Origin of the sequence: Streptomyces sp. P17 (genome assembly GCF_032436805.1) — a bacterium.
GTDB lineage: Bacteria > Actinomycetota > Actinomycetes > Streptomycetales > Streptomycetaceae > Streptomyces.
This window is the reverse complement of record NZ_JAVRBF010000003.1, coordinates 113,771-170,372: the sequence shown is the minus strand read 5'-3', so window position 1 is coordinate 170,372 and position 56,602 is coordinate 113,771. Positions and strand designations below refer to the sequence as shown.

Annotated in this window: 52 protein-coding genes, 2 tRNA genes, 6 pseudogenes and 1 riboswitch (2 of these 61 cut by a window edge); of the genes and pseudogenes, 34 read left to right on the top strand and 26 right to left on the bottom strand. The window is 71.6% G+C overall.

Annotated elements, in window-relative coordinates; translation table 11 throughout:
- The 11 genes in view from RMT89_RS03000 to RMT89_RS02950 are tightly spaced (at most 30 nt apart) and all read left to right on the top strand, a layout consistent with a single transcriptional unit that may run on beyond the window.
- Positions 1–160, top strand: partial view of a phage baseplate assembly protein V gene (locus RMT89_RS03000; RefSeq protein WP_315882314.1) — the 3' end only. 1,559 nt of this gene lie to the left of the window's left edge; the window shows 160 of its 1,719 coding nt (coding positions 1,560–1,719); its start codon lies off the left edge, out of view; its stop codon occupies positions 158–160.
- A 17-nt stretch (positions 161–177) separates the two neighbouring features.
- Positions 178–456: a PAAR domain-containing protein gene (locus tag RMT89_RS02995; protein WP_315882313.1), complete on the top strand. Its 279-nt coding sequence runs from the start codon at positions 178–180 to the stop codon at positions 454–456.
- Complete coding sequence (locus RMT89_RS02990; protein WP_315882312.1) at positions 453–866, top strand: GPW/gp25 family protein; 414 nt, start codon at positions 453–455, stop codon at positions 864–866. Before RMT89_RS02995 ends, RMT89_RS02990 begins: the two co-directional genes overlap by 4 nt.
- On the top strand, positions 863–3,559 hold the full coding sequence (locus RMT89_RS02985) for a baseplate J/gp47 family protein (RefSeq protein WP_315882311.1): 2,697 nt from the start codon (positions 863–865) through the stop codon (positions 3,557–3,559). The genes RMT89_RS02990 and RMT89_RS02985 overlap by 4 nt, the downstream gene beginning before the upstream one ends.
- On the top strand, positions 3,556–5,187 hold the full coding sequence (locus RMT89_RS02980) for a hypothetical protein (protein ID WP_315882310.1): 1,632 nt from the start codon (positions 3,556–3,558) through the stop codon (positions 5,185–5,187). Before RMT89_RS02985 ends, RMT89_RS02980 begins: the two co-directional genes overlap by 4 nt.
- Positions 5,180–6,019, top strand: a complete 840-nt coding sequence (locus RMT89_RS02975) for a hypothetical protein (protein ID WP_315882309.1) — start codon at positions 5,180–5,182, stop codon at positions 6,017–6,019. Before RMT89_RS02980 ends, RMT89_RS02975 begins: the two co-directional genes overlap by 8 nt.
- 30 nt (positions 6,020–6,049) lie before the next feature.
- The gene (locus RMT89_RS02970; protein WP_315882308.1) at positions 6,050–8,059 is read left to right on the top strand and encodes a hypothetical protein; all 2,010 of its coding nucleotides are present in this window, start codon (positions 6,050–6,052) and stop codon (positions 8,057–8,059) included.
- Positions 8,056–9,258 carry a contractile injection system tape measure protein gene (locus RMT89_RS02965; protein ID WP_315882307.1) on the top strand — a complete coding sequence of 401 codons (1,203 nt, stop codon included), beginning with the start codon at positions 8,056–8,058 and terminating at the stop codon, positions 9,256–9,258. The genes RMT89_RS02970 and RMT89_RS02965 overlap by 4 nt, the downstream gene beginning before the upstream one ends.
- Positions 9,255–10,583: an ATP-binding protein gene (locus tag RMT89_RS02960; protein WP_315882306.1), complete on the top strand. Its 1,329-nt coding sequence runs from the start codon at positions 9,255–9,257 to the stop codon at positions 10,581–10,583. Before RMT89_RS02965 ends, RMT89_RS02960 begins: the two co-directional genes overlap by 4 nt.
- A complete protein-coding gene (locus RMT89_RS02955) occupies positions 10,580–15,634 on the top strand; it encodes a hypothetical protein (RefSeq protein WP_315882305.1) in 5,055 nt (1,684 codons plus the stop codon). The genes RMT89_RS02960 and RMT89_RS02955 overlap by 4 nt, the downstream gene beginning before the upstream one ends.
- Before the next feature lie 25 nt (positions 15,635–15,659).
- The gene (locus RMT89_RS02950) at positions 15,660–15,956 is read left to right on the top strand and encodes a hypothetical protein (RefSeq protein ID WP_315882304.1); all 297 of its coding nucleotides are present in this window, start codon (positions 15,660–15,662) and stop codon (positions 15,954–15,956) included.
- Between the two features lie 74 nt (positions 15,957–16,030).
- Here the strand turns inward: RMT89_RS02950 and RMT89_RS02945 are convergent.
- Positions 16,031–16,104 (bottom strand) — tRNA-Pro (locus tag RMT89_RS02945).
- Between the two features lie 100 nt (positions 16,105–16,204).
- On the opposite strand from RMT89_RS02945, the gene RMT89_RS02940 reads away from it, so the two are divergent.
- From RMT89_RS02940 to RMT89_RS02925, 4 genes are all read left to right on the top strand, one after another.
- Entirely contained in the window at positions 16,205–16,705 is a 501-nt protein-coding gene (locus tag RMT89_RS02940) for a DUF309 domain-containing protein (RefSeq protein WP_315882303.1), read from the top strand.
- A gap of 46 nt (positions 16,706–16,751) precedes the next feature.
- Positions 16,752–17,525: a precorrin-6A synthase (deacetylating) gene (gene cobF / locus RMT89_RS02935; RefSeq protein ID WP_315882302.1), complete on the top strand. Its 774-nt coding sequence runs from the start codon at positions 16,752–16,754 to the stop codon at positions 17,523–17,525.
- A 215-nt stretch (positions 17,526–17,740) separates the two neighbouring features.
- A complete protein-coding gene (locus RMT89_RS02930) occupies positions 17,741–19,819 on the top strand; it encodes an MDR family MFS transporter (protein WP_315882301.1) in 2,079 nt (692 codons plus the stop codon).
- An 86-nt stretch (positions 19,820–19,905) separates the two neighbouring features.
- The gene (locus tag RMT89_RS02925; protein WP_315882300.1) at positions 19,906–20,313 is read left to right on the top strand and encodes a hypothetical protein; all 408 of its coding nucleotides are present in this window, start codon (positions 19,906–19,908) and stop codon (positions 20,311–20,313) included.
- Here the strand turns inward: RMT89_RS02925 and RMT89_RS02920 are convergent.
- Positions 20,300–21,046 carry a cobalt-precorrin-6A reductase gene (locus RMT89_RS02920; RefSeq protein WP_315882299.1) on the bottom strand — a complete coding sequence of 249 codons (747 nt, stop codon included), beginning with the start codon at positions 21,044–21,046 and terminating at the stop codon, positions 20,300–20,302. The two genes, RMT89_RS02925 and RMT89_RS02920, sit on opposite strands and share 14 nt — an antisense overlap.
- Before the next feature lie 145 nt (positions 21,047–21,191).
- Here RMT89_RS02920 and RMT89_RS02915 point away from each other — a divergent pair.
- Positions 21,192–21,958 (top strand): annotated as a pseudogene (locus RMT89_RS02915) (hypothetical protein).
- A 26-nt stretch (positions 21,959–21,984) separates the two neighbouring features.
- Positions 21,985–22,770, top strand: a complete 786-nt coding sequence (locus tag RMT89_RS02910; RefSeq protein WP_315882298.1) for a TIGR01458 family HAD-type hydrolase — start codon at positions 21,985–21,987, stop codon at positions 22,768–22,770.
- Here the strand turns inward: RMT89_RS02910 and RMT89_RS02905 are convergent.
- Together RMT89_RS02905 and RMT89_RS02900 are read right to left on the bottom strand one after the other, a co-directional pair.
- Positions 22,756–23,529 carry a sulfite exporter TauE/SafE family protein gene (locus RMT89_RS02905; protein ID WP_315882297.1) on the bottom strand — a complete coding sequence of 258 codons (774 nt, stop codon included), beginning with the start codon at positions 23,527–23,529 and terminating at the stop codon, positions 22,756–22,758. The genes RMT89_RS02910 and RMT89_RS02905 overlap by 15 nt on opposite strands.
- Positions 23,530–23,764: 235 nt before the next feature.
- Complete coding sequence (locus RMT89_RS02900; RefSeq protein WP_315882296.1) at positions 23,765–24,952, bottom strand: thiolase family protein; 1,188 nt, start codon at positions 24,950–24,952, stop codon at positions 23,765–23,767.
- A gap of 153 nt (positions 24,953–25,105) precedes the next feature.
- On the opposite strand from RMT89_RS02900, the pseudogene RMT89_RS02895 reads away from it, so the two are divergent.
- The 13 genes and pseudogenes from RMT89_RS02895 to RMT89_RS02835 all read left to right on the top strand — a co-directional run.
- Positions 25,106–25,426 (top strand): annotated as a pseudogene (locus RMT89_RS02895) (alpha/beta fold hydrolase); the annotation flags it as partial.
- Between the two features lie 83 nt (positions 25,427–25,509).
- Positions 25,510–25,800 carry a WhiB family transcriptional regulator gene (locus RMT89_RS02890; protein WP_315882295.1) on the top strand — a complete coding sequence of 97 codons (291 nt, stop codon included), beginning with the start codon at positions 25,510–25,512 and terminating at the stop codon, positions 25,798–25,800.
- Entirely contained in the window at positions 25,797–26,282 is a 486-nt protein-coding gene (locus tag RMT89_RS02885; RefSeq protein ID WP_315882294.1) for a DNA starvation/stationary phase protection protein, read from the top strand. The genes RMT89_RS02890 and RMT89_RS02885 overlap by 4 nt, the downstream gene beginning before the upstream one ends.
- A gap of 13 nt (positions 26,283–26,295) precedes the next feature.
- Positions 26,296–26,631, top strand: a complete 336-nt coding sequence (locus RMT89_RS02880) for a DUF3140 domain-containing protein (RefSeq protein ID WP_315882293.1) — start codon at positions 26,296–26,298, stop codon at positions 26,629–26,631.
- Positions 26,628–27,275, top strand: coding sequence for an endonuclease (locus RMT89_RS02875; protein ID WP_315882292.1), 648 nt, complete (start codon positions 26,628–26,630; stop codon positions 27,273–27,275). The genes RMT89_RS02880 and RMT89_RS02875 overlap by 4 nt, the downstream gene beginning before the upstream one ends.
- A 54-nt stretch (positions 27,276–27,329) precedes the next feature.
- Positions 27,330–28,139 carry an SAM-dependent methyltransferase gene (locus RMT89_RS02870; protein ID WP_315882291.1) on the top strand — a complete coding sequence of 270 codons (810 nt, stop codon included), beginning with the start codon at positions 27,330–27,332 and terminating at the stop codon, positions 28,137–28,139.
- A 133-nt stretch (positions 28,140–28,272) separates the two neighbouring features.
- Positions 28,273–29,049, top strand: a complete 777-nt coding sequence (locus RMT89_RS02865) for a hypothetical protein (RefSeq protein ID WP_315882290.1) — start codon at positions 28,273–28,275, stop codon at positions 29,047–29,049.
- Positions 29,050–29,202: 153 nt separating this feature from the next.
- A complete protein-coding gene (locus RMT89_RS02860) occupies positions 29,203–30,015 on the top strand; it encodes an SAM-dependent methyltransferase (protein WP_315882289.1) in 813 nt (270 codons plus the stop codon).
- 43 nt (positions 30,016–30,058) lie between these two features.
- Positions 30,059–30,229: pseudogene (locus RMT89_RS02855) on the top strand (glutamine synthetase); the annotation flags it as partial.
- Positions 30,230–30,313: 84 nt separating this feature from the next.
- Complete coding sequence (locus RMT89_RS02850) at positions 30,314–30,841, top strand: NUDIX hydrolase family protein (protein ID WP_315882364.1); 528 nt, start codon at positions 30,314–30,316, stop codon at positions 30,839–30,841.
- Positions 30,842–31,019: 178 nt separating this feature from the next.
- Positions 31,020–31,457 (top strand): Fur family transcriptional regulator, encoded by a 438-nt coding sequence (locus RMT89_RS02845; RefSeq protein ID WP_315882288.1) that lies wholly within the window; start codon positions 31,020–31,022, stop codon positions 31,455–31,457.
- A gap of 33 nt (positions 31,458–31,490) precedes the next feature.
- Positions 31,491–33,710 (top strand): catalase/peroxidase HPI, encoded by a 2,220-nt coding sequence (gene katG / locus RMT89_RS02840; protein WP_315882287.1) that lies wholly within the window; start codon positions 31,491–31,493, stop codon positions 33,708–33,710.
- A 90-nt stretch (positions 33,711–33,800) separates the two neighbouring features.
- Positions 33,801–34,088 (top strand): DUF1905 domain-containing protein, encoded by a 288-nt coding sequence (locus RMT89_RS02835; RefSeq protein WP_315882286.1) that lies wholly within the window; start codon positions 33,801–33,803, stop codon positions 34,086–34,088.
- Between the two features lie 66 nt (positions 34,089–34,154).
- On the opposite strand, the gene RMT89_RS02830 is transcribed toward RMT89_RS02835, so the two are convergent.
- The 8 genes and pseudogenes from RMT89_RS02830 to tdh all read right to left on the bottom strand — a co-directional run bounded on the left by RMT89_RS02830 (position 34,155) and on the right by tdh (position 39,052).
- Positions 34,155–34,231, bottom strand: a tRNA-Pro gene (locus RMT89_RS02830).
- Between the two features lie 80 nt (positions 34,232–34,311).
- Positions 34,312–34,864, bottom strand: a pseudogene (locus RMT89_RS02825) (MFS transporter); the annotation flags it as partial.
- Between the two features lie 174 nt (positions 34,865–35,038).
- Positions 35,039–35,398: an MmcQ/YjbR family DNA-binding protein gene (locus RMT89_RS02820; protein WP_315882285.1), complete on the bottom strand. Its 360-nt coding sequence runs from the start codon at positions 35,396–35,398 to the stop codon at positions 35,039–35,041.
- A gap of 30 nt (positions 35,399–35,428) precedes the next feature.
- Positions 35,429–35,765 (bottom strand): annotated as a pseudogene (locus RMT89_RS02815) (GNAT family N-acetyltransferase); the annotation flags it as partial.
- Positions 35,766–35,770: 5 nt separating this feature from the next.
- Positions 35,771–35,881, bottom strand: a pseudogene (locus RMT89_RS02810) (transcriptional regulator); the annotation flags it as partial.
- A 10-nt stretch (positions 35,882–35,891) separates the two neighbouring features.
- A complete protein-coding gene (locus RMT89_RS02805) occupies positions 35,892–36,794 on the bottom strand; it encodes a LysR family transcriptional regulator (protein ID WP_315882284.1) in 903 nt (300 codons plus the stop codon).
- Positions 36,795–36,811: 17 nt separating this feature from the next.
- The gene (locus tag RMT89_RS02800) at positions 36,812–38,005 is read right to left on the bottom strand and encodes a glycine C-acetyltransferase (RefSeq protein WP_315882283.1); all 1,194 of its coding nucleotides are present in this window, start codon (positions 38,003–38,005) and stop codon (positions 36,812–36,814) included.
- Positions 38,006–38,023: 18 nt separating this feature from the next.
- Positions 38,024–39,052: an L-threonine 3-dehydrogenase gene (gene tdh / locus RMT89_RS02795; RefSeq protein WP_315882282.1), complete on the bottom strand. Its 1,029-nt coding sequence runs from the start codon at positions 39,050–39,052 to the stop codon at positions 38,024–38,026.
- 226 nt (positions 39,053–39,278) lie between these two features.
- Here tdh and RMT89_RS02790 point away from each other — a divergent pair, with 226 nt between their 5' ends.
- Entirely contained in the window at positions 39,279–39,887 is a 609-nt protein-coding gene (locus RMT89_RS02790; RefSeq protein ID WP_315882281.1) for a GPP34 family phosphoprotein, read from the top strand.
- A gap of 8 nt (positions 39,888–39,895) precedes the next feature.
- Here the strand turns inward: RMT89_RS02790 and RMT89_RS02785 are convergent, their stop codons facing one another.
- From RMT89_RS02785 to RMT89_RS02760, 6 genes are all read right to left on the bottom strand, one after another.
- Positions 39,896–40,474 carry a GAF domain-containing protein gene (locus tag RMT89_RS02785; protein ID WP_315882280.1) on the bottom strand — a complete coding sequence of 193 codons (579 nt, stop codon included), beginning with the start codon at positions 40,472–40,474 and terminating at the stop codon, positions 39,896–39,898.
- A 59-nt stretch (positions 40,475–40,533) separates the two neighbouring features.
- Positions 40,534–41,151, bottom strand: a complete 618-nt coding sequence (locus RMT89_RS02780) for an ATP/GTP-binding protein (protein WP_315882279.1) — start codon at positions 41,149–41,151, stop codon at positions 40,534–40,536.
- A complete protein-coding gene (locus RMT89_RS02775) occupies positions 41,129–41,500 on the bottom strand; it encodes a DUF742 domain-containing protein (protein WP_285513942.1) in 372 nt (123 codons plus the stop codon). Before RMT89_RS02775 ends, RMT89_RS02780 begins: the two co-directional genes overlap by 23 nt.
- Before the next feature lie 2 nt (positions 41,501–41,502).
- Positions 41,503–41,937 carry a roadblock/LC7 domain-containing protein gene (locus RMT89_RS02770; RefSeq protein ID WP_315882278.1) on the bottom strand — a complete coding sequence of 145 codons (435 nt, stop codon included), beginning with the start codon at positions 41,935–41,937 and terminating at the stop codon, positions 41,503–41,505.
- A 68-nt stretch (positions 41,938–42,005) separates the two neighbouring features.
- A complete protein-coding gene (locus RMT89_RS02765; RefSeq protein ID WP_315882277.1) occupies positions 42,006–43,790 on the bottom strand; it encodes an ATP-binding protein in 1,785 nt (594 codons plus the stop codon).
- Positions 43,791–44,265: 475 nt separating this feature from the next.
- Complete coding sequence (locus tag RMT89_RS02760) at positions 44,266–45,459, bottom strand: MBL fold metallo-hydrolase (RefSeq protein ID WP_315882276.1); 1,194 nt, start codon at positions 45,457–45,459, stop codon at positions 44,266–44,268.
- A 151-nt stretch (positions 45,460–45,610) separates the two neighbouring features.
- Between RMT89_RS02760 and RMT89_RS02755 the strand changes: the two genes are divergently transcribed.
- Together RMT89_RS02755 and RMT89_RS02750 are read left to right on the top strand one after the other, a co-directional pair.
- Positions 45,611–46,789 (top strand): Glu/Leu/Phe/Val dehydrogenase dimerization domain-containing protein, encoded by a 1,179-nt coding sequence (locus RMT89_RS02755; RefSeq protein WP_315882275.1) that lies wholly within the window; start codon positions 45,611–45,613, stop codon positions 46,787–46,789.
- A gap of 502 nt (positions 46,790–47,291) precedes the next feature.
- Complete coding sequence (locus tag RMT89_RS02750) at positions 47,292–47,891, top strand: TetR family transcriptional regulator C-terminal domain-containing protein (protein WP_315882274.1); 600 nt, start codon at positions 47,292–47,294, stop codon at positions 47,889–47,891.
- Positions 47,892–47,894: 3 nt separating this feature from the next.
- Here the strand turns inward: RMT89_RS02750 and RMT89_RS02745 are convergent, their stop codons facing one another.
- The 4 genes from RMT89_RS02745 to RMT89_RS02730 form a co-directional block, all read right to left on the bottom strand.
- Complete coding sequence (locus RMT89_RS02745) at positions 47,895–48,650, bottom strand: SIMPL domain-containing protein (protein WP_315882273.1); 756 nt, start codon at positions 48,648–48,650, stop codon at positions 47,895–47,897.
- Positions 48,651–49,054: 404 nt separating this feature from the next.
- Entirely contained in the window at positions 49,055–49,840 is a 786-nt protein-coding gene (locus RMT89_RS02740) for an SGNH/GDSL hydrolase family protein (protein WP_315882272.1), read from the bottom strand.
- A 145-nt stretch (positions 49,841–49,985) separates the two neighbouring features.
- On the bottom strand, positions 49,986–50,699 hold the full coding sequence (locus RMT89_RS02735; RefSeq protein WP_315882271.1) for a DUF6250 domain-containing protein: 714 nt from the start codon (positions 50,697–50,699) through the stop codon (positions 49,986–49,988).
- 141 nt (positions 50,700–50,840) lie between these two features.
- Positions 50,841–51,812 (bottom strand): LysM peptidoglycan-binding domain-containing M23 family metallopeptidase, encoded by a 972-nt coding sequence (locus RMT89_RS02730; RefSeq protein ID WP_315882270.1) that lies wholly within the window; start codon positions 51,810–51,812, stop codon positions 50,841–50,843.
- Positions 51,813–51,816: 4 nt separating this feature from the next.
- A riboswitch (cyclic di-AMP (ydaO/yuaA leader) is annotated at positions 51,817–51,976 on the bottom strand.
- Between the two features lie 492 nt (positions 51,977–52,468).
- On the opposite strand from RMT89_RS02730, the gene RMT89_RS02725 reads away from it, so the two are divergent.
- Entirely contained in the window at positions 52,469–53,254 is a 786-nt protein-coding gene (locus tag RMT89_RS02725) for a tyrosine-protein phosphatase (RefSeq protein WP_315882269.1), read from the top strand.
- Between the two features lie 9 nt (positions 53,255–53,263).
- Here the strand turns inward: RMT89_RS02725 and RMT89_RS02720 are convergent, their stop codons facing one another.
- The 4 genes from RMT89_RS02720 to dxs form a co-directional block, all read right to left on the bottom strand.
- The gene (locus RMT89_RS02720) at positions 53,264–53,386 is read right to left on the bottom strand and encodes a DUF6126 family protein (protein ID WP_315882268.1); all 123 of its coding nucleotides are present in this window, start codon (positions 53,384–53,386) and stop codon (positions 53,264–53,266) included.
- Positions 53,383–53,994: an XRE family transcriptional regulator gene (locus RMT89_RS02715; RefSeq protein WP_315882267.1), complete on the bottom strand. Its 612-nt coding sequence runs from the start codon at positions 53,992–53,994 to the stop codon at positions 53,383–53,385. Before RMT89_RS02715 ends, RMT89_RS02720 begins: the two co-directional genes overlap by 4 nt.
- Before the next feature lie 62 nt (positions 53,995–54,056).
- On the bottom strand, positions 54,057–55,442 hold the full coding sequence (locus RMT89_RS02710; RefSeq protein ID WP_315882266.1) for an aspartate aminotransferase family protein: 1,386 nt from the start codon (positions 55,440–55,442) through the stop codon (positions 54,057–54,059).
- Positions 55,439–56,602, bottom strand: the 3' portion of a protein-coding gene (gene dxs, locus RMT89_RS02705; protein ID WP_315882265.1) for a 1-deoxy-D-xylulose-5-phosphate synthase. It continues 729 nt past the right edge of the window; only the last 1,164 of its 1,893 coding nucleotides appear in the window; its start codon lies beyond the right edge, outside the window — the gene reads right to left on this strand; it ends in the stop codon at positions 55,439–55,441. The genes RMT89_RS02710 and dxs overlap by 4 nt, the downstream gene beginning before the upstream one ends.

The window sequence follows — 56,602 nt, the reverse complement described above, 5'->3', positions numbered from 1 at the left end:
CGACATCAAGCTGTCGTCGGCGGCCGGGAGCATCACGCTCGACTCGCTCAGGCTCCGGGCGAAGGCCTCGGGACCATCCACCATCGAGACCTCCGCGACCTTCGGCCTCAAGGCGTCGGGGTCGCTCGCGCTCAACGGCGCACTCGTCACCATCAACTAGCAACTGGGGAGATCGCCATGCCAGCGGCCGCTCGGGTCGGAGACACCACGGTGCACGGTGGCACGGTCGTCGGACCGGGGGTCCCCACCGTGCTGGTCGGCGGAACGCCCGCGGCGGTGCTGGGAGACATGCACGTCTGCGTGATCCCCTCACCCCCGCCGCACCCTCCGTCGACACCGTTCCTGGCAGGTTCGGCCACGGTGCTGATCCAGGGGCGGCCCGCACTGCGAGCGGGCGACTCCTGCGCCTGCGGGGCAGCGGTGGCCGTCGGCCATCCGACGGTGGTGATCGGATGAGCGGCGACTACCCCCATGTGGGCCGGGGTTGGGCCTTCCCGCCGACGTGGGCCCGCCCGGAGTCCGGGCCGGTGTCCCTGGTGACTGAGGACGGCAAGGACCACCTGGCCGACGCCCTTGTCGTCCTGCTCCACACCACACCGGGGAGCCGGGTCATGCGGCCGGACTTCGGCGCCGCCGTGGACCGGTACGTCTTCGAGCCCCGCACCCCCGACGCCTGCCACCGGCTCGCGGACGACGTCCTGCGGGCACTCCTGCTCGGCGAACCCCGGGTCATCGTCGACTCCGTCGAAGCGGTGCCCTCCAAGGAGGCCGACGACCGGGTCGATGTCATCGTCTCCTACCGGATCGACCGTCATCGCCGCCCGAACAACCTCGTCGTCCCGTTCTACGTGGCAGGTGGACGATGACCCGGCGCCCGGAGCGCATCGTCGAGGCGATGGCGGCCGTAGCCCGGCTCACGCCCTTCGACGACGAAACCCCGTGGTACGACGTGCTGTTCACGCGCCCGGACGACGAGGAGAGGGACGTCCTCGCCCGGCCCGAACAGCCGGACCAGGCCCTGCTCTCCGTCCTGGCACACGAATACACCGCACTCGACCGGCACGCCGCCACCCTGTCTGCCCGGACCCACGTGGCCTGGCTGGAGCAACTCCTCGGCATCCCACGGCTGCCGGCCCTGCCCGACCGGGTGATCGCCCACATCACCGTCGAGCCCGGCCTCGCGCCGGCCGTCGTCCCGCGCGGCACCCTGCTGCGCGGCGGCAAGGACGCCTTCGGCAACGAACGGCACTACGCCACCCTCGACACGCTCACCGCCCACGGCGCGCCCCTGATCGCCGTCCGCACCCTGCACCCCGGCGGGACCGAGCCCGGACGGCCGGGCATCGCGAACGAGGCGCCGGATTTTCCGCTGGCCCCCTTCACCGGGCCGGACGCCGTCCACACGCTGCGCGTGTACTCCCCGGCACTGTCCTTCGAGGGCGGCGACCTCACCGCCGAACTGACCTTCGGCGACGGCATCGGTGTGCACCTGCTGTCCCCTGCCGTGTGGCGGTGCTCCACGGCGGACGGCGGGGTCGGTCCGACCACGACGGGGACGGTCTCCGGCACAACGGTCACGGTCACACTGTCGAACGGCTGCGGGGCTCCCGCGGGGCAGACCCCGTGGATCGAGTGCGTCGTCCCAGCCACCGTGCCGGTGCCGGAGGAGCTGGCCTTCGTGACGGTGGAGGTCGCGGTGACCGGACGCACGCCGTTCGCGCCGCAGGCCGCCTTCCACAACGACGGCGCCGTGGACGTCACCAAGGAGTTCCAGCCGTTCGGCGCCGTGGCCAAGCGCGGTGACGCCTTCTATCTGCGCTCGGACGAAGCGTTCTCGAAGGCCCTGCGGCAGCTGACCGTCACGGTCTCCCTGATGCAGGCGGCCGGTGGGATCCTCTCGGCCTCGGCCGGCGGCAGCGGTATCCCGGCGGTCACGGCGGACTTCCTCAGGGAACGGCTCTCGACCGTTCAGGCCGAGGTGGGCGCGGCCCACACCAAGCACTTCGGCGCCATTTTCGACTTCCTCGCGGACCGGGGCGACCCCACGGTGGTGTGGCAGCGCCGTGTGGAAGGGCAGTGGCGGCAGATCGGCGACGCCGGCGACCGGTTCGGCACGGTCAGCGCCGACGTGTCCGGCGCCCTCGGGTCCGAGCCGTTCGCCGTCGCGGGACAGCCGGGGCACTATGTGCGGGCCTTCCTGTCCGAGGGCGACTTCGGGTGGACGGGCTACCAGGAGGACATCGCCGCGTTCGCCAGCAGGGCGGTGGCCGGTACGACGCCGAAGCCCACGATGCCGACGCCCCCCGTGCCGCCGGTCGCCTCCGGCGTGACGATCTCCTACACGACCACGCCGGTGGCGGCCACCCGGGTGGAGTCCCGCAGCGGGTGGCGACACACGGTCCAGCAGGACGGCGGGGTGTTCCGGCCGTTCCGCCGCGCGGTCTCGGACACGGTCGCCACCGGCATGGTGGCGATCGGTCTCGACCTGCCCGCGTCGGCCGCGGGGTCCAGTGTCTCGCTGTACTTCGACATCGCCTCGGCCGCGCCCTGCGGCGCCGCCGACCGGGTGTCCGCGCGGTGGGAGTGGTGGGACGGCACGATCTGGCACGACCTCCCCGTCGCGGACGGATCCCGGCAGCTGCGCGAGTCCGGCCTGTTGCGCTTCGTCGTCCCGGCCGGCTCGGTGACGGGCTGTGCCGACCTGGGCGCGGCCGCGGGCCGCTGGATCCGCCTCGTGACGACCGCGCCCGAGCGGCTCGGCACGATCCAGGGCGTGCATGTGGACGCCGTGCAGGCCGAGTTCGTCTCCGCGGCCCCCGATCCGGGCGCCGACCCGAGTACGGCCGGCCTACTGCCGCCGGGGACGATCAAGGGCACGCTCTCGCCGCTGCGCGGGGTCAGGAAGGTGACCAATCTGGCCTCGCTGCCCGGCCGGGGCCCGGAGCCCGATCCGGCCTACCGCGCCAGGGCGTCCGCGCGCACCCGTCACCGTGACCGTGCCGTGCTGCCCTGGGACTACGAGCAGCAGGTGGCGCAGGCCTTCCCCGAGGTCGCCGCCGTCCGGTGCCTGCCGCACACCGACCGGGACGGCGCCCGGAAGGGCGGGAAGGTCGCCCTGGTCGTCCTGCCGGACCGCCCTTCGGACCCGGCACCGCGCCCCTCGGTGAGCCTCGCCGCGAACATCATGGACGCCGTCGCCCCGGCCCGCCCACTGGGCGCCGAGGTGGCGGTGGTCTGCCCGCGCTACGCCCCGGTCACCGTCGTCGCGACGATCGCCCTGCGCCGCGGCATCGACGCCCTGAGCGGCAAGGAGTCGATCACGGCCGCGCTGGAGTCGGTGCTGCATCCGGGGAGCACCCTCCCCACGCGATGGGGGCAGTCCCTGTACGCGTCGACGCTCATCGCGTTCCTGGAGCGCCGGCCGGACATCGACGTCGTCACGTCGTTCCAGCTGCGCGACGCCGAGGGGACGCCGGTCGAGGCGGTCGAGGTGGACCGGTGCCGCGGACTGTACTGCTCGTCCGGGGCTCATGTGCTGACGTGTGAGGAGCAACTGTGACCCCGCAGCAGACGACACCGATCGTGCCGTTCGTCCCCGTCGAGCCGGACGCCGACTGGGAGACGGTCCGGGCACGCGTGATGGACGGACTCGCCCGCGCCGTCCCGGACGCGTGGAGCGACCACAACCCGGTGGATCCGGGCGTCACGCTGGTCGAAGCGGCCGCGTTCGGCCTGGCCGACCTGCACTACCGGGTCGCCGAACGGCGCTTCGACGCCTGGCCGTTGGAGGTACGGGGCTGGGAGCCGGACGCCGACCGGTCCTGGCACACGACGCTCCCCCAGGGCTCGCTGACGGCGATCGCGGCCGCCCTGGCCTCGTCCGGGCCCACCTCGGCCGCCGTACTCGAACCCAGGATCCGCGCCTGTCGGTCGGCGGTGGACGCCGGCGCCCTGCTGTCGACGAAGCCGTGGAGCAAGGCGTTCGCCGCGAGTCGGCGCCCGGCCGTGATCGCGCTGATGCGGGCCCGGCTGGTCCGCCAAGTGGCGCAGGAGCAGGCCCATATCGTCGCCGAGGCCGTTGCCGCGCAGCGGGGTTCGGCCGATCCGGTCGCCGTCCGGGACGCGCGGGCCGCGGCCGAGCTGACCGGCATCCTGCCGCTGTGGGACGAGGAGATCGTCGCCCTGGTACGCCGGGAGCGGCGCCGACTGACCCAGGAGGCGCTCGTCGCCCGGCTGGCCGAGGTCCGCGCGGCCACGGCGGACACCGCCCCCGCGACCCGGTCCGCGCTCACCCGGGACGGTCTCGACCCGGCCGAGGTGAAGATCGCGATGGCCGCCGGCCCCCAGCCGCCGGACCTGGTGCCGGAGGACCTGGAGGACGCCAGGGGCCGCACCCATGTCTGGCCGCCGCACCCGATCCAGACGCTGACCTGCGAACCGGTGACCGCGCAGGACTACGCGCGGCGGGCCCGGGCGCACCGCGGGGTCCGCCGGGCCTGGGCCGTCCGCGGCAGGCTCAGGGGCATCGCCTGGAACGGCCTGCCCACCGGGGCGCCGCCGGCCGTCCCCGTGGACCCGGAGGCGGCGGCGATCACTCTGGTGGTGGAGCCCAAGGACAAGCATCCGACCGACGGTGACGCCTTCCTGCGTGCCGTGCTGCGGACGGCGATCGGCCCGGAAGCGGGTACGCCCTTCCCCGACTGGCGCACGGGGGTGAACGCCATCGGCCCTCGCCGTGTCATCTGCGACGAGGTCGGTGCGGGCCTGCTGGAGGAGCGGAACATCCTGGTCAAGGGCACGCTCATCACGGGCGTCGGGGTCGATCGGGCCGCGCTGGTCAGGGCCGTGCGGGCGCGGATCTCCAGGTTCTTCGCCGCGGGCCGGCCGGAATCGCGGGCGCCCGCACCCGAGCGGACCGTAGAAGGCCCGTGGCCGCGGACCGACCAGCCGGCCGAGGGCTGGATTCCCGGCGCCCCGATCCGGTTCAGCGAGGTGGTCGAGGCGATCGTGGCCGAGACCGCGGTACAGGGTGTCGCGGACCTGGAGATGAAGATCGAAGACGGGGCCGAGTTCCGCACGGTGGCCCACGGCAGCCTCGATCTTCCCGCCAACGCCGTGCCGAAGCTGGCCGAAGCGGCCTGTCTGCGGGTGCGGTTCGCCCTGGTCACGGGGTGCGGAAATGCGTAGCCCCGACTACACGCGGCTCGCCGCCCAGCTGCCCGCCGTCTACCAGCAGGACCCGGTGTCCTTCGCCCAGGTGGACGCCTATCTCGGGCTGGCCGACGAACTGAACCGGGCGATCGTCGAGCGGCTGGAGGACCTGCTGACCGGCCTCGGCCCGGACGCCGTGCTGCGCTGGCCCTCCGCTGTACCGCTGGACGCCGGGGCCGACGCCCTGCTGCGCTCCTACCTCGCGACCTACGACGAGGTGGCGGCCTGGGCCGGTTTCGTGTTCCCGGAGAGCTGGCCGAGGACCGAGGCGGGGCTGGCCCGGCGCCGCCAGTTCCTCGCGCGGTCGGCCCGGTTGTGGCGCCGGCGGGGCACACCCCGCGGCTTCCTCAGTTGGTTCGCCCTGTACTTCGGCCTGGCCGGCGTGGTCCGGCTGCCCTACCTGCTGGAGCACTACAAGACGCCGGGCACCGTCGCGACCTTGGCACCGTACACGGCGACGCTCTTCGTCCCCGCCCCGCGCTTCACCGAATGGACCCGGCGTCAGGAGGCGGTCGACTTCGTGTACCGCTACGCGCCCGCCCACGTGAGCATGCGGGTCTGCTTCGTGGATCCCGACCGGTTCGCACAACCACCGCTGAGCAACCCGCCGGTGCTGCCCGACTCCCCCACTGAGGCGGAGCTGCAGGCCTACGCCGACGCGGTCGCCACGCACCAGCAGGAACTCAACGCGCTGCTGTGCTCGACGGTGTCGGAGATCGACCACAAGAACGGCATCCACATCCACGCATGCATCGACGAGGGCCGCCCCCATGACCGGCTCGGGGTCGGACGCCTGCCCACGACGTGACGGCCCGCAGGCAGTCAAGGAGAGAATCGTATGACCGCCAACCAGTACCCGTTCTTCGAGAGCGGTCAGACCCTCACCGCCGCCGACCTCAACATGGTCCGGGAATTCCAGCACGCCCGGGACCGCCTGGTCGGGCGGATGACCGGCTTCGGGGTCAACTGCGGCCTCGGCGGCAGCGCCTCGGGCACCACGGTGACCATCGAGCCGGGGCTGGCCGTGGACCAGCGGGGCGAACCGCTCGTGCTGCCCACCGCACGGCCGGTCACCTTCGATCCCGCGGCGGCGACATCGTCGTACGACTTCATCGATACCGCTCCCGGCGGCTTCAGCGTCGTGCTGGAGGCGACGGACGAAGCGGTTGACGTCCCGGACTGCGGCGAGAGCGACTGTGCCGGGCATGCGACGCTGCACACCGTCGGCGTCGCGCTGCACGCCGTGGCCGGCCGGGTCACAGGCACCCGCATGGACTTCTCCGCGGACGAGCTGCTGAAGGCCGAGCCGATCCGGCTGGCTCTGGACTCGACGCCGGTCAACTCCTATACGGCACTGCGGGACGCGGTCGCGGAGCGGCTCACCAACGGCACCGAGCCGCTTGTCGACGCCGCCCTGATCGCGAAGCTGAAGGCGACCTCCATCGCGGCCGCGGACTCACCCGGAGTCAAGGGCTACAAGAGCGGCTGGCTGAACATGGTGCTGTTCGCCACCCTCGACCTGCTCCGCGCCCGGGCGCTGCTGCGCCTCGGCTGCGACCGGACGACCACGCGTCCCGGCGTGGTGCTCGGCTGGGCCCACCAGGTCGGCGACGTCTGGGAGTTCGAGTGCGCCTACCGACACACCTGGGAGCCGCCGAGGGGGCTGACCGAGGCGATCTACGGGGGGACGTGCGGTGACCCGGCGTCCCGGCTCCGGGACGAACTTGAGGCACTGCTCGCGGGCTTCGCACCACCGGATCCGGTGCCACAGGGCGAGGTCAAGCCCCCGGTGTTCTGCCCGAAGGGTTCGGTCCTCGTCCGGGGCAGGTGCGTCAACATCTTCCTCCCTCCCGTGAAGCTCCCGGACAAGTGGGCCGACTCCTGGAAGCTCCATCCACGCGATCCGATCTGGTATCCGCCCTTCGAGGAGAAGTGGAAGCAGCCGTGGAAGATCTACGAGATCGACGGCTGGGACTTCTTCGAGGACGGGGTCATCGGCGCCACGGACTATCTGGGGCGGCCGGCCGACACCGTCAAGGACGTGCTGCAGCAGTTCATCGTGGACAAGGGCGGTGTAGCGGACGTCCAGGTGGTCGGCATCGGTGCCGTCGGCACCATGAAGGGCTATCTGCCGTCGGGCGGCTTCAGCCCGTCGGACACCATCGTGCTCACCAAGGACGCCGCCGGGAAGGTCGTCGCGACCGGACGCGTCCCCGCCGTGCGCAACACGCGCAACGTCGGCGCCGCGCTGCCCGCGGCGGTGGCCGCCGCCATCGACGCCAAGGCCGCCGCCACCGAACTGCGCGGTCTCACCGCGACGGTGGTGACCCGTATCGACACGGCCGAGACGGTCTTGTCCGGCCTCAAGAACGAATTCACCACGCTCCAGGGCGAATTCCAGTCCTACAAGGGCGGAACCTTCGACACCAGCGGCTACGGCGTCCGGATCGCCGCCGCCGAAGCCCAGTTGACGCACTTCCGGGAGGTACAGCAACGCATCTCCCTGGTCGAGGGCAAGGTGGAAGTCCTGGCAAAGGTGCCCAGGGAGAAGGTGGTCGACCGGAATCTCGGCAAGGGCATCTCCGCCTTCACCCAGGCCACCGTGGCCGCGATGCAGTCGCTGACGGATGTGCGCAACCCCAACTTCCAGCGCTATACGGCGGAGGCCGAACGGGCCCGGGCCGACCTGGACGCCGCGATCGAGGCGGCGGACCCGGAGCGCATCGCCGAGGCCACGCTCGCCGTGCTGGGCAGCGTCCGCACGATGGTCCAGGCCTCCGGGGTCGCCCCGGAACACGGGCGCGAACTCGACGCACAGCTACGGAACCTGGGCGGGCTGATCACATGACCGACGTCGCGGTGGACACCGTACGCCTGCGCGGGCCGCACGCGCGGCGTCTGGCGGGCGTCGCCGCACGCGCGCTGCCCGCCGCGCTCGAACGCGCCCTGGCGGACATCGGCGATGTTCAGGTGGACGACCTCGTGGTGCGGCTCGACGTGGATGTGACGGCCCACGACGACGAGACCCTCGCCGTGTTGTGGGCCGACGCCATCCGCGTGCAACTGACCGCCGTGCGGCGGGAGTCCGCGCCGGTCGTTCCCCGGCCGTCGGCCGGCGAACCGCCGGGCCGACGCGGGCCCGGGCCGCGGGATGTGCTCGCCGTCGTGCACGCGCTCTGCGCGCCGGATGCGGAACCGCGCACACCGTTGCCGCGGGCCGTCCTGGAGCTCGCCGACTCCGGGACGACGCGAGCTGTCGCCGAGGAGCTCGGCGCCGACGCGTGGGCGTCCCTGCTGCGCGGGCTCTCCCACGCGCTGCGGCTGCCGGTGCCGGAGCGGGCCACAGCGACCGGCCCGGCAGCACCGGCACCAGGCCCTCAACCCCTGCCCGCGCCCTCACCTGCCGTGTCCGAAGGGGCATATGTAAAGAAGCGGCCGGCGGACGAGGCGGACTCCGTCGCGGCAAGAGTCCAACTCCCTTTCGGACCGAGCGACATCCTCGACATCCTCGCCGAACTGTCACAGCTGGTGGACGAGTCGACGGCTGCCGTCGACACCGCGGCCCTCACCCGGGGCGCCGGCCTGGTCCTGCTGTATCCATGGCTGGCCGAGCACTGCCGCCGGGCCGAGGACCTCCATCCGGGTCTGGAGGGCCTGGCGGTCCGGGAGGCCGCCCTGGCCGCGATCGTCGGTCCGGACGATCCCGCCCTCGCGGACGACCCTCTCATCGGCCTGCTGGCCGGACGCACGTCTCCCGAACCGGCCGCACCGCGGGTGCCGTTGCCCCGGCGGGACGAGGTGGCCGAGTCGGCCGTAGCCGTGCTGACCTCGTTCGCCGCCCTGCTGCCAGGGTTCGAGCGCTCCTCGCCCGCCTACCTCCGCGGCTCCTGGATCACCCGCCTCGGCGTCGTCGACCACGACCGCGATCCCGCACTGCTCACCGCGGCCACCCGTCCACTCGACGTCGTTCTGACACGACTGCCGTACCCCGTGGGCCTGATCAAGCTGCCGTGGTCGCCGCCCCTGACCGTGCGGTTCCGGCCGTGACCGCGGTCCCCGCGCCCGTCGCCGAGCTGCGTGCCGCCCTGGAGATGCTCGACGCCCTGATCCAGGTACGGCTGGAGGAGCGCCGCGGCGGGCCCTGCGGGCGGCGGCTGAGCATCGACGAGACCGACGAGACCGACGAGAACACAGAGGGGCTGCCCGACGTCCGGCGCTTCGCCGGTACCGGCCCGCTCGCGGAGATCGTCACCGCCGCGGGCCTCTCGGCGGCCGAGGCCGTCGTCCTCACGGCAGCCGTCGCCCCCTGCGTCGACGAACGATTCGACGCGCTCTACGGCATGCTCACCGACCGCCCCGGCGTCTCGGCACTGACCGGGGAGGTGGCCCGGACGCTGGCCGCGCGCTCGTTCCGGGGCCGGCTGGACGCGGCGGTCATGCTGTCGCCCCAAGGGCGGCTGCAGGCCCACGGCCTGCTGTCGCTGAACCCGCCGGGCGACCTGTCGGGGGTACTGCGGCCGGACCCGCAGGTCGCCGCCTGGGTTCTCGGGCTGCCGCCGAAGCCGGGCGTCGCGACCTCCGACTTCCCGGCCCGGCCGCTGACCACGGTGCACACCCTGGACGACGTCGTCCTGCCCGCGACCGCGCGGGCCCGCATCGACGACCTGACGGCGCGGATCGCACACCGTGACGTCGTCGTGGAGCAGTGGGGCTTCGGGGCGCACCACGACAACGCCGCGGGTCTGATCGCGCTCTTCCACGGCCCGCCCGGCACCGGCAAGACGATGACCGCGGCCGCGATCGCCCGGACGACCGGCCTGCCCGCCTACCTGGTGGATCTGTCGGCGCTGGTCTCGAAGTACATCGGGGAGACCGAGAAGTCGCTGGCCAAGGTCTTCGACCGGGCCGCCCGGGAGCGCTGCATCCTCGTCTTCGACGAGGCCGACGCGGTCTTCGGTACCCGCACGGAGGTCGACGACGCCCACGACCGGTACGCCAACCAGGAGGTGTCCTACCTCCTGTCGCGTATCGAGCAGCACCCCGGCATCGTCATCCTGACGACCAATCTGATGGCCAACATCGACACGGCGTTCCAGCGCCGGATCCATGTGCTGGTGGAGTTCCCCGAACCGGGGCCGGGCGAGCGCGTACGGCTGTGGTCCGCGGTCGCCCCCTCCCGGCTGCCGGTGGACGGTGGCGTCGACCTGACGGCACTGGCGCACCGCTATCCGCTGACCGGGGCGCAGATCCGCGAGGCGACCCTGGAGGCCGCCTATCTGGCAGCCGCCGGCGGCCGGGTCGTCACCGGTGAGCACCTCCTGACCGGGATCCGCCGCCAGTACGAGAAGTCCGGAAGGTCGGTGCCGGTGTGAGCCGGGTCGCCGAGCGGGCCAAGTCCGAGCGGACGGCTACCGCGTCGTCGCTGGTCGTCGCCGAGGCGAACCCGTCCCTGAAGAAGGTCCCGAGGCCCGAGGGCGAGGCGACCGTCGTGGCTCTCGGACCGCGCGTCGCGGGCGGGCTGACGGCGCTTCGGGCCGAGTGGGGTGTGGACGGCGGAGTGGTGGTGCTCACCGGCGTCGCCCCGTTCGCGGACGTCACGGGCAGGGCGGGATTCCGCTCCGACGGTTCCCTCGACGGCGTCGTACGCATGCGGACCAGGGTGGGATTCCTGGGCCTCGATCTGGGCGAGGTGTCGTGGACAGTCCACGACTGGAGTCCCGAGGCGCCACTGGCCACCCCCGCTGTCACCTTGCGCGGCAGCACCCTCGCCGTGGACCTGGGACCGCTGCCGCCGGGCGCGGCCTGGGAGGCCCCGGCCGGCATCGACGCCCCCCGCCACGGCGACCGGGTCGTCGTCCACCTGCCCGGCGACGCCATGCCCCCAGGGCTGCCCTTGAGCCCTCGTGTGGCGGAGGTCTACCGCGGTCTCGGACTCGACGTCTCGCACCTGCGGGTGCACCCGGACACCCCGGTCGGCGCAGCTCCGGCCTTCGTCACCGACCAGAACCTGTTCCTCGCGCCGGGGATCCACGGCGTGGACAGCCCGCAGGCCCTGCGGGTTCTGGACGCCGCGGTCCGGGCCGCGTTGACCGGTCTGCTCGGCGCGATCGGCGGGGAAGCAGCGCCGGTGGTGCCGCGCTCACCGGCCGGGACGGAGTCGCCCGCGGCAGAGACGACCGTTGTCCCGGCGAGCGTGTCGGAAGGGCCGACCGGTCCCGCCCCGCCAGAGGCAGCGACCCCACCAGAGACCGCTCCCGTCACGGAAGGCGACGCGGACGAAGGCGTACCGGAAGAGCCCTCCACCGAGGCCGCGCCACCTCCCCCCGTCCAGCCCTCCACCGAGGCCGCGGCACCTCCCCCCGTCCAGCCCTCCACCGAGGCCGCGCCACCTCCCCCCGTCCAGCCCTCCACCGAGGCCGCGCCACCTCCCCCCGTCCAGCCCTCCACCGAGGCCGCGCCGCCTCCCCGGGTCCAGCTGATCATGCCGGAGCCGCCCACCGGCCTGACACCGGCAGCGGCGGCCCGGAGCAAGGCGGTCAAGGGCGAGGCGGGCCAAGCGGCCCGGGCCGCCCGCGATCTGCCCTCCGCGGAGGCCACGGTCGCCGACTCCCGGGCGGCCGTCACCGAGCCGCCCGCCGAGACCGCCGCGCGGGCTCGTGAGCAACTGGCCGCCGAGCTGGGCGCGAGGCCCGCCCCGAGCCCGGAGATCGTCGAGCTGTCCGAGCGCATCCGCACGGCAATCCGCTCGAACCGGCCCGAGGACGAGGACGAGCTCCTGGAGTCCGACCCGACGAAGGAGGCGCAGAAGGCCGGATCCACCATCACCGGCTCCGTCGAGGGCCAGGTCCAGCAGGTCGGCAGCAGCTACGGCGCCATGGCCTCGCCGCCGCCCGGGGCGCCGGCCCTGAAGCCGGATCCGCTCGACAAGCCGTCTCCCACCGCCCCGGGCATGGGCGTCGATGCCGGCTCGGCAGGCCCCGACCCGATCCCGCCCGAGCACACCACCCTCGACGCCGACGTCGCCGCGACCGATCAGAAGATCGCCGACTCCGGCATCGACACCCCGGTGACACGACAGATCCCGGACGGCCCGTTCGCCGCGGCGCGGGACGCCCGTGCGGGTCTCGGCGAGGCCGCCGAACGCACTCCGCAGCAGATCCAGGCCGAGCAGCGGAAGGCCATCGACTCGGCCCAGGCCGACATGGCCCAGCTCCAGCAGCAGGCCGTCGCGGCCCTGCGCGGCGCCCGCTCGGGGACCGTCAAGGAGGTCGGCAGCGGCCAGAGTACGGCCGTCGCCTCGGAGGAGCGCACGCGAGAATCGGTCTCGCGCCGCGCGCAGCAGATCTACGACGGCGCCCAGAAGCAGGTCGACGCGCTGCTGCAGCCGCTGACCCGAACGGCGATCGCGCGGTGGGAGGCGGGCCTGACCCGTCTCTCGCAGGAGTTCCACGACGCGCTGGCCCGGGTCAAGCGCTGGATCGACGAGCGGCACTCCGGCGTCGGCGGCACCCTCCTCGCGATCGGTGACTACATCAGCGGCCTGCCGGACTGGGTCACCGACGAGTACAACCGCGCCGAGCGCACCTTCGGAGACGGCGTCTGCGAACTGCTGACGACCATCTCCAGCGATGTGAACGGTGTCATCGCCGCGGCGCAGGCCGTCATCCAGCACGCCCGCACCGACATTGACGGCGTGTTTCAGTCGATGGAGGCGGAGTTCCCCGAGTGGGTGGCGCAGGAGCGGGCCCGGTTCGGCGGCATGCTGGACGGGCTGAACCAGCGGGTCAATGAGGCGCAGAGCGGTTTCGTCCGCGATGTCTCCCAGCGCGCCGTGACGGCCGTCAACCAGGTGCACGCGGAGGCGCAGGCGCTGCGCGAGGAGGCCGGCGGGCTGATCGGGCGCGTGGTCGCGGCCATCGAGGAGTTCGTCGACGACCCGGTCCGGGCCATCATCAACGGGCTGCTGCGGCTGGTCGGCATCCCGCCCGCCGCGTTCTGGGCCCTGGTCGCCAAGATCGAGCAGGTCATCTCGGACATCGCCGATGATCCGGAGAACTTCGTCAACAACCTCGTGGCAGGCGTCCGGCAGGGCTTCGAGCAGTTTTTCGACAACTTCGGCACCCACGTCCTGCAGGGCTTCTGGGAATGGCTGTTCTCGGGCCTCAAGACGCCCGTCCCCATGCCGCGCGACCTCTCCGCGAAGTCCCTGTTCACCTTCGCCCTGCAGCTCATGGGCATCACCTGGCCGCGGGTGCGGGAGATCCTCGTACGCCACGTCGGTCCCACCGCGGTCGAGGTCGTCGAGGCGGCCTGGCAGCTCGTCTCCGTGCTGATCGAGCGAGGTCCTGAGGGGCTGGTCGAGCTCGTCAAGGAGCAGCTGACCCCGGAGAACATCGTCGGCATGATCCTGGAGGCGGCGGTCGACTACCTGGTCGAGACGCTGATCGAACAGGTGGTCGTGCGGATCGTCGGGCTTCTCAACCCTGTGGGAGCCATCGCCCAGGTGATCGACCTGATCTACCAGGTGTGCGCATGGATCTTCCGGAACGCCGCCAGGATCTTCCGCTTCGTCGAGGCGGTCGTGGGCGGGATGGCCGACGTGGTGGCGGGCAACATCGCCGGCCTGGCCACGTCCGTGGAGAAGGCACTGGCCTCACTGATCCCCCCGGTCATCGACTTCCTCGCCGGCCTGCTCCACCTCGGCGAACTCCCGACCGAGGTGGCCGAGGTCATCACCCGCCTGCAAGAGGTCGTGTACGCCGCGATGGAACGCATCGTGGGCTACCTGGCCACCAAGGCGCTCGCGCTGCTCAAGCGGCTGGGCATCGGCGCCAAGGAGGACACCGAGGGCGGCGGAGACGACGAACTCGGTACAACAGTGCGCTTCTCCGCCGCGCACGACAGCCACCGCCTCTACTTCAAGGTCGCCGGCGACGATGCGGCGCTCATGGTCGCGTCGGCACCACAGCCGATCGAGAGCAAGATCGCCGAGTGGCGCGGCAGGCTCGACCAGCTCGGCGAGGAGCAGCAGGGGCCCACGGCGGCGAAACTCGACGCCCTCGCGGCCGTTGCAGATGAAGCCAACGCCGAGGGTGACGTGCTCGCGCGCGAGTTCCTCGCGGCGAACCGCGATCCGAACGACTCCGTGAAACCGCCGAACGACAGCGCTCTGGAAGCGCGGGAACACGCCGTGGCAGGCATGCTCCGCGAACTCTTCGAGATCTTCGACGAACGCGGCTCGGAGGAGGCCTACCTCGCGGACATCGCCGCCAACCTGCCCGTGCACGGCAGGGCCAGGGCGGGCGATGTGACCGACCTGTGGGCACGACGCTACTCGGGCCCCCCGCTCTACGTCCCGCTCAACGCCTCTGCGCCGGCCGCGGTGTGGAACCCGGCAGACGTGGCCCGGCCCACGATCGCCGCAGGCCAGGAATTCCTGGGGCGACAGGACATCCAGCGCGAGCTCCTGCCCTACTTCACGACTGGCGGAAAGACCGATCGACGCGCCGGCACCGGAGCTTTCCGCGACTACGCCCTCGTCGAAACCGGGCAGAGCCATCCGGTCCGGCAGGGCTTCCTCAACACTCTCGGGGAGGCGTACCGGAGCGAGATGGCTTCCCGCCCGCCGCAGAACATCGACCCGGTCGACTCCAAGCTGTCCGAGACAGTGGCATCGGTCGAGTACAAGAGCGCTACACGACCCTACGGCGCCTTCGATCCCCTGCCGGGGCGCGGAGACGAGCCCGATCAGGCCCTTGTCGAGCGCGCGCAGGACATCAGGTCGTTCCTCCTCGGGATCGCCCGGGACCGCTCCTTCAACGACTACAGCGCTGTCCGACTCCAGTGGGCCTGGACCGACAAGCCCACGAAGGAATGGCTCAACCGGCAGTTCCGCATCAAAGGCATGCACGAGTGGATTCCCACCAACCTCCTTCCGGAACTGCTGCGCGAGGCCTTCGACGCGAACCTCCATCCAGCCGCCCTCGCCCTCGCGGTCAAGTGGATCGAGTTCCAGTACGAACTACGCAGCCAGACCAATTACGTGCTGTGGCACTTCGACCCCGCGCCCGCCGGACACGTCGGTTCCTTCAGCACGGACGAACGCGGCAGGCGCAGCGCGGGTACCGCCCTGTCAAAAGCGTTCCATGACTGGTTGCGGGTGCTCTACCGCCAGCACAGGAACGCCGGGCCGTACGCCTTCGCAATCGCCGTGATGACCGACTTCAACAAGTGGATCTGGAACGGAAACAAGGCGGGGATCCCCGCCGAGCATCTCAACGACCCCATCGGCGTCTGGTACCGCCTCCAAGGTGTCGGCCGGGTCGCCGACCTCACCTTCGCCGATATCGCGGAAGTCCAGAGCGGCAACTACTTCGACATCCTCCGGGACTTCGAAAGGGCACTCGACGCGATCGGCTGGTGAGGCGATCGCGAGCGAAGGGGAAGAAATGAACGACTCACCCGGCCCCGGCGTGGCATGGCTCGCGGAGCGCACCGGCAAGGACCCCAGCGAGCTGACCGCCTCCCCGACAGCGGCGCTGGACACCCTGGCGCAAGCCGTCCGTGAGGCGGCCGACCTGGCTGCCCGGGCCATGTCCGACGACGCCGAGGTACGGAAGCAGGCCCGGGCCGAAGCAGCCGGGCTGCGCCGGCAGTACGCCGCAGCACCCCGCCCCGCCGAAGCCCTCGGCACCCGGCTCGCCGCACGCCTGCGCACCGCGGCTGAAGAACTCCGCCGCGAGTAGCGCCGCCGCCTGTGGCCGCCGCAAACGCATTCAGCGGGCTTGCCGACATCGGCAAGCCCGCTGAATGAACACCGTCGGGACGACAGGATTTGAACCTGCGACCCCTTGACCCCCAGTCAAGTGCGCTACCAAGCTGCGCCACGTCCCGGTGCGCTCACACACGGTGAGGTGTGTGATCGCGCGAACAGCACTTTACCCCACAGCGGGGGCGCCATCGAAGGGGGCACGGGGCGCGGGACAATCGGCGTATGGGCAGCACATCGTCGAACGCACGGGACCGGGACGCCGAGGGGCGGGCGCGCAACGCGCGGCCCCGGGACGGGCTCGGGCGGCCCCTCCCATACGGCGAGGAGGGCGTGGCCCGGCAGCCCGAGGGGGTCGTGCGCGCTCCCGAGGAGTCCGTCGCCGAGGCGCAGGAGCTGCTGGACGCGGGCAAGCCGTTCCATGCGCACGAGGTCTTCGAGGACGCCTGGAAGTCGGGGCCGCAGGAGGAGCGCGGGCTGTGGCGCGGGCTCGCCCAGCTCGCCGTGGGGCTCACCCACGCCGCTCGCGGGAACGTCACCGGTGGCGCCCGGCTGCTGCGGCGTGGGGCCGGTGCGGTGGAGGAGTGGGCGAGGGACTCCGGGCGGCAGCGGCCGTACGGGATGGATCTGGCGGCGGTGACCGCCTGGGCGCAGCAGCTGGCCGAGACCGTGGAGAGCGGCTCGGCGGTGATCGACGCCGCCGAGAGCGCGCCACGGCTGCGTTGACGCGGGCGGTGTCGGCGCTGTCAGTGGGGTGCGGCAGACTCGGGGGGTGCGAAAGATTCATGTCATCGGTATCGGCGCGGGCGACCCCGACCAGCTGACCCTGCAGGCGGTCAGGGCGCTGCGGAGCACGGACGTGTTCTTCGTCCTGGACAAGGGCGAGGTGAAGTCGGACCTCACCCGGTTGCGCCGGGACCTGCTCGACGCACATGTGCCGGCGGGGACGTACCGCGTGGTCGAGGCCCGCGACCCGGAGCGGGACCGCTCGGCCGGCGGCTCCGCCTACTCCCCCGCCGTCGGCGACTGGCGCAGCGCCCGCGCCGGCATCTACGAGCGGATGATCAGCGAGGAGCTCGGCGCGGACGAGACCGGCGCGTTCCTGGTCTGGGGCGATCCGGCGCTGTACGACAGCACGCTCGGGATCCTGGAGGAGGTGCTGCACAAGGGGGCCGTGGCCTTCGAGCACGACGTCATCCCCGGCATCAGCAGTGTCTCCGCGCTCGTAGCCCGCCATCGGACCGGGCTCAACCGGGTCGCGCGTCCCGTGCACATCACCACCGGGCGGCGGCTGGCCGAGGGGTTCCCCGAGGGCGTGGACGACGTGGTGGTGATGCTCGACGCCCACCAGACCTTCCGGCAGTACGCCGACCAGGACATCGACATCTACTGGGGCGCCTACATAGGCACCCCGGACGAGATCCTCGCCTCGGGCCCGATCGCCGAGGCCGCGCCCCGTATCGAGCGGCTGCGCGCGGAGGCCCGGGAGCGCAAGGGCTGGATCATGGACACCTATCTGCTGCGCCGCAACCCGGACCACACCTAGACCCGTACTTCGCAGGTCACCCGATCGTGAAGACCAAGCGGTCGTAGCTGATCGCTCGCCGGTCGGAACCGCAGCAGCGATGGCCGTCTCGGTCCGGCCCGGTCGAGATCGGACGCCGTGAGGCCGATGCGGAGAACCTTTTCGGCGACCTGCGAAGTACGGGCCTAGGGACCGTCCCACGTGCGGGGACCACCGCCCGGTGTGATCGTGTCCTCGTGACCATCGCCGAGGAAACCGCGCGTCCGCCCGCCGCAGAGCCTCCCGTGCTGGACAAGCGGCGGCGCAACGTCGTCTTCGTCACGATCATGCTCGGCATGCTGCTGGCCGCCCTGGACCAGACGATCGTCGGCACCGCCCTGCCGACGATCGTGTCGGACCTCGGCGGTGCCGCGCACATGTCGTGGGTGGTGACCTCGTACCTGCTCGCCGAGACCGTCGCGACCGTGCTGGTCGGCAAGTTCGGCGACATGTTCGGCCGCAAGGTGGTCTTCCAGGTCTCGGCGATCGTGTTCATCACGGGCTCGTTCCTGTGCGGCCTCGCCGACAACATGACGCTGCTGATCCTGTGGCGGGCGATGCAGGGCGTCGGCGCGGGCGGGCTCATGGTCACGTCGATGGCGCTGATCGCCGATGTGATCCCGCTGCGCGAGCGCGGCAAGTACCAGGGCGCGATCGGCGCCGTCTTCGGGGTGGCCACGGTCATCGGACCGCTGCTGGGCGGGCTGTTCACCGACCATCTCTCGTGGCGCTGGGCGTTCTACATCAACGTCCCCATCGCGATCGTCGTGGTCTTCGCCGCCGCCCGCACCATCCCGGTGGTGAAGTCGGCCGCCCGGCCCGTCATCGACTATCTCGGCATCGCCTTCGTCGCGGTCGGCGCCAGCGCGCTGATCCTGGCGACGAGTTGGGGCGGCAACGAGTACGCGTGGGGTTCGGGCGTCATCATCGGCCTGTTCGTCGGGGGGGTGATCGCCCTCGGACTGTTCTGCTGGGTGGAGACCAGAGCGGCCGAACCGATGCTGCCCATGCGGCTGTTCGGCAACCCGGTCTTCGCGGTGTGCTCGATCCTCAGCTTCATCGTCGGCTTCGCCATGCTCGGCGCGCTGACCTATCTGCCGACGTATCTCCAGTACGTCGACGGCGACTCGGCCACGGTCTCCGGCGTACGGACACTGCCGATGGTGGCCGGTCTGCTCATCGCGTCGGTCTTCAGCGGCAACGTGGTCAGCAAGACCGGCAAGTACCGCCTGTTCCCGATCATCGGCTCCCTGGTCATGGGCGTCGGCCTGTATCTGATGTCCCTCATGGGACCGTCGACCGGGGCCTGGCTGGAGTCGCTGTACATGTTCGTGCTCGGCTCCGGCATCGGCCTCGGTATGCAGGTGCTGACGATCGCCGTGCAGAACACCGTCGAGTACGCCGATCTCGGCACCGCGACCTCGGGCGTCACCTTCTTCCGCACGCTGGGCAGTTCCTTCGGCACGGCCGTGTTCGGCACGATCTACACCAACAGCCTCACCCCCAATCTGCGGGACGGAGTCGCCGAGGCCTCCGCCGTCCCCGGCGCCGATCCGGCGACCGTCGCCCAGGCGGCGACCAGCCCGGAGGGCGTGCACGAGCTGCCGCCGGCGGTGGCCGCCCCGATCATCGACGCCTACGCGGAGACGATCCAGACCGTGTTCCTGTGGACGGTGCCGGTCGCGGCCCTCGGCTTCCTCGTCGCCCTCTTCCTCAAGCAGGTCGAGCTGCGCGACAGCGCCCGGATGGGGTCGACGGACATGGGCGAGGGGTTCGCGCAGCCGCGCGGCGCGGACTCGCAGGCGGTGCTCGAAGCGTCCGTCGCGAAGATCATCGGCAGTACCGACCTGGACACCGCACGCCGTCTGGTGCGTGCCTCCGACACCCGCCTCGACGTGGCCGGCGCCTGGGCGGTGATGCAGGTGGAGCTCCTCACCCGGGTGGTCGGGCATGCCAGCCTCGGGCTGATCGCCGCCCGCCGCCATGTGCCGCCGGAGGTGCTGCTGCCGGTCTTCGACCGGATGGTCGACGAGGGGTATCTGACCCGCGACGGCTCGCTGCTCTCGCACACCCGAGCGGGCGCCCGCGAGGCCGAGGTCATCAGCCGTTCGTGGGCGGCCTGGCTGGAGGAGCGGGTGGAGCAGGACATCGGCCGCCCCTCGGGCACTGCCCTGCGCGCCGCCGTGGACACGATCGCCAAGCGGCTGCTGGTGGAGGACCTCAGCAACGGCCTGCCGGCCCGTCCGAAGGAACCGGCGACGGCGGCTTCCCGCTGAAAGCCGATTGCTTCGCGGCGCCGGTCACCGTCATGATCGGGCCATGTCTCCCGCACCGGTCCGCTTCCACGATCCCGGCACGGGCCATGTCTCCCGCACCGGTCCGCTTCCACGATCCCGGCACGACCCGGTGCAGCTACCGCGATTCGATGCTGGTCCGCTGCCCGCGCTGCGACCGGATCGCCCACTTCGGGGCGGGCGGGCTGATCTGCCGGTCCTGCGGGATGTGCGGCCCCGTGGCCCAGTGCACCTGGCCGGCGCTGTGGCTGCGCGGCGATACCCGGCACGGTGAGCTGTGGGCGTACGACCTCGAACACCTCGACCTGATCCGCCGGTTCGTCGCGGCCGATCTGCGGGAGCGGGATCCCTGGTACGAACACGGCCGGAAGATGACCGTCGTCGGCCGGCTCCCCGCCTGGGTCAAGAGCGCCAAGAACCGTACCGAGGTGCTGCGCGTCATCGACCGGATGCGGGCCTCTGTCATCGAGGGCTGAGTCCGAGCCGTTCCAGTACGGCCGCCACGTCCGGCACCGCCACGACGTCATCGGGCAGCGGAGGCCGTCGTACGACCACCACGGGCAGCGCGAGATGCCGCGCGGCCGTGAGTTTCGCCGCCGTCGCCTCGCCGCCGCTGTCCTTCGTCACCAGGACGTCGACGCAGTGGGCGGAGAGCAGGGCGGTCTCGTCGGCCACCGTGAACGGGCCCCGCGCCAGCAGGACTTCGGTGCGCGGCGGGAGCGGTGGCTCGGGCGGCTCCACGGAGCGTACGACGAAGTGCAGGTCCGTCAGATGAGCGAAGGCCGCGAGGCCGAGGCGGCCCGTGGTCAGGAAGACCCGTCGGCCGAGACTCGGCAGCAGGTCGGCGGCCGCCTTCAGGGAGGGGACCGGATGCCAGCGGTCCTCGGGCCCCGGCCGCCAGCCGGGGCGGCGCAGCACGACCGACGGGACGCCGGTCGCCGCGGCGGCGCGGGCCGCGTTCGCCGTGATCGACGCGGCGAAGGGGTGGGTGGCGTCGACGAGGGCGTCCACGCGCTCCTCGCGCAGCCACTTCGCGAGCCCCTCCGCCCCGCCGAACCCCCCGATGCGCACGTCCCCGGTGACGGTGCCGGGCCGTTTGACGCGGCCCGCGAGCGAGGTGGTGACGCGGATGCCGGGCAGCGCGGTGAGCGCGGCGGCGAGTTCACGGGCCTCGGTGGTGCCGCCGAGGATCAGAACGTGCGGGGCCATGGGGTGAGCCTACGGCCGTTCGGGCGGCGGGCGATCCGGACCCCGTCGGCGAACTCCATGAACAGAAACGATCAGGCGGGGTTCCTCGCTCCGGTCCGTCCCTAGCATCGCGGCGCTACGTCGACGAGGACGAGGAGAAGCGCCAGTGAACGGAACCACAACACGGGCACTGAGACGGGCCCTTGCCGCCTGCCTGGCCGTCGGCTCCCTCGGCGCCGCGCCCGCCGGCACGGACAGCGCCGGACCGGCGACCACCGCCTGCCCGGCGCAGCTCACGGCCAAGGCCACCTGCTACACGGGCCAGGACGCGAACGGCGCCCACTACGCCCTCGCCGTCCCCACCGACTGGAACGGCTCCCTCGTCGTCCACGCCCCACGGCGGCCCCGACCTGGGGCGGGCTCGGACCCGGGGCGCAGCCGCGACGACCTGGGCCGCTGGTCGGTGATGGTGGACGAGGGGTACGCCCCGATCCCACGGCCGTGCGGGACCTGTCGTACGACAGTGATCTGACCGGCGATGTCCGCATCCCCGTGCTCACGCTGCATGCCATCGACGACCCGACGGCGTTCGTCGAGCACGAGTCGGCCTACCGGGCCACGCTCCAAGGGGCGGGCAGGCAGCGGTACTTGGTGCAGACGTTCACGCGGGAGAGCGAGCACAGTGAGCTGAGCGGCGCGGAGTACGCCACCTCCATGGCCGCGCTGGAGCGGTGGGCGCGGACGGGGGTGCGGCCTACGGCGCGATCCGTGGCCGGGGCGTGCGTCTCCGGTTGCTTCTACGACCCGGACTTCCGGCCCGCGCCTTATGCCTCGCGGGTCGAGCCCCGGCCGGGCGGGCTGCGGTGGCCGGCGATGTCGGCCGCGCAGGAGGAGGCGTGGAGCCGTGTCGCGGGGGTCGGGATCGCGCCCTGAGGCGGGCCGGTCGCTATCGTCCGGACATGGAATCCGTGCGTGGCGTGCTCATCGACATCGACGGTGTCCTCACCGTCTCCTGGCAGCCGCTCCCCGGTGCGGTCGAGGCGTTGCGGGAGATCCGCGAGGCGGGGCTCGGGGTCGCGCTGGTCACCAACACGACCTCGCGGACCCGGGCGTCGATCGCCGGGGTCCTGGCGGACGCGGGGTTCCCGGTGTCGGCGCAGGACATCCTCACGGCGCCCTCGGTGACGGCGGCCTATCTCGCCGAGCGCTTTCCGGGGGCGCGGTGTGCGCTGCTGAACAGCGGGGACGTGGCGGAGGACCTGGAAGGGGTGGCGCTGGTCGAGGAGGCTCCGGATGTCGTGATCGTCGGTGGTGCCGGGGAGGAGTTCGGGTACGCGGCGCTGAACCGGGCCTTCGGGTATCTGCAGCGCGGGGCGCGGCTGATCGCCATGCACCGGAACCTGTACTGGCGGACCGAGGACGGGCTGCAGCTCGACTCCGGGGCCTTCCTGGTCGGGCTGGAGCGGGCGGCCCGTACCGAGGCCGAGGTGACGGGGAAGCCGTCGGCGGCGTTCTTCGAGGCGGCGCTGGCCCGGCTCGGGGTCGGCGCGGAGCAGGCACTGATGGTCGGGGACGACGTGGAGTCGGACGTACTGGCGGCGCAGCGGGCCGGGATCACCGGGGTGCTGGTCAGGACCGGCAAGTTCCTCCCGGAGACGCTGCGCGAGGCGAGCGGCAGGCCCGACCATGTGATCGACTCCTTCGCCGGTCTGCCGGCGCTGCTGCGTGGCTCAGGGCAGCAGTAGCTGGACGCCGCCCACCACGGTCGCCGCGATGACCAGTTGCTCGAAGAGTCGCTGGTTGATCCGGTTCACAGCCCATTTGCCGATCAACGCGCCCGGCACCACGAACACCACGAGCGCGGCGTCAAGAAGCAGCGAACGGCCGTCGATCAGACCGAGCCCGACGCTGAACGGCACCTTCGAGACATTGACGATCAGGAAGAAGAAGGCCGAGGTGCCCAGGAAGCCGAGCTTCCGGAAGCCCGCCGAGAGCAGATACATCGACATCACCGGGCCACCGGCGTTGGCGACCATGGTGGTGAACCCGCCGAGGACGCCGTAGGAACGGGCCTTGATCCGGCCGCCGCGGGTGACGACCGCGTCCGGATCCCGCTCTGCCTCGGCGGCCCGGCGCCGCCACACCGTCACCGCGGCCATCAGCAGCAGGATCGCGCCGATCGATGTCCGTACGATCCCGTCGTCGGCCCACATCAGGAACAGCGTGCCCGCGACCACCCCGCCCGCGACAGCGGGGAACAGCCGCCACAGCGTGGGCCAGTGGGCGTGGCGCCGATAGGTGAGCACGGCGAGCACATCCCCGGCGATCAGCACCGGGAGCAGCACACCCGTCGAGGCGCGGGCGGGCAGCACCGCGGCGAAAACCGCCAGACTGACCGTATTGGCCCCGCTCACAGCGGTCTTGGAAAACCCGACGAGCAGCGCCGCGAAGGCGAGCGCGGCGAACTCCCAGCCGGTGATGTGCCACAGCGTCATCGTGTCCATGCGGAGACTGATGCTATGCACATTCAACCAATGCCGTCAGCGCCGTCTCACCAGATGACAGCTCACCCAGGGAGGTCGCCTGTGCCTGGGGGCCTGCCCCCAGCCGCGGTCTCGTCACTCGCCGACGCTCCGCGTCGACTCCCTCCTCCGCCTTGCAGTTGCACGCACCAGACCCCGCTCGGCCCGGGCCTGACAGCACCGTTTCTTGCAGCCGACCTGACCCGCCGGACAGGCCCTAATGCCGCCCGACCAGCACCGCACTCCCCTGCCCCACGCCGACGCACATCGTGGCGAGCCCGCGCTCCGCGCCCGTCCGCCGCATCCGGTGCAGCAGGGTCGTCAGGATCCGGGCGCCCGAGCAGCCGAGCGGATGCCCCAGGGCAATCGCACCGCCACTCGGGTTGACCAGCTCCGGATCGATCCCCAGCCGGTCGACACAGGCCAGCGCCTGCGCCGCGAACGCCTCGTTGAACTCGGCCTCCTGGAGGTCCCCCACGCCCCACTGCGCCCGGGCGAGCACCTTCTGCGTGGCCGGGACCGGCCCGATCCCCATCACATCCGGATGCACCCCCGCGGACGCACCGGCGACATACCGCCCGAGCGACTCAAGGCCGAGGTCGTTCAGCGCCTCCTCGCTGACGAGCAGCAGCCCCGCGGCGCCGTCGTTCATCGGCGAGGCATTGCCCGCGGTGACCGTGCCGCCCTCCCGGAAGACGGGCTTCAGCCGGGCGAGCTTCTCGTACGAGGTGTCCTCGCGCACGCACTCGTCACTGTCGACGACCACCCCGTCCGGCCGTTCCACCGGCAGCAGTTCGTCGTCGAAGTGGCCGTTCTTGCGGGCCTCGGCGGCCAGCCGGTGGCTGCGCAGCGCGAACTCGTCCTGCCGCTCGCGCGTGACCCCGTACCGCGAGGCCACCTCCTCCGCGGTCTCCCCCATGGACAGCAGCCCGTGGAGTTCCTTCATCGCCGGGTTGACCAGCCGCCAGCCGAGCCGGGTGTCGACGGTCTCGACGCGGTGCGGCAGCGCCTCGTCGGGCCGGGGCAGCACGAAGGGCGCGCGGCTCATCGACTCGGAGCCGCCCGCGAGCACGATGTCGGCCTCGCCGGCGGCGATGGTACGGGCGGCGGTGGTGACGGCCTCAAGGCCGGAGGCGCACAGCCGGTTCACCGTGGCGCCGGGCACCGACTCGGGCAGCCCGGCGAGCAGCGCGGCCATGCGGGCGACATTGCGGTTGTCCTCACCGGCCTGGTTCGCGGCGCCCCAGTACACGTCGTCGATACGGGCCGGGTCGAGCGCGGGCACATCGGCGATCAGGCCCTTGATCACGGTCGCCGCGAGATCGTCGGGCCGTACGCCGGACAGGGCTCCGCGCAGTTTGCCGATGGGCGTGCGGCGGGCGGCCGCGAAGTGGACGGGACGCACGAGTGGGACTCCTGACCGACAGCACCGGCGGTCTCATGACCGGCCATGACCAGCGGCCCTCTTAATTAGCACCGCTAGTTTTGGACTATAGACCGCCGACCGTCCCCCTGGGAAGATCCCCGAGGACCCTCACCGACGCAGCCGGAGGAGACAATGGCCGACCCCCGCGAACACATCCTCGCCGGAACCCACGGCCCGGTCGTCGTGCGCGAGTGGCACCGGCGGGAGCCGCGCTACCTCGCACTCGTGGTGCACGGCTACGGGGAGCACGCCGGCCGGTACGAGGAGGTCGCCGATGTCCTCACGGGGCACGGCGCGGCCGTGTTCGCCCCCGACCACCCGGGGCACGGGAAGTCGTCGGGCGAGCGGGTCCTGATCGAGGACTTCGAGGACGTCGTCACCGATGTGCACGCGGTGGCGGAGCTCGCCCGGGCCACCCACCCCGGTCTCCCGCTGGTCCTGGTCGGGCACACGAGACCGACAAGGCCCAGGTCTTCGGCGACCTGGTCCGCTTCCTGGACGACGTACTCACCAAGTGAGACAGCGGATCGCCGCGTTTGCACGAGTACGCGCTGGGCACCCGCGCCCGCATGGAGTGGTTGCGCAGAGCGGCCTGCGCGGGTGAGGACCCGGAGTTGTTCTTCCCCGTGGGCACGAGGGGGCCGGCGCGGCGGGAGGTCGCGGCCGCGAAACGGGTGTGCGGCCGCTGCCCGGTGATCACCCAGTGTCTGGCCTTCGCGCTGCGCAGCGGACAGGCCTCGGGCGTGTGGGGCGGGACCTGCGAGGAGGAACGCGCCGTACTGCTCCGGACGTCCAGGCAGCACGCGGAAAGGAGAAGCGCGTCATGACCACCGTGGTGAGGAGCACCCTGCCCGACAAGGAGCGCCGCACAGCCGGCGATGCCCTCCAGGACACCCTCGTCGACCTGCTCGGTCTCTCACTGGTCGGAAAGCAGGCGCACTGGAACGTCGTCGGACCGCGGTTCCGCTCGATCCACCTCCAGCTGGACGAGCTCGTCTCGGCCGCCCGCGACTACGCCGACACCGTCGCCGAACGCGCCGCCGCGCTCGGCGTCCCGCCGGACGGCCGCCCGGAGACCGTCGCCGCCTCCTTCGGACTGCCCGGCGCGGGCGACGGATGGCTGCGCGACACCGAGGTGGTCCAGTTGATGGTGGCCTCGCTGGAGTCGGCCATCGGCCGCCTGCGCGACCGTATCGACGCCACGGAGAAGCCGGACCCGGTCACCCAGGACCTGCTCATCGGCATCACCCGCGAACTGGAGAAGCAGCGCTGGATGTTCGACGCCGAGAACTGGCCCCGGGACGAGTGAAAAGGGGCACATCATGACCGACCCACTCGAACTCGACGCGCTGTGGGAGGACTTCCACCGCGCCGTGAACATGACCTCGCAGGAACTGGCCGCCTGGCTCCGGGTCAGCGACGCCTCCGAGGAGACCGAACCCCTGCCGGAGCACGCGGGCACACCGACGGGACAGCATGTCCTGGCGATCCTGCAGAAGCGCCGCACGGACCTCACCGATGACGACATCCAGGTGATGTACGAGGTGGTCGACACGGTCGCCCAACAGGCGGACGTGGAGAACGAACCCGAGGCGGCGCAGGACACCCCCCGCCGGCACCGGCTGATGTCGCTGGGTCACGACCCGCTGAAGCCATGACCGGCAAGGAGCGCCTGGTACGGGAACTCGTCGACGCGCACGGACAGACGTTCGCCGAGGAGTGCGGGATCCCGCTGAAGAACACCCCGCAGCCGCTGTACCGGCTGCTGGTGCTGGCGCTGCTGCTCAGCGCCCGGATCCGCGGCTCGATCGCCCTCGACACGGCCCGCGCGCTGTACGAGGCCGGCCTGCGCGATCCGCGCCGTATGGCCGAGGCGGACTGGCAGGAGCGGGTCGACGCGCTGGGACGCGGCGGCTACCGGCGCTACGACGAACGCACAGCAACCCAACTCGGCGACGGCGCCGAGATGCTGACCGAACAGTGGGGTGGAGACCTGCGCCGGATGCGCGAGGAGGCGGACGGTGATGTCTGCGAACTCCGCGATCTGCTGCAGGAGATACCGGGGCTCGGCCCGGCCGGCGCGGACATCTTCCTGCGCGAGGCGCAGCGCGTGTGGCCGGAAGTCGCCCCGTACCTCGACCCCAAGGCGCTGTCGGGGGCGGAGCGGCTCGGTCTGCCGAAGGATCCGGACCGGCTGCTGAATCTCGCCGGGGACGCCGAACCGGCCTCGCTGGCCGCCGCGTTGGTGCGGTGCGCGCTCGACAAGGAGGTGGCCGAAGACAGTCTCCGCCGCGCCGGATGATCGTGAAAGACTGCCCGCAGCGCACACCTTGCCGAGCGAGCAGAGGAGCACCGTGTGACCGGGACCGAGCCGGCCGTCCGTATCGACACAACCCGGCCGCATCCGGCCCGGGTGTACGACTGGTACCTCGGCGGCAAGGACAACTACCCGGTCGACGAGGCGCTCGGCCGGCAGATCATGGCGATCGACACGGGAGCTCCGCGCGCCGCGCGCAGCAACCGCTGGTTCATGCAGCGGGCCACCCGTCTGCTCGCCGGAGCGACGGGAATCCGCCAGTTCCTGGACATCGGCACCGGCATTCCCACCGAGCCCAACCTCCACCAGATCGCCCAGTCCTTCGCACCGGACGCGCGCGTGGTCTACGTCGACAACGACCCCATCGTCCTCGCCCACGCCGAGGCGCTGCTGCGCGGCACCCCGGAGGGCGTGACGGAGTACGTCCAGGCCGACGCCCGCGAGCCGGGCGCGATCCTCGAACAGGCCGCCCGCGTCCTCGACTTCGACCGCCCGATCGCCCTGTCGCTGATCGCCCTGCTGCACTTCGTCGCGGACGCGGACGGCGCGTACGACCTGGTGGACACCCTCGTCGAGGCGCTGGCGCCGGGCAGTTGTCTGGTGCTGTCCTGTATGACGGCCGACTTCGAGCCGGAGAACGTACGGCAGGGCATCGAGCGGTACGCGGCGGGCGGAGTGACCCTCGTCGCGCGCACGCACACCGAAGTGGGCGTTTTCTTCAAGGGACTTGACCTGATGGAGCCGGGGATCGTGTCGGTCAAGGACTGGCGGCCCGACCTGGCGCAGGGCGAGACCCCGATCGGCGACGGGCCCGTGTCGCTCTACGGCGGGGTCGCCCTGAAGCCCTGAAGCCCTGAAGCCACTCAGGGTGAGCGACGCCCATCACGTGCGCCGCTCACCCGAACGGGCTGTTGCCGCTGGTGGGCGTGAGGAGCCGGTGATGCGCTGGGGGGACGCGTCACGTTCCCAGGAGTCATCCGCCATGACCCGCTCCCGTCCGGTCCACGTCCTCGCCTCGGCCCTGTCGGCAGGCGCCCTGCTGACCGGCGCCGCCTGCTCGGACGGCGGCGAGAGCGGTACGGACGTCGCCGCCACCCCGCTCGCCGCGCAGACCACCGCGCCTGCGGCCCTCACGGAGGCCGGAGCCCGGGCCGCGCTGATCACCGAGACCGACATCGAGGACGACTGGACCCAGGTCAAGGACGCCTCCCGGTGGCGCGACTCCCTGCTCGTCGGCCGCGTCGATGTCGCCGACTTCGTGACGGGGAAGGCGGACGCGGCCGACTGCCAGAGGCTGCTGAACCGCCTCTACGGTGACGACCTGCTCGGCAAGCCCTCCGGCGCGTCGGCGCTGCGCGGCTTCCAGGAGGGCGACTCCCGGCTGCTGTACCAGGTCGCCGCCTACGACCGGGCCGACCTCGACGACTCCCTGGCCTGGCTGAAGACCCTGCCGGTCAAGTGCGACCGCTTCACCGCCACCGGCGAGGGAGGCGAGAAGCGGACGGTCGAGGTGATCGAGACCTCGCTGCCGGACGAGGGCGACGCCCGCCAGGGCCTGCGCGTCACGGTCACCGGCACGTCCGACGGCTCACCCGCCACGCTCACCCTCGACGTGGCCGCCGTACGCGTGGGCACCGACGCGATCACCGTCACCTCGGGCGGTCTGGACGGCGGCGAGGACGACTCGGCCGAGGACGCGGTCAAAGCGGGCACCCCGCGTCTGAGGGACGTCCAGGCCGGAAGGACGCCGGCGCCCTGACCGCTGGAACTCCACAGTTTTTCCTTCGAGTTCACGCTCCCGCAGCCCAACCTCCGCTGATCCTGTGCCGATTCCGGAGACAGAGTGATCAACGGACGGCACAATGGCCCCTACGGTCGGGGTCGGCCGTACGTGCGAGGAGAGGAACGAGTCGTGACCGAAGGCCACACCCCGGCGGACGGGTCGGCGAAGCTGAACACCGGTGTGGCGCACAACGCGCGTGTGTGGAACTACTGGATCGGCGGCAAGGACAACTACGCCGTCGACCAGCAGGTGGGCGAGCATGTCGCCGGGATGTTCCCGATCATCCGGGACATCGCCCGCGCGGACCGCGAGTTCCTCGGGCGGGCGGTGCGGTTCCTCGCCGAGGAGCACGGCGTACGGCAGTTCCTGGACATCGGCACCGGACTGCCGACGGCGGACAACACCCATGAGATCGCCCAGCGGGTCGCCCCGGACGCGCGGATCGTCTACGTCGACAACGACCCGATCGTGCTCATGCACGCCCGCACCCTGCTCACCGGCACCTCCGACGGCGTCACCGCCTACGTCGACGCCGATGTGCACGACCCGGAGGCGATCCTCGAACGCGCCGCGGGCACTTTGGACTTCACCCGCCCGGTCGCGGTGATGATGCTCGGCATCCTCAACTTCGTGCTCGACGTCGACAGGGCCCGGGACATCGCCCGCCGGGTGATGGCCGCGGTCCCCTCCGGCAGCTTCCTGGTCCTGACCCACCCGACCTTCGACGACGAGGTGGGCGGCGCGGGCCAGATCCCGGCGATGGAGTTCTGGAACGAGAACGCCACTCCCCCGATCACGGCCCGCAGCGGCGCGGACATCGCCGCGTTCTTCGAGGGGCTTCAGCTGCTCGAACCGGGCCTGGTGTCGTGCTCGCTGTGGCGTGCCGAGTCCGACTCTCCCGTGGCGGTGCCGCAGTACGGCGCGGTGGCCGTGAAACCCTGACGCCCACAGCGTGTTGCGCGGTCCAGCTCGACGAGGAGAACGCATGACCACCCTTGCCGATCCCGTGCCCGGAGGGCGTCCCGGTGACGTCGAGCGGGCCACCGCGCTGACCGGGGAGCTGTCCGGGCGGGGTGCGCACGGAATCGTGCTCGCCTATGTGGACACCGCCGGGATCGGCAGGGTGAAGGCGATCCCGACGGCGAAGCTGCCCTCGGGGTACGGACTTCCCTCCGCAACCGTCCCCCGGCGCGACTGAGCGCGCGTCGATCCCGGAAAGTATGATCAAGCAATGTCTGATATGACCGAAACCACGCCCGGTTGGCTGACCTCCGACGAGCTGGAGATGGCCCGCGCCCGCATGCCGATCCTCTATGTCGAGGCCGTGCCCGTGCGCGTCGACGACAGCGGTGAGGTCACCAGCATCGGCCTGCTGCTGCGCATCGGACCGGACGGAACGGTCAGCCGGACCCTGGTCTCCGGCCGTGTGCTGCACCACGAGCGGGTGCGCGACGCCCTGCTGCGGCACCTGGAGAAGGACCTCGGCCCGGTCGCACTGCCCCGGGTCCCGGCGTCACTGCAGCCCTTCACGGTCGCGGAGTACTTCCCGACGCAGGGCGTCACGGCGTACCACGACCCGCGCCAGCACGCGGTCTCCCTCGCCTATGTAGTGCCGGTGACCGGTGACTGCCGCCCCCGCCAGGACGCCCTCGACCTGGTGTGGTTCAGCCCGCAGGAGGCCCTGTCCCCCGCGGTGCAGAGCGAGATGCCCGGCGGCCACGGCGTGCTGCTGAAGCAGGCACTGGCCCATGTCGGCTGTGTGATCTGACGGTCACGGACTGTTTCTCGTGCGCGCCGCGAGGCGGAGTGGAGGCGCGTGCGGGAGGGTGCTGCCGTACGAGTGACTGGACCTCGCGGACAGGCCCTCCCCGCGACGACTGAGCGCCATCAAATTTGAACTGTTCGTTTTCTTGAATCGTTCGTGTTTTTGAGGGTAGGTTCGGCGCATGAGCTCATCCGGAACCCCGACCACCGCCGAGGAGCTGCGCGGCGCCGGCCTGCGGGTGACGGCCGCCCGGGTCGCGCTGCTGGAGACCGTCCGGGACGGCGACCACCTGGGCGTCGAGGCCATTGCCTCCGGGGTGCGGGACCGCGTGGGCCACATCTCCCTGCAAGCCGTGTACGAGGGGCTGCACGCCCTCACCACGGCGGGGCTCATTCGCCGTATCGAGCCGGCCGGCAGCCCGGCCCGGTTCGAGGGGCGCGTCGGGGACAACCACCACCACGTCCTGTGCCGGTCGTGCGGCGTCGTCGCCGACGTCGACTGCGCGGTCGGTGACGCCCCCTGTCTGACCGCCTCCGACGACCACGGCTTCGCGATCGACGAGGCCGAGGTCATCTACTGGGGCATGTGCCCCGACTGCTCGACCACCCAGACTCCTTGAGCACGAGATCCACCAAGCCCGGAAGGATTCGCCATGGCTGAGAACCCCGACGCAATCGTCACCGACCCGAAGACGGAGGAGACCACGGGGGGCTGCCCCGTCGCGCACGGGCGTGCCGCGCACCCGACCCAGGGCGGCGGCAACCGCCAGTGGTGGCCGGAGCGCCTCAACCTGAAGATCCTTGCCAAGGACCCGGTCGTCGCGAACCCGCTCGGTGCGGAGTTCGACTACGCCGAGGCGTTCAAGGCCCTCGACCTGGCGGCCGTGAAACAGGACATCGCCGAGGTGCTCACCTCCTCGCAGGACTGGTGGCCCGCCGACTTCGGCAACTACGGCCCGCTGATGATCCGTATGGCCTGGCACAGCGCGGGCACCTACCGCATCAGCGACGGCCGCGGCGGTGGCGGTCGCGGTCAGCAGCGCTTCGCGCCGCTGAACAGCTGGCCGGACAACGGCAACCTCGACAAGGCCCGCCGTCTGCTGTGGCCGGTGAAGAAGAAGTACGGCCAGTCCATCTCCTGGGCCGACCTCATGATCCTCACGGGCAACGTGGCGCTGGAGCAGATGGGCTTCGAGACCTTCGGCTTCGGCGGCGGCCGCGCCGACGTCTGGGAGGCCGACGAGGACGTCTACTGGGGTCCCGAGACCACGTGGCTCGACGACCAGCGCTACAGCGGCGACCGCGAGCTGGAGAACCCGCTCGGCGCCGTCCAGATGGGCCTCATCTACGTCAACCCGGAGGGCCCGAACGGCAACCCGGACCCGATCGCCGCGGCCCGCGACATCCGTGAGACGTTCCGCCGTATGGCGATGAACGACGAGGAGACCGTCGCCCTCATCGCCGGTGGTCACACCTTCGGCAAGACCCACGGCGCCGGCCCGGCCGACCATGTCGGCAACGACCCCGAGGCCGCCTCCATGGAGGAGCAGGGCCTGGGCTGGAAGTCCACCTTCGGCACCGGCAAGGGCGCCGACGCGATCACCAGTGGTCTTGAGGTCACCTGGACCACCAAGCCCACCCAGTGGAGCAACGACTTCTTCGACATCCTCTTCGGCTACGAGTGGGAGCTGACCGAGTCCCCGGCCGGCGCCAAGCAGTGGGTGGCCAAGGACGCCGAGGCGGTCATCCCCGACGCGCACGACCCGTCGAAGAAGCGTCTGCCCACGATGCTCACCACCGACCTCTCGCTGCGCTTCGACCCGATCTACGGCCCGATCTCGAAGCGCTTCCACGAGAACCCCGCCGAGTTCGCGGACGCCTTCGCCCGCGCCTGGTACAAGCTGACCCACCGTGACATGGGCCCGAAGTCGCTGTACCTCGGCCCGGAGGTCCCCGAGGAGACGCTGCTGTGGCAGGACCCGCTGCCGCAGGCCGAGGGCGAGGCCATCGACGCCGCCGACGTCACCGCCCTCAAGGCCAAGATCCTCGACTCGGGTCTGACCGTCTCGCAGCTGGTCTCCACCGCGTGGGCGTCGGCCTCGACGTTCCGCGGCAGCGACAAGCGCGGTGGCGCCAACGGTGCCCGGATCCGCCTGGAGCCGCAGCGCGGCTGGGAGGTCAACAACCCCGACGAGCTCGCCCAGGTGCTGCGCACTCTTGAGGGCATCCAGAGCGAGTTCAACTCCGGCGCCAAGAAGGTCTCCCTGGCCGACCTGATCGTCCTCGGTGGCAGCGCCGCCGTGGAGAAGGCCGCCAAGGACGCCGGTGTCGAGGTCGAGGTGGCCTTCTCCCCGGGCCGTGTCGACGCGACCGAGGAGCACACCGACGTCGAGTCGTTCGCGGCCCTGGAGCCGACGGCCGACGGGTTCCGCAACTACCTCGGCAAGGGCAACCGCCTGCCGGCCGAGTACCTGCTGCTGGACCGGGCGAACCTGCTCACGCTGAGCGCCCCCGAGATGACCGTGCTCGTCGGTGGTCTGCGTGTCCTGGGTGCGAACCACAACGGCTCGAAGCACGGTGTCCTCACCGAGACGCCGGGCAAGCTGACCAACGACTTCTTCGCCAACCTGCTCGACCTGGGCACAGAGTGGAAGTCGACGTCCGCCGACCAGACCACCTTCGAGGGCCGTGACCTGGCCTCGGGCGAGGTCAAGTGGACCGGCACCCGTGCCGACCTGGTCTTCGGCTCCAACTCCGAGCTGCGGGCGCTCGCGGAGGTCTACGCGAGCGACGACGCGAAGGAGAAGTTCGTGAAGGACTTCGCCGCGGCGTGGACCAAGGTCATGGACCTGGACCGCTTCGACCTGGTCTGAGCGACCCGACCCCGACACATCCGGGCCGGCCGACACACCTTGTCGGCCGGCCCGGCCGTCTATCTGGCTCACCGAATTGAGGCTGACCTCTTGGAACTCGCCTTCACCGGCCAGGTGATCGAATGGCGCGGCCCGTCGCCGTACTACTTCGTCCCCGTACCGGACGAGGAGTCCGCCGACATCCGCGAGGTGGCGTCGATGGCCACCTACGGCTGGGGCGTGATCCCGGTGGACGCCCGCATCGGCGCGGTCGCCTTCACGACGTCACTGTTCCCCAAGGACGGCCGCTACCTGCTCCCGCTGAAGGCATCGGTACGCAAACCGCAGGGCCTGGTGGCGGGCGACAAGGTGGCGATCGAGCTGACGGTGCGGCTCTGACCGTCCGGACACGACAAAGGCCGTCCTCTCATCCCTGAGAAGACGGCCTCCGACCTGCCATGAAGCTGGTCGGGACGACAGGATTTGAACCTGCGACCCCTTGACCCCCAGTCAAGTGCGCTACCAAGCTGCGCCACGTCCCGATGCCCGCCTGACCTGGGCTTTCCCCGGGCCGAACGGACAGGGAAACAATACCGCACTCGGGTCCGTGGTCGCGCACCGGTTATTCGGCGCGGGCCCGCTGCGGCTCCCCCGCGGGTACCGATCCGGCGGTCGGCTCATCAGCCCGCTCCAGGTCCCGGATCGGCCGTACCGCCAGCAGGATGGCGGCGACGGCCAGGCTCATCACGCCCGCGATCATGAGCACGTTCGCGGTGCCCAGGGCCGACGCGGACGGGCCCGCGAGCGCCTGCCCCACCGGCATCATCGCGAGGGAGCCGGCCACGTCGTAGGCGTGGATGCGGTTGAGGACGTCGGGTGGGACCTGGGTCTGGACGGTGGTCGCCCACATCACGCTCCAGAAGGACATGCCCGCACCGGCCACGGCCGCGCCCGCCGCCATCGCCGGGACGTCGAGGCCCAGTCCCACGGTCGCCGGGAAGCCGACGAAGGCGAAGAGGCTGATCGCCCCGGCGCGGAAGCATGCGGCGGGGGCGCAGGCGCAGGGCGAGGAGGCCGCCGACCACCGTCCCCGCGCCCAGGGCGGAGTTGATCAGGCCGTAGGCGCCGGGACCGTGGTCCTGGACCACCTCGGTCGCCACCAGGGGCAGCGTCGGCCTCGGACGACGGCTTCGACAGCCCCCTTGCCATTCCCGCGCTCCCCCTCCCCGGACGGCCCCGCGAACCCTCGGTTCACCTGGGTTCCCGCGGGAGCCGAGGCCCCCTCCGCCCCGGCTCCCACGCTCGCCTCCGGATCATGCCACGCGGCACTGACAACGCCCGAGGGGATTTCACTCCGCGGTCGGCAGCCCCAACTCCGGGTGGGCGTCGAGCAGTCGGGTGGGCGCCGCCTGCCGCCAGGAGTCGGCGAGGATGTCCCGCAGCTCGCCCTCGTCCTCCAGTGCCGCGAGCCGGACCCGCACCCAGGCGAACTGCGCCTCGTGGTCGGCGATCCAGAACTTCCCCGGCTCGGCCAGCACCAGTTCGTCGCGCTCCTCCTTGGGGCAGCGCACGGCGATGGAGGTCTCGTCCTCGGGCAAAGTCGCGAACATCTTCCCCGCCACCCGGAACGTGGGCATGCTCCAGGCGATCTTCTCCGTCGTGTCCGGCAGGGACAGGGCGATACGGCGTACGTCTTCGGCATCCTGCATGGCAGGCACCGTAGCCGCTCCCTCTGACAGTCAGGCGCCCACGTGCTTGTAGTAGAGGGTCGTCCCGCGCAGCACCCCGCCGGGGTCGGCGGCGTAGTCGGGGATCACCCCGGCCCGGGTCCAGCCGGCCGAGCGGTAGAGGTGCTCGGCGGGACTGTCGGTCTCGGTGTCCAGGTGGAGGAGGGTGATGCCCGCGGCGGCGGCCGCCTCCTCGGCGGTGGTCAGGAGCGTACGGCCGAGGCCGCGCCCGCGGGCGCGGCCTCAGCTTGACCAGCTCGGCGCGGTGGCGGCTGTTGGGCTTGTCGGGGAAGGCCAGACCGACGGTGCCGACGACCCGGCCGCCGTCGAGCGCCACCCACACCGCGAACGGCTGGCGATATCGGCCCCCGGGGCGAGCCGCCCCTCGACCAGTTCGCCGCGCAGCCCGGGATGCGGCGGCGACACGGATCGCCGTACGAATCCGGAGGCCCGGTCCTCCCCGGTGGCCGGTTCCCTACCCTTCGGCCGCCGCCCGCAGGGCGTCCAGCACCGGGCGGATCAGCGGGTGCTCCTCGGCGCCTCGGCGTACGGCCGCGAAGACCCGGCGGGTGGGCGCGACCCCGTCGACCGGGCGGACCACCACGCCGGTGAGGTCCATGCCGCGCAGCGCCGAACGCGGGACCAGGGCGACGCCCGCGTCCGCCGAGGCCAGCGCCACGACCGCGCGGAAGTCGTCCGAGGAGTGTTCGAGGCGTGGCTGGAACCCGGCGCTCTCACAGGCGAGGACGACCACGTCGTGACAGGGGTTGCCGGGGTACGGCCCGATCCAGGGGTCCTTGGCCAGTTCCCCCAGGGGCACCTCGGCCGTATCGGCCAGCCGATGGGACATCGGCACCACCGCGTCGAAGGGCTCGGCGTACAGCGGGACATGGCTCAGCCGGGGGTCGTCGGCGGGCGGGGCCCCGCGGTACTCGACGGCGACCGCGATGTCGACCTGCCGGTCCAGCACCATCGGCAGGCTGGCGTCGCCCTCGGCGTCCTGGACGCGGAGCCTGATGCCGGGCGCCGTCTCGGCGAGGCGGGCCACGGCCGGGGCGACGACCTGGGCGATACCGGTCGCGAAGGCGGCGACGGTGACCGTGCCGGCCGCGCCGGAGCCATAGGCGGCCAGCTCCGCCTCGGCGCGCTCCAGCTGGGCGAGGACCGTGTTGGTGTGGCTGAGCAGGATCTCACCGGCCGGGGTGAGCCGTACACCCTTGGCGCTCCGCTCGACCAGGCGGTGGCCGGTCTCCTGTTCCAGCGCGGTGAGCTGCTGCGACACGGCCGAGGGCGTGAGGTACAGCGCGGCGGCAGCCGCCGTCACCGTGCGATGGTCGGCCACCGCACGGAGGATGTGGAGCCGCCGCGCTTCGATCACGGATCGATTCTCTCAGGTCAGCCGGCCAGCTCCGCCCGTGCGGCGACGAACGCGTCCACGGCCCGGTTCACGTCCTCGGTGGAGTGCGCGGCGGACAGCTGGACCCGGATACGGGCCTGGCCCTGCGGGACCACCGGGTAGGAGAAGCCGATCACGTACACGCCGCGCTCCAGCAGCAGCTCCGCCATCCGGCCCGCCTGTGAGGCGTCTCCGATCATGACGGGCGCGATGGCGTGGTCGCCGGGGAGGACGTCGAAGCCCTCCTCGGTCATGCGGCGGCGGAACAGGGCGGTGTTCTCGGCGAGCCGCACCCGCAGGCCGTCCGCGGACTCCAGCAGGTCGAGCACCTTCAGGGAGGCCGCGGCGATCACCGGGGCGAGGGTGTTGGAGAAGAGGTACGGACGGGACCGCTGCCGGAGCAGGGCGACGATCTCCGCGCGGGCCGCGGCATAGCCGCCGGAGGCTCCGCCGAGCGCCTTGCCGAGGGTGCCGGTGATGATGTCGACGCGGTCCATCACGCCGTGCAGCTCGGGGGTGCCGCGGCCGCCGGGGCCGACGAAACCGACCGCGTGGGAGTCGTCGACCATGACCATGGCGTCGTAGCGGTCGGCGAGGTCGCAGATCTCGGCGAGGGGCGCCACATAGCCGTCCATGGAGAAGACGCCGTCGGTGACGATGAGCTTCCTGCCCGCGCCGGAGGCCTCCTTCAACTGCCGTTCCAGGTCGGCCATGTCGCGGTTGGCGTAGCGGAAGCGGCGGGCCTTGGACAGCCGGATGCCGTCGATGATCGAGGCGTGGTTGAGGGCGTCGGAGATCACCGCGTCCTCCGGGCCGAGCAGGGTCTCGAAGACACCGCCGTTGGCGTCGAAGCAGGAGGAGTACAGGATCGTGTCCTCCTGGCCGAGGAAGGCGGAAAGCCGTGCCTCCAGCTCCTTGTGCACCTCCTGCGTACCGCAGATGAAGCGCACGGAGGCCATCCCGTAGCCCCAGCGGTCCAGCGCCTCGTGGGCGGCGGCGATCACCTCGGGGTGGTCGGCGAGACCGAGGTAGTTGTTGGCGCAGAAGTTCAGGACCTCACCGGGACGGCCGCCGGCGGTGACCTCGACGGTCGCGGACTGCGGGGTGCCGATGACCCGCTCGGGCTTGTGCAGCCCGGCGGCACGGATCTCGTCGAGGGTGGCGCGCAGGTCGTCGCGCACGGAGTCGAACATCGAAGAAGCTCCTAAGAGTTACGCGTTCCAGTCGAGGATGACCTTGCCGCCGCGGCCGCTCGCCGCGTCGGCGAAGGCGGCCTCGAAGTCGCGGTAGCCGTACCGGCCGGTGATCACGGGGGTGAGGTCGAGGCCGCCCTCCAGGAGGACCGACATCGCGTACCAGGTCTCGAACATCTCGCGGCCGTAGATGCCCTTGATGGTGATCATCGAGGTGACGATGCGGGCCCAGTCGACCGCGAAGTCCTGGGCGGGCAGGCCGAGCATGGCGATCCGGCCGCCGTGCGTCATATTGGCGATCATGTCGCGCATGGCCTCGGGTCGGCCGGACATCTCCAGACCGATGTCGAAGCCCTCGCGCAGCCCCAGCTCCCGCTGTCCGTCGGCGATCCGGGTCTCCGACACATTCAGCGCCAGGCTCACGCCGATCTTGCGGGCGAGATCGAGGCGCTCCTCGCTGACGTCGGTGATCACGACGTTGCGGGCTCCCGCGTGCCGGGCGACCGCGGCGGCCATCAGACCGATCGGACCCGCGCCGGTGATCAGGACGTCCTCGCCGACCAGCGGGAAGGACAGCGCGGTGTGCACGGCGTTGCCGAACGGGTCGAAGATCGCGGCGACGTCGAGGTCGACGGGAACCCGGTGCACCCAGACATTGGCGGCGGGCAGGGCGACGTACTCGGCGAACGCGCCGTCGCGGCCGACCCCGAGCCCGACCGTGGCCCGGCACAGATGCCGGCGTCCGGCCAGGCAGTTGCGGCACTTGCCGCACACCAGATGGCCCTCGCCGCTGACCCGGTCGCCGGGCTTGATGTCGGTGACGTCCCGGCCGGTGTCCACGACCTCGCCGACGAACTCGTGGCCGAGCACGAGCGGGGTGCGGATCGCCTGCTGCGCCCAGCCGTCCCAGGACCGGATGTGCAGATCGGTGCCGCAGATGCCGGTGCGCAGCACCTTGATGAGCACGTCGCCGGGTCCGACGGCGGGCTCGGGGACGTCCGCGAGCCAGAGCCCGGGCTCCGCCTTCTCCTTGACCAGCGCCTTCACGCGTACGGCTCCTGTGGGTGCGACCCCGGGCCCGGGCACGCCGAAGGCGCCCGAATCCGGGGAGAGGGGTGGAATCGCTCAGCAATCTGCCGTACGAAACCACTCCCGGTCCATCGAGGATTTCTTAAGCGGCGTCGCAGATCTCCTTCACACGGCACGCGCGCCCGCCACACCAGCAACAATCAACGGGGGGACACCGCCCCGGCCGACCGACCTGGAGGCGCTCATGAACACCGCACGGGACCTCGCGATCGTCGCCCTGGACGTGGCGCCCGGCCACTCCGTGGAGCAGGGCGACCTCTCGCTCGCGCTCGCCGCAGCCGAGGTGCTGGACCTCGTGGAGGCTGGGGCGCTCACGCTGGAGGACGACCGGCTCGTACCGGGCGCGAAGTCGGCGACGGGCGACCGGCTGCTGGACGAGGCCGCGGCCTGTCTCGTCCGGCAGGAGCCCTTCGAGACGATCGAGGACTGGCTGTGGCGCCGGGGCCGCGAGCTCTCCTCGGCCTACGTCGACGATCTGGAGAAAATCGGGCTGACCACCCGCCGACGCGGCCCCCGTTTCCCCTTGCGGTCCGGACGGACGGTGCCGGTCGAGTCGCCGGCCCGCGGCCGCGCCGAAGAACGCCGGGCGTCCGGCGAGCCCGTCCTGACCGCGCTCGCCGCGGCCGCGGGCATCGAGGAGCAGCCGGCCGGGACCTCCGAGAACCTCACCGACGACGACACCGTCACGGCCGTGCTGGCCGCCGTCGGCGACGCGGTGATGGAGCTGGAGGCGGTACGGCAGCGGCGCTCGATCGAGAACGCGGCGTTCGACAACATCTGGCGGGGTTTCTAGTTCTGCCGTCAGGGCAACGGCAGCCCGTCCGCCGCCCGCCGCTCCAGCCGGGCGACGAGATCCGCGGCCGACGCCTTGATGGTCTCCAGCCCCGGCCTCCCCCACGGCCGGGGCTGTACGTCGACGACACACACGGTGCCGAGCACCATCCCCGTGCCGTCGATCAGCGGTGCGCCCAGATAGGAGCGGATGCCGAACTCGTCGACGACCGGATTGCCCGCGAACCGCGGATAGTCGCAGACGTCCTCCAGGACGAGCGCCTTGCGCCGGACCACCACATGGGGGCAGAACCCGTGGTCACGCGGCAGCGTGCGGCCGACTTCCGGACTGGTGCCGTCGCCCTTCACGAAAAGCCCGGCCGCCGGAAGGTGCAGGCCCGCGAAGAACTGCCGGTTCTCGTCGATGAAGTTGACCATGGCGTACGGCGCTCCGGTCACCTCGGCGAGACCGTCGGCGTAGGCGTCGAGTACGGGTTCCGTCCGCTCCCCGAGACCGAGTCGGCGCAGCCGGTCCGCTCGGGCGGGTGCCTCCTTGTCCTCGGGCGTGAGCAGCAGTCGACCGGCCGGGCGGGGCGGGTCGTAGCTCATCGGCGCGCTCCGTCGGTGTGGGCGTATGGCATAGGCAGGCTCCGTGAGGTGTGCGGGGATCACATGTGGGCGCCGTACCCGGTCGCGGGGGCCGGGGTGTGCGCGATGAGGTGCTTGACCAGGGTCAGCAGGGTCTGGACGCCCGAGCTGGAGATCCGGGCGTCGCAGCGCACGACGGGGATCCCGGGGTCGAGGTCGATGGCGGCGCGGACCTCCTCGGGGTCGTAGCGGTAGGAGCCGTCGAACTCGTTGATCGCGAGGATGAAGCCGAGGCCTCGCTGTTCGAAGAAGTCGACGGCGGCGAAGCAGTCCTCCAGGCGCCGGGTGTCGGCGAGGATGACCGCGCCGAGCGCGCCCTCGCAGAGCTCGTCCCACATGAACCAGAAGCGCTCCTGACCGGGCGTGCCGAACAGGTAGAGCACATGTTGGGGGTCGAGGGTGATCCGGCCGAAGTCCATGGCGACCGTGGTCTCGACCTTGTTCTCGACGCCGTCGAGGTTGTCGGTCGCCGCGCTGACCGTGGTGAGCAGCTCCTCGGTGCTGAGCGGTGCGATCTCGCTGACGGCGCCGACGAAGGTCGTCTTGCCGACCCCGAACCCGCCCGCCACCAGGATCTTCAGTGCGGTGGGGAACGGGTCGGCGCCGCCGTCGTAGTCAGAGCTGTCGTCGTAGTCCATCGAGCACTGCCTCCAGAAGGGCCCGGTCAGTGGGGTTGTGGTGGAACTCGGGGGGCTTGGTGGTGAGCGCCCCGCAGTCGACGAGGTCCGACAGCAGCACCTTGGTCACCGCAGCCGGCAGCTTCAGGTGGGCTGAGACCTCGGCGACCGAGACGGGGGCGCGGCACAGGTCGAGCGCCTCCGTGTGTTCGGGGCCCAGATAGCCGAGGGGGGTCGCCCCGGTGGCCATCACCTGGGAGATCAGGTCGAGGGCGACGGTGGGCCGGGTCCGGCCGTTGCTGACCGTGAAGGGGCGCACCAGCCGTCCGGCCGCGTCGTCGAGCCAGGGCCCGTCGCCGGCCGCCGCCACGCTCAAGGCCTCGACGCCGACGGTTCGACGGCGTGCTGCCGGGGCGCGGTCACCAGGTAGGGGCGGACGCTCTTGACCAGCATCGCCATCTCGTAGCCGAGCACGGCGGCGTCGGCCTCGCGTCCCGCCAGCACGGCGAGGCAGGTGCCGGATCCCGCGGTGGTCACGAACAGCAGGGTCGAGTCGAGTTCGACGACGACCTGGCGGACGTCTCCGCCGTCTCCGAAGCGGACCCCGGCGCTGCGGCCGAGGGAGTACAGGCCGGAGGCCAGAGCCGCCATGTGGTCGGCGCTGTCCGGGTCGAGGCCGTGGACCGACTTCACGAGCCCGTCGCAGGAGAGGAGCACGGCACTGCTCGTGTGCGGTACGCGCTGCACGAGGCCGCTCATCAGCCAGTCGAGATCGGATGCATGGCCGGTCGGCGCTTCGCTCGCCATGGTGGATCGACTCCTTGAGGTACGAAGGTCTGCGGGAGCGCTGGGCGTGGGGGTGGGTGCATGCGTGGTCATCCGGCTGATGCGCTCCCGTCGTGCCGGTTGGTGTGCTCGGGGCGGGACAGGTGCGCGGGGCGCGCCTCGACTATGCGCACCGTGGTCACGTCCGCCTCCATGAGGTCCGCGGTCAGGGCATCGGAGCCCAGGCGGTCCAGGTCCTCCGACTCCAGGTGCTGCTGGGCCTCGGCGAGGCCGATCCCCCGTTGGAAGGCGGCCATGAGTCCGGGGTCGTGTCCGGCGAGGTGCTCGGGTTCCTGGCGCGGGGCGGGGCCGTCGCGCAGTTGGGGTGCGATGTGTTCCTGGGCGCGGCGCCGGGGCAGTTGGGGCTTGCCCATGGTGCCGCGGACGGTTCCGGCGCGCGGGGTGGGCGGCGCGACGGTGTGTTCCGCGACGGTCGCCCGGTCCTCGGGCCGGATGCCGGGCACGGCCTCGGCGATGGTGCGCCGCTCCTCGTGGGCACCGCGCACGGGCAGGCGCACCGGCCCACTGCCGTTCTGCGTCGGCCGCTGCGGTGCCGCCTGCGCGGGCGGCCGCGCGGCCGACTGCGGCTGCGCCGCCTGCTGCGTTACGGCCGTCCCGCCGCCGCCCGGCCCCGTGCCCAGCAGTCCCTGCGGTACGACGAGGACGGCCTGCACCCCGCCGTAGATGTTGGTCTGCAGGCGGACGTTGATGCCGTGCCGTCGGGCGAGCTGGGAGACCACGAACAGGCCGATACGGCCGTCCGCGAGCAGGCTGGCGACATTGACCTGGTCGGGGTCGGCGAGCAGGGCGTTCATCCGCTCCTGTTCACCGACGGGCATGCCGAGCCCGCGGTCCTCGACCTCGACGGCGAGCCCGGAGGTGACGAGGTTGGCCCGCAGCAGGACCTGGGTGTGCGGGGCGGAGAACACGGTGGCGTTCTCGACGAGTTCGGCGAGCAGGTGGATGACGTCGGCGACGGCGTGTCCGCGCAGGGTGCCGTCGATGGGCGGGACGAGCTTGACCCGCGAGTACTGCTCGACCTCGGCGATGGCCGAGCGCAGCACCTCGGTCATGGAGACCGGGTTGCTCCACTGGCGGCGCGAGACGGCGCCGCCGAGGACGGCGAGGTTCTCCGCGTGGCGGCGGATGCGGGTGGCGAGATGGTCGACGTGGAAGAGGCCCTTGAGCAGGTCGGGGTCCTCGATCTCGTTCTCCAGCTCGTCGAGGATCGAGATCTCGCGGTGCACCAGTGACTGCAGGCGGCGCGCGAGGTTGACGAAGACCTCCAGCTTCTGTTCGCTGCCGGTCTGGCTGGACAGCTGGGCGGCCTGGACGACGGCGGTGACGGCCCCGTCGTGGGCGCGGGCCAGGTCAGCGGCGAGCAGTTCGAAGTCGTCGGCGTCCTCGGGCGGGCCGCTGCGCGGTTTGCGCCGGGGCGGGCCCTCGCCCCGGCGCAGTGCTTCGACGAGGGACCGCAGTTCGGCCTCGCCTCGGGCGCTGCTGCGGCGCAGGGCGCCGATGCGCTCGCTCACGGACCGGGCGGTGCGGTCGGCGACTACGGCGGCGATCACGATGCCCGTGAGGGCGACCGCGACCGCGCCGGCGAGCATGCCCCACAGGGTGAGGCCGGGCCGGGCGCCGGTGGTGCGGACGGTGAACAGCACGGCGGCGCAGGCGGCGAGGGCGACCGCGACGGGGGGCAGCACGGCGAGCCGCAGGAGCTGCGGCCGTATGTGCGTCTCGGGCAGCGCGGGGGTGGGGCGGGCGACCGGTCGACCGTGCCGCCCGCCCTCACGGCGGTCTGCGCGTGCGGCCGGTGCGCGGAGGTGAGACATCGGTGTCCTCGTACTGTCCGTCGGGCGTGCCGCCGGGCCGAAGCGCGGGCGGGGGGCGGCTTGATCCACACGACGCCCGGCTCGGTCTGCGCGTCGGGCGTGCGCCATCGCGGTGTCGGTCGAGAGAGCCGGAAAAATCGGCCCTGCGTCGCCCGACGGACACTGACAGTAGTCGGCAACGCATCAGGTGCGGTGGGCAGTTGACAAACTCGCACGCGGAACGTCCGGCTCTGGTATGAGGCCTCGTACGGGAGATCGACAGCCGACAGCAGACTCCGCTCCCGAACGACAAAGCATCGATCACACCTGGTCGGAAGCGGTCCCAGATGAACGGCGAGGGCCGGGCGCTCCTCGCTCCCCGGCCCTCGCCGTTCGTCTTTTCTCCGACTGCGGTCAACCCGCCGACGCCGTTTTCACACTCTCGGGGGCTCTGGCCCGACTGTCACCCGCCGTGTCGGGGCCGCTGTGCCCCACTTCAGCGGTCGCCCGCCAGATCCAGGTCGCTCCTGGGGCTCTCCTCGGGTGCCGCCACCGGCTCCGGGCGGCGCCAGGGATGGGGGATGGGCGCGGAGGCGGCTCGCCACCAGGGCTGCACGGGCAGTAGTCCGGCGGGCTCGAAGGGCTCGCCGGGCCGGGGAAAGACGGCCGCCTGGCCGGCCTCGTCGGCCGCGTCCCGGGTCCACTCCCCCGGCTCCGCCCACGCGTGGGTGGCGAGGTTGAAGGTGGCCCAGTGGATCGGCAGCAGCACGCCGTGCGGCTGTCCGCCCTGCAGGTCGAGGTGGGCGCGCATGGCCTCCTCGGGCGTCATGTGGATGTCCGGCCAGAAGTCGCTGTACGCGCCGAGCTGGATCATCGTGACGTCGAACGGGCCGTGCTCGGCGCCGATGTCCTTGAAGCCCTCGAAGTATCCGGTGTCACCGCTGTGGTAGATCCGGTGCTCGGATCCGGCGACGGACCAGGAGGCCCACAGCGTGTGCTGGGTGTTGCGCAGGCCGCGGCCGCAGAAGTGCCGGGCCGGGGTGGCGGTCAGGGTGAGCCCGCCGATCTTGGTCGACTCGTGCCAGTCCAGCTCGCGCAGCCGGTCGGCGGAGACGCCCCAGCGCTCCAGGTGGGCGCCGACCCCGAGCGGCACCGCGAACACGGTGTCCGTGCCTGCCAGCGCCTTGATCGAGGGCAGGTCCAGGTGGTCGTAGTGGTCGTGCGAGATCACGACGACGTCCACCGGGCCGAGCGCGGCCAGCGGCAGCGGGACCGGATGCAGTCGCTTGGGCCCGGCGAAGGAGAACGGGGAGCAGCGCTCGCCCCACACGGGGTCGAAGAGCACCCGGTGCCCGTCGATCTCCGCGAGCACACTGGAGTGCCCCATCCAGGTGATCCGCAGTCCGGTGGCCGGCGGGCGCGCGAGGTCGGCGAGCGTGGTGGCGTGCACGGGGACGGTGCCCCGCGGGGACCTGCGCGGCCGCTCGTCCTTGGCGAAGAACACCTTCGCGAACTCCAGCATCGAGCCGGAGGGCCGGGTCCGGGCGACTCCTCCGGGGTTCTGGAACACGCCGTCCTTGAAGTGGGGCGATCTACGGATGCGTGCCAGGCGCTCGCCGGTCGGCTCCGCGCCGAAGGCCGCCGGCTCCAGCGCGCGGAGCCCGGAGCTCAGGGAACGGAAACCGGTCACGGTACCTCCATGTGGAGTCGTCGAGGCATCCCATTATGGTCGGCACCTCCGACAACGCGGGCCGCCCGTTTCTTGCTGAAGATCCGTTCAGCACGTTGACAGCCTCGATGCGTACTCAAGATACTGACTGGTGATTCAGTAAGGAGCCTCCATGACCACCCCGCTGCTCTCACTGACCTGGACCGATGACATCACCGGCCGCCAGGGCTTTCTCGTGATCGACAGGCTGGTGCGCGGGGTGTGCAGCGGCGGCCTGCGGATGCGCGAGGGGTGCACCCTCGACGAGGTGACGGGGCTCGCTCGCGGCATGTCCATGAAGGAAGCGCTGCACTACGACGGGGACGGCCGCTACATCCCCCTCGGCGGCGCCAAGGGCGGCATCGACTGCGATCCGCGGGACCCGGCGGCGTACGACCTGCTCGTGCGCTATCTGCGGGCCGTACGGCCGTACATCGAGGGCTTCTGGACCACCGGTGAGGACCTCGGGCTCAGCCAGGACCTGGTGGACCGGGCGGCCGCCGAGGCGGGCCTGGTGTCGTCGATCCAGGCCGTGTATCCGCTGCTCGACGACGAGGCCGCCGCCCGTCGGCGGCTGGCCGACGCCTTCGCCGTGGAGGTGGACGGCATCGGGCTCGACGAGCTGGTCGGCGGCTGCGGGGTGGCGGAGTCCGTGCTCACGGCCCTGGACCGGGCCGGGGTGCCGTACGCGGGCACGCGTGTGGCCGTGCAGGGGCTCGGCACCATGGGCGGGGCCACGGCACGGTTCCTCACGCGCGCGGGACTGACGGTGGTGGCCGTGGCCGACCTCAAGGGCACCGTCGCCAACCCGGCGGGCCTGGACATCGAGAGCCTGCTCGCCGCGCGGGACCCGTACGGCACCGTGGACCGCGCCGCGCTGCGCCCCGGGGACCGTGAACTGCCGGCGGACGCCTGGCTGTCGGCGGACGCGGAGGTGCTGGTGCCGGCGGCCGTGTCCTACGCCGTCGACACCGTGAACCAGGAGCGGATCACCGCCCGCTGGATCGTCGAGGCGGCCAACATGCCGGTGCTGCCCGAGGCCGAGGCCCTGCTGGCCGGGCGCGGCATCACCGTGCTGCCCGACGTCGTGGTCAACTCCGGGACGAACGCCTGGTGGTGGTGGACGCTCTTCGGCGACATCGGCCCCGACGCGACCGAGGCCTTCACCCACACCCGCCGTTCGATGCGCGCCCTGACCGACCGCATGCTGACCCGCGCGGAAGCCGACGGAACGACCCCACGCGCGGCAGCCCACGCCATCGCCGCGGACCGGCTGCCGGTGATCGCGGAACGGTACGGCCGATACCGGTGAGCGCGTGCGCGCAGGTCGGGTGACCATGGGAGGCCTGACCGAGGATCGGGGCTGCCGCCGCCCCGCCACCCGCTGTGCGCGTCCGGCCGATCGGCGGGAGCCGGGGAAGGCGTGGCCCGAGGACTGGAGTTGAGCCGCGCAGCCGCGAGCGGTGAGGTGCCCCGCGGGTCGGCGGGAACCGGGGAAGGGCTGGCCCGAGGGCCGGGGTTGGGCGCCCGGCCACCACCGGGCAGCGCGCCCTGCCGGTGGGGAGGCCTGGCCTGAGGACGGCGCTTGAACCGCCCGGCCACCACCGGGCAGCGCGCCCTGCCGGTGGGGAGGCCTGGCCCGAGGACGGCGCTTGAACCGCCCGGCCACCACCGGGTAGCACGTCCCGGCGCGAACGGGGGAGACCCGGCCCGAGCGTTGGGGGGTCCCCCGCCGCCACGGCTGCGCCCGTGCCCACAGGGCACCCCCGCGCCCCGACGGTAGGGTGAGCCGCGTGGCGAGGGTGCGGTTGAGTGTGGCCGAGCGGCGTGAGGAGTTGCTGCGGGCCGCCATCGAGCAGATCGAGGCGCGGGGCGTGGCGGCGGTCAGGATCGCCGATGTGGCCTCGGCGCTCGGCGTGAGCAACGCCCTGGTGCTGTACCACTTCTCCACCAAGGAAAAGCTGGTCGCGGCCGCCTTCGCATACGCCGCCGAGGACGACCTCGCCCATCTGCGCAAGCTGCTCGGCCGCCGTACGACCGCGCTGCGCCGACTGCGCACGGCCGTGCGCTGGTACGCGCCCACCGGCCAGGCCAAGGGCTGGCGGCTGTGGATCGAGGGCTGGGCGGCGGCGCTGCGCGAACCCGCGCTGCGCGAGGTCACACAGGCCCTCGACACGCAGTGGAAGGCGGCCATCGCCGAGGTCATCGCCGAAGGGGTGGCCGCCGGCGAGTTCCGCTGCCCCGACCCCGCGGGCGCGGCCCTGCGCCTGACGGCCCTGCTCGACGGGCTCGCCGTCCAGCTGACGTCCTACCCGGGCGCACTCTCACGCGCGCGTGCGCAGGAGTGGGCCGACGAGGCGCTGGCCCGCGAACTCGGTGTGGAGCGGGAGGCGTTGACCGCGTCGGTGCGGTGACCGTCAGTCCAGCTCGTACACCGCCGTGACCCTTACGTCGTCCTGGATCTCACCGGGCGCGATCGGCACGCCCGCCCCGCCACCGGCCACGTCCGCGGGAGCCGGGACCGGGGACGGCCCGCCCGACGCACCCTCGGTGAGCGAGACCAGTCTGCCCAGGTTCCGTCCGCTCAGCCGGGCGTACTGGAGGGCCTTGGCGTGCGCGTCCTTGTGGGCGGCCTCACGCGCGCGTGCCCGCAGTTGCGTGCGGTCGGCGACATCGAAGACGACCCCGTGGATCCGGCCCGCGTCGCCCGTGGCGTCCGTGACGGACTGGAGGATCTCGCCCGTGCGCGCGACCGTGCGGACCTTGAGCGAGAAGTTCTGCGCGGCCTGATACCCGGTCAGCGTGGAGTTGCCGTCCTGGTACTTGTACACGGGCGTGAGGGACAGCCCTTCGGTACGGACGTCGTGCTCGGCCACGCCACGCTTGCGCACCGCGGCCAGCAAGGCGTTCGCGGCCTTGCTCTGGGCGTCCTGCGCGGCCTGCGCGGTCTTGCCGACCGCCTCGACGCCGACGCTGACGAGCGCCAGGTCGGGGGCGGCGGTCGCGGAGCCGACACCGGTCACGGTGACGGTCGACGCTTGCGGCGCGCTGCGCACGGCCGGGGCGGCGGGGGCGGTCAGCGCGGTCGCGGGGGCGGCGGCGAGGAGCGGCAGGCCGAGGGCGAGGAGGGCGACAGCGAGGGTGGCGGTGGTGCGGGGCAGCGGTGCGGACATACGGTGCCGACCTTCCGGGCGTCGGGACGGTTCACGCCCATCCCAGCACCGGCGCCCGCACGCACGCGTGCACCACTCCCCCGCCGTCACCTCACTGGTCGAGCCCGCCCTACGCGGCGCCGGACAACCTCAGACGGCCGACTCGCTCCGCATCTCCGCGCCACCCCGCGACGGACCACCCTCTGAGCGAGCCCGCCCCACGCGCCCCCACGCACCTCACACCGCCGACTCGATCCACATCTCCGCGCCACCGGCGACAGGCCACTCCTTCACTGAGCGAGCCGAGCCACGCGCACCTCGGACCACGGACCACGGACTCATTCCGCGTCTCCGCGCCCCCGCGACGGACCACCCCCCGACGGACCACCCTCTGAGCAAGCCCACCCCACGCGCCCCCACGCACCTCACACCGCCGACTCGATCCGCAGCTTGATGTCGTCCGGCGACAGGCTGCCCTTGGCGGTCACATGGTCGCCCGACGACTCCCCGCGCAGCCGCCGTCCGATCCACGGCACCAGGTACTCGCGCGCCCAGTGCACATCGTCCCGCCGGACCTCCAAGGTCCCGCGCGGCGGCAGCGGTGGCCAGGGCTGGTCCGGGTCGGCCGGCACCTCCAGGCCGAGGACCTGGCCCGCGCGCAGCGCCACGCGCGTGTGCCCTTCGGGCGAGAGATGCAGCCGGTCGTCGTCCCAGGCGCGCCGGTCCTGCACGGTCTTGAGGGACCACAGGTCGAGCACCGGGCAGCCGTACCGGTCGGCGATGGACCGCACATGGAGGTTGTAAGTGGCGATCTTGCCGCGCAGATGCTTGAGGACCGGCACGCCACGGGTGTCGAAGCCGGTCGTCACCATGACGGTGCCGACGGCCTCGGTGAGCCGGGCGATGGCCCGCTCGAACCGCTCGGCGACCTCGTCGGGGTCGGTGCCGGGCCGGATGATGTCGTTGCCGCCCGCGCAGAACGAGACCAGGTCCGGGGCGAGTTCAAGGGCCCTCGGGAGCTGGTCCGCCACGATCTGGTCCAGCAGCTTGCCGCGTACGGCCAGGTTCGTATAACTGAAGTCGCCCTCGGGCCGACGGTCCGCGAGCAGCACCGCGAACCGGTCGGCCCAGCCGACGAACGCCCCGTCCGGGCCGGGGTCGCCGACGCCCTCGGTGAAGCTGTCCCCCACCGCCACGTACGACCCGATCACTGCTCTGTTGTCACTCTTCGAATCGTCTGCCACATCGGCTCATGATTCACCTTCGAATGTGACCTACGCGACCGTAGGCAGGGGTTGACGGGCGGTGAGATAAGCCACTCCTAAAGCCTTGGCCAACTCCGGAATAGACGTCGTATCAGGGCTGTTGAGGCGACAACCTCCACACCCGGAAGCCGCTGATCCGGAAGTGGCTCCAGGTCGTACGGAAGGCGAAGTGCCCGCCCGTGTACGGCTCCGGGTCGGTGTGGTCGAAGACGAGCCGTCCGTTGTTCCACCACTGCACGGTCGGGCCGGCGGAGACGATCCGGACCCGGTTCGGCTCGTTCGGCACCAGCAGCGGCTCGGTGTAGTCGTAGAGCAGCGGACGCACCCCCGGCTCGCCGACGTACCGACGCAGCCGCGTCGTGGTGTTGTAGTTGGCGCCGTAGCCGGAGTAGTACGTCTTGAGGTAGTCGTACTCGGCCAGCGCCCCGCCCCTCGGCGTGGCGAAGAGGTCGACGGGGGACCGGACGTCGACGGCGTTCCAGAAGTTGTTGAGGTCGGAGACACGGTCGTTGACCCCGCCCTCGGAGACCGGCGTGGCCGTGTACTCCAGGACGTACGGCCCTTCGAGCCGCTCCCGGAACCAGATCGTCGCCCCCGCGGGCACATCCACTTCCAGGGTGCCGTGGGCGGCGGTGACACTGCCGCCCTTCTCCAGCTCCACGGCCCATCGGCCGAGACCGTGCCGGAAGTCATCGCGGGCGAGGAGGCGGCGGTGGCGGGGAGACGCGCTTGCCGCCGCCGGGGCGAGGGCCGCCAGGGCGGCTCCGGCGGCCAGGGCGCCGAAGGCTCTTCGGGTGGTCGTCACGGGGCAGGGCTCCTTTGGGCGATCAGCAACAGAAAGCGCTTACCCCTCGGGGGCCCGTACAACACCGAAGACCGGACCCGGGGATCAGGGGTCCGGCCTTCGGTGGCGTGTCAGGCAGGTGGTTCTTCAGCGATACGTCCGTCAGCCGACGGAGACGCCCTTGGAGTTGAGGTAGGCGACCGGGTCGAGGTCCGAGCCGTAGTCCGGCGTGGTGCGGATCTCGAAGTGCAGGTGCGGGCCGGTCACGTTGCCGGTCGCGCCGACGAGACCGACCTGCTGGCCCGCCGTCACCGCCTGACCGCTGGAGACGGACAGCGAGGACATGTGGGCGTACTGCGCGTACCGGCCGTCGGCGAGTTGGATGACGACCTGGTTGCCGTACGCGCCCGCCCAGCCGGCCGAGACGACGGTGCCCGCACCCACGGCCTTGAGGGAGGCACCGGCCGGGGCGACGAAGTCGACGCCGGTGTGGTACCCGCTGGACCACATGCTGCCCGCGACCTTGTAGGCGGTGCCGACGCCGACGCCGGGGGCAGGAGCGCTGAAGCCGCTGGCCGAGGACTGGGCGGCCTGCGTGGTGGTGGTGGTCGCCTTGGACTCGGTCGACTGCGAAGCCTCCGAGGACTTGGCGGAGTCCGACGAGGAGTTCGCGGAGTCCGACGAGGACTTGGCGGCCGGCTTCTCGGCGGTGTCCGTCGTCGCGGCCTTCTTGCCGATCGACAGCTTCAGGCCGGGGTGGATCAGCGACGGGTCGCTGCCGACGGCCTCACGGTTGTCCTGGTAGAGCTTCTCCCAGCCACCGCTGACGTTCTGCTCGTTCGCGATCTTCGAAAGGTAGTCCCCCGACCGCACCGTGTACGTCTTCGCGGTGGCCTTCTTCTTGGTGGCCTTCTTCTCGGCCGCCTTCTTGTCCGCGGTCTGAGCCGACTGGACCGACTGGACCGACTGGACCGACTGGACGGCCTTTTCCGAAACGGACTGCGACGGTGCCGCATGAGCGCCGGTGGCCCCCAGGAGCGGGAGGGCGAGCGCGGCGCCACCGGTTCCGGCGACGGCGATCGAACGGGTGAAACTCAGGGTCTTGGGACGGCGGTGCTTACCCTTCGCGGGCATGGCGAATTCCTCTCCGGCGCCTACGAGGTGAGCTGTCGGGTGCGGACTGGAGATGTCCGGCCGCGCGCTGGGCGCGACTTGACCCCAAGCCTGTTCCGGAGACCGGACCAGGCGGTGGTGCCTGTGGGTCCCCCGCTCCTGCCAGGTACGGGTGAGTGTGTGCGGATTCCGAGCAGCGGCAGGATTAGGCGTCCGCTCGGATTGGTGGCGAACGTAAGCGACCAAGACGCAAAGGGACAAGCAGAAGGTTCCGCCCGAAGGCATACCTCTTGATCCCTTGTGAGAATTCCCCGTCACTTTCCGTGCATTAGGACATGCCCCGTTCCGGCAAATGCCCTTGAAAACCGCCTGAATTACGTGAACATGACGGGCGACGCTCGGTCACGGATATGACGCTGCTCACGTGACGATGCTCCACACCCCTTTATTCCAGAGCGAGTTGGAATGAAGCTTGCAATTCGGACAGAACGCCCAGATGTGACGCAGTCGGATAACCGTCACATCAAGGTCGGCGCGTAAACCCGCGATGAATCAGCAGGGTTTCAACGTTGTTCGCCCGTTTTGCCGTATTCAATGGCGGGTCGGTATTCATGTCGTATCGTCGAGGCGTGCCCGTCGGCGAGCCGAGTCGGCGGGATCCGGTGGGAGGAGCCCAAGTGACGCAGCAGGTCCCGTCGACCGAGCCCGAGCTGGCCGCGGTGCGCAACTTCCGGGATGTGGGCGGGCTGCCCACCACGGACGGACGGCGGATACGGCACGGAGTGCTGTACCGCAGCGGCCACCTCGCGCACGCGACCGAACAGGACGCGGCGTTCCTCGGCTCCCTCGGCCTGCACACGGTCTTCGACTTCCGCAACGCGGCGGACCAGAAGCTGGAGGGCCCCGACGTCGACCTGCCGGGTGTCCGGAATGTGAACCTTCCACTGACCGATCCCGCGGACGGCGCCGAGTTCTGGAAGATGGTCCGCGACGGCGAGATCGAGCAGCTGCGGGAGATCCTGGCCGACGGCAAGGCCGCGAACCGCATGATCGAGTCGTACCGCACGATCGTCAAGGAGCGCACCGCCGAGCACTCCCAGGTGCTGCACGCCCTCGCCGAGGACAGCGTCCCGGCCCTGATGCACTGCGCGGCCGGCAAGGACCGGGCCGGCCTGTCGATCGCGGTGACGCTGCTCGCCCTGGGGGTGGAGCGCGAGGCGATCCTCGCCGACTACCTGGAGTCCAACGCCAAGCACCGCCGCTACAAGGTGCAGCGCAACAACACCTACACCCCCGAGGTCATGGAGCTGCTCAGCCCCCTGTTCGACGCGCGCGCCGAGTACCTCACGGCGGCCTTCGACACCATCGAGGCGACCTGGGGCGGCGTCGGCACCTACCTGGAGCAGGGGCTGAGGGTCACCCCCGAGATCCGCGAGCGGCTGCGGGAGCGGCTGCTCGACTGAGCCCGGCGGCTACTGCTTGGCCCCCAGCTCGAACAGCAGGTAGATGAACGCGGCGAAGGCGTGTCCCACCGCCAGGTAGATGATCAGCCGGATCCACAGGGCGCGCGGGAACTTCTCCTCCATGTCGCTCATGGCATCTCTCCGGGGGTCGCGCCCAGGCACAGTGCGGCCGTGGGGCTCTGCAGCAGGGTGTGGACGAACAGCAGCTCGACGCCGTCCTGGTCCAGGGCGGCGATGCGATGCGGGGTGAGCGAGTCGAAGTGGGCGCTGTCGCCCGGCGCGAGCCGGTGCGTGGTGTCCCCGAGGCGCAGCCGGAGCCGCCCGGTGAGGACATAGAGCCACTCCTCGCCGGGGTGCAGCCGCACGATGTCGCCCTGTGAGCCGAAGGGGACGTGCAGGCGCAGGGCCTGCATCCCGCGGCCGGGCGCGCCGGCCTGCCGGTACGTCCAGCCGCCCGCCGCGGTCGGTTCCATGTCGGCGGCGCGTACGACGGCGTCCCGGTCGGCCACCGTCTCGCCGAGCAGCTCCGAGACGGTCGTACCGTAGATACGCGCGAGCGAGAGCAGCATCGGCAGCGAGGGCTGGCGCTGCCCGGTCTCCAGTCGGGAGAGGTGGGCCGGCGACAGACCGGCGGAGCGGGCCGCGGCCTCAAGGGTGAGGGCGGATCGGCGCCGCAGGGCACGGAGCTGCGGCGCCACCAGGGGCAGGTCGTCGGCCGGCCCGGTCTCGGGAGAGCTCATGCTCTCCATTCAGCCGGAGCCTTGCCTCTGCGGCAAATTTCTTGTCTCTGAGGCAAAACTCCTTATCGGTTGGCGACGGCCTGCTTGACCAGCGTCTTCCCGAAGTCCCACATCAGGCCGCCCCCGGTGTGCGCGTCGTCCATCACGTCCGTGAAGGCGTCGACGAACCGGTCCACCTCCCGCTCGCCCACGATCAGCGGCGGAATCAGCTTGATCACCTCCAGATGGTCGCCGGAGACCTGGGTGAGGATCCGGTGCCGCTGCAGCAGCGGTACGACGACCATCTGCGCGAACAGTCCCTTGCGGGCCGCCTGGAGCATGGCCCACCGGCTGCGCAGTTTCAGCGAGGAGGGCCTGCCGAACTCGATGCCGATCATCAAGCCCCGGCCGCGTACGTCGGCGAGCAGCTCGTACTTGTCGACCAGTGCGGCGAGCCGTGACTTCAGCAGCTCGCCGGTGGCGCGGGCGTTCGCGACGATCTGCTCGTTCTCCATGACCGCCAGCACGGCGAGCCCGGCGGCCATGGCCTGCGCGTTGGACCCGAAGCTCGCCGAGTGCACCAGCACCCGGTCCATGGACGAGTAGACCTTCTTGAAGATCCAGTCCTTGCCGAGCGTGGCGCCGACTGGCACATAGCCACCCGACAGCGCCTTGGCCACGCACACCAGGTCCGGCTCGACACCGTCCTCGTGCTGGTAGGCGTAGAAGTCCCCGGTCCGTCCGAGCCCGGTCTGCACCTCGTCGGCGATGAGCAGAGCCTTGTGCTTGTGCAGCAGCTCCTGCGCGGCCCGCAGACAGCCGGGCGGGGCCTCGTGGACTCCCTTGCCCTGGATCGGCTCGACGATCAGGGCGGCGACATCGCCCTTCTTCAACTCCCGCGCCAGCGCGTCGAGATCACCGAGGGGTACGGCCGTGTCGGGCAACAGCGGGGCGAAGCCGTCCCGGAAGCCGTCCTCACCGTTGACGGACAGCGAGCCGGTGGTCAGACCGTGGAAGGCGTGCTCGCAGTACAGGACCCGGGGTCTGCCGGTGGCGCGGCGGGCGAACTTCAGGGCGGTCTCGACCGCCTCGGTGCCGCTGTTGCCGAAGAACACCCGGTCCAGGTGCGGGCTGTGCGCGAGGAGCTTCTCGGCGAGCAGCCCGGGCAGGGGCTGGCAGTCGAAGCGGGTGAGGTCGGCGAGCTGGGCGTCGAGGACGTCGTGCAGCGCCGTGCGGACGACGGGGTGATGGCGGCCCAGGCCCATCACCCCGAACCCGGCGAGCATGTCCAGGTAGTCGGCGCCGTCCGCGTCCCAGAAGTAGGCGCCCTCGGCGCGCTCGTAGACCTTGTCGAAGCCGATGGTGTGCAGCATGCGCGGGAGCTGGTGGTTCAGGTACTTGCCGTGCAGCTCATAGCGCTCGGCTCCGCGCTCGGCCAGTAGCGCGCCGAGGTCGAACTCCGTGGTCATTCCGCTGTCTCCTTGACTGGCTCCTGGACGGCCAGGCTCGCGCTGATCCGTCCGGCGACCTCGACGGGCGTGAGCCCGATGTCGGCCAGCACCTCGCCGCGTTTGGCGTGGGCGAGGAACTGCTCGGGGATCCCGAACCGCCGTACCGGGACATCGACATCGGCGTCACCGAGGGCCAGCGCCACGGCGGCGCCCACCCCGGCGGCACGGCTGTTGTCCTCGACGACGGCCACCAGCCGGTGTCCGGCGGCCAGGCCGGGCAGCGCCGGGTCGACGGGCTTGACCCAACGCGGGTCGACGACCGTGCAGTTGATGCCCCGCGCCGCCAGCAACTCGGCGGCCTGCAGACAGACGGGAGCCATCACGCCGACGGCCACCAGGAGCACCTCGGGCCGATCGCCCCGGTGCAGCACGTCCAGGCCGCCGACCCTGTCCAGCGCCGGGATCGACGGCCCCACGGACTCCTTCGGGAACCGGACCAGCGTCGGCGCGTCGTCCACGGCGACGGCCTCCCTGAGCTGCGCCCGCAGTTGGTCGGCGTCGCGCGGCGCGGCGATCCTGAGGCCGGGGACGACCTGGAGGATCGACAGGTCCCACATGCCGTTGTGGGAAGCGCCGTCGACGCCGGTGACACCGGCCCGGTCCAGGACGAAGGTCACCCCGCAGCGGTGCAGGGCGACGTCCATCAGGAGCTGGTCGAAAGCGCGGTTGAGGAAGGTGGCGTAGACGGCGACGACGGGATGGACGCCGCCGGTGGCGAGCCCCGCGGCGGACACAGCGGCATGCTGCTCGGCGATGCCGACGTCCCAGACCCGGTCCGGGAACCTCTGGGCGAACTTGCCGAGCCCCACCGGGTGCAGCATGGCCGCCGTGATCGCCACGACGTCCTCCCGCTCCTCCCCGATCCTCACGATCTCGTCGCCGAACACCGAGGTCCAGGAAGGGCCGTTGGACGGCGCGAGCGGCTCGCAGGTGAGCGGGTCCATCACACCGACGGTGTGGAAGTGGTCCTCCTCGTGGGCGAGGGCGGGCTCGTAGCCGCGGCCCTTCTCGGTGAGGCAGTGGACCAGGACGGGCCCGTGGAAGCGTTTCGCGCGGCGCAGCGCGGACTCGACGGCGCCGATGTCGTGTCCGTCGATGGGCCCGACGTACTTCAGACC

Excerpts from the sequence above, each read along its gene's own strand:
- RMT89_RS02995 (WP_315882313.1), top strand. The coding sequence starts at position 178 with ATGCCAGCGGCCGCTCGGGTCGGAGACACCACGGTGCACGGTGGCACG.
- RMT89_RS02990 (WP_315882312.1), top strand. The coding sequence starts at position 453 with ATGAGCGGCGACTACCCCCATGTGGGCCGGGGTTGGGCCTTCCCGCCG.
- RMT89_RS02985 (WP_315882311.1), top strand. The coding sequence starts at position 863 with ATGACCCGGCGCCCGGAGCGCATCGTCGAGGCGATGGCGGCCGTAGCC.
- RMT89_RS02975 (WP_315882309.1), top strand. The coding sequence starts at position 5,180 with ATGCGTAGCCCCGACTACACGCGGCTCGCCGCCCAGCTGCCCGCCGTC.
- RMT89_RS02970 (WP_315882308.1), top strand. The coding sequence starts at position 6,050 with ATGACCGCCAACCAGTACCCGTTCTTCGAGAGCGGTCAGACCCTCACC.
- RMT89_RS02965 (WP_315882307.1), top strand. The coding sequence starts at position 8,056 with ATGACCGACGTCGCGGTGGACACCGTACGCCTGCGCGGGCCGCACGCG.
- RMT89_RS02950 (WP_315882304.1), top strand. The coding sequence starts at position 15,660 with ATGAACGACTCACCCGGCCCCGGCGTGGCATGGCTCGCGGAGCGCACC.
- RMT89_RS02940 (WP_315882303.1), top strand. The coding sequence starts at position 16,205 with ATGGGCAGCACATCGTCGAACGCACGGGACCGGGACGCCGAGGGGCGG.
- RMT89_RS02925 (WP_315882300.1), top strand. The coding sequence starts at position 19,906 with ATGTCTCCCGCACCGGTCCGCTTCCACGATCCCGGCACGACCCGGTGC.
- RMT89_RS02920 (WP_315882299.1), bottom strand. The coding sequence starts at position 21,046 with ATGGCCCCGCACGTTCTGATCCTCGGCGGCACCACCGAGGCCCGTGAA.
- RMT89_RS02910 (WP_315882298.1), top strand. The coding sequence starts at position 21,985 with ATGGAATCCGTGCGTGGCGTGCTCATCGACATCGACGGTGTCCTCACC.
- RMT89_RS02905 (WP_315882297.1), bottom strand. The coding sequence starts at position 23,529 with ATGGACACGATGACGCTGTGGCACATCACCGGCTGGGAGTTCGCCGCG.
- RMT89_RS02885 (WP_315882294.1), top strand. The coding sequence starts at position 25,797 with ATGACCACCGTGGTGAGGAGCACCCTGCCCGACAAGGAGCGCCGCACA.
- RMT89_RS02880 (WP_315882293.1), top strand. The coding sequence starts at position 26,296 with ATGACCGACCCACTCGAACTCGACGCGCTGTGGGAGGACTTCCACCGC.
- RMT89_RS02875 (WP_315882292.1), top strand. The coding sequence starts at position 26,628 with ATGACCGGCAAGGAGCGCCTGGTACGGGAACTCGTCGACGCGCACGGA.
- RMT89_RS02865 (WP_315882290.1), top strand. The coding sequence starts at position 28,273 with ATGACCCGCTCCCGTCCGGTCCACGTCCTCGCCTCGGCCCTGTCGGCA.
- RMT89_RS02850 (WP_315882364.1), top strand. The coding sequence starts at position 30,314 with ATGACCGAAACCACGCCCGGTTGGCTGACCTCCGACGAGCTGGAGATG.
- RMT89_RS02845 (WP_315882288.1), top strand. The coding sequence starts at position 31,020 with ATGAGCTCATCCGGAACCCCGACCACCGCCGAGGAGCTGCGCGGCGCC.
- katG (WP_315882287.1), top strand. The coding sequence starts at position 31,491 with ATGGCTGAGAACCCCGACGCAATCGTCACCGACCCGAAGACGGAGGAG.
- RMT89_RS02820 (WP_315882285.1), bottom strand. The coding sequence starts at position 35,398 with ATGCAGGATGCCGAAGACGTACGCCGTATCGCCCTGTCCCTGCCGGAC.
- RMT89_RS02800 (WP_315882283.1), bottom strand. The coding sequence starts at position 38,005 with ATGTTCGACTCCGTGCGCGACGACCTGCGCGCCACCCTCGACGAGATC.
- RMT89_RS02790 (WP_315882281.1), top strand. The coding sequence starts at position 39,279 with ATGAACACCGCACGGGACCTCGCGATCGTCGCCCTGGACGTGGCGCCC.
- RMT89_RS02785 (WP_315882280.1), bottom strand. The coding sequence starts at position 40,474 with ATGAGCTACGACCCGCCCCGCCCGGCCGGTCGACTGCTGCTCACGCCC.
- RMT89_RS02780 (WP_315882279.1), bottom strand. The coding sequence starts at position 41,151 with ATGGACTACGACGACAGCTCTGACTACGACGGCGGCGCCGACCCGTTC.
- RMT89_RS02770 (WP_315882278.1), bottom strand. The coding sequence starts at position 41,937 with ATGGCGAGCGAAGCGCCGACCGGCCATGCATCCGATCTCGACTGGCTG.
- RMT89_RS02765 (WP_315882277.1), bottom strand. The coding sequence starts at position 43,790 with ATGTCTCACCTCCGCGCACCGGCCGCACGCGCAGACCGCCGTGAGGGC.
- RMT89_RS02755 (WP_315882275.1), top strand. The coding sequence starts at position 45,611 with ATGACCACCCCGCTGCTCTCACTGACCTGGACCGATGACATCACCGGC.
- RMT89_RS02745 (WP_315882273.1), bottom strand. The coding sequence starts at position 48,650 with ATGTCCGCACCGCTGCCCCGCACCACCGCCACCCTCGCTGTCGCCCTC.
- RMT89_RS02730 (WP_315882270.1), bottom strand. The coding sequence starts at position 51,812 with ATGCCCGCGAAGGGTAAGCACCGCCGTCCCAAGACCCTGAGTTTCACC.
- RMT89_RS02720 (WP_315882268.1), bottom strand. The coding sequence starts at position 53,386 with ATGAGCGACATGGAGGAGAAGTTCCCGCGCGCCCTGTGGATCCGGCTG.
- RMT89_RS02715 (WP_315882267.1), bottom strand. The coding sequence starts at position 53,994 with ATGAGCTCTCCCGAGACCGGGCCGGCCGACGACCTGCCCCTGGTGGCG.
- RMT89_RS02710 (WP_315882266.1), bottom strand. The coding sequence starts at position 55,442 with ATGACCACGGAGTTCGACCTCGGCGCGCTACTGGCCGAGCGCGGAGCC.